This is a genomic window from Rhizobium sp. B230/85 (assembly GCF_019355735.1).
In the GTDB taxonomy this organism is placed as follows: Bacteria; Pseudomonadota; Alphaproteobacteria; order Rhizobiales; family Rhizobiaceae; genus Rhizobium; species Rhizobium rhododendri.
The window spans coordinates 1325733-1383403 of the sequence record NZ_CP072157.1 but is presented as its reverse complement, the minus strand read 5'-3'; the positions used below and the strand labels follow the sequence as shown (position 1 = coordinate 1383403).

Here is a 57671-nt window from a genome sequence, read left to right as displayed (position 1 = left end):
CATACCGCCGATCGAGCTCTTCGAGGCCAGATTGCACTTCATCGATCGCGATTGGCTCTGGCGTTCCTGGCAGTTGACGAAGGCCGGGCTTTGAGTCGATCGCATAGAAATCCGACGCCCACGCCGCGAGGATAGCGCGCTTGTCATCGACGGAAAGAGTCGGCGCTCTCACCACGTCGATCGGCCTCCGAAGCTTCATGCCCTGAATAAGAACCGATGGCCCCATCGCCATTGCATTGTTGGCGGCCTGCTGCAACATTGTGTGCATCATCGGTCTACCTCATCGTACCTGAGGATCCCGGTCGCGCCGCTGGCGTGACGCGGCGATCACGTTTGTTTCGGGCGCCAGCAGATCGTGTTTCTCGGCAAAGGCGGCAAACAGTCCCCGCACGGTCTCTGCTTCGATCTCACCCCGCAACGCGGCATTGCATGCCTTGAGCACAACCGAATGGGCTGGGTCTCTAAGTGAGGCAGGCCATTCGATGAGATGCCGGTAGGCGTCCATCACGCCGCATACTTCCGTCGGAAAGCCAAGACCGACAAGAATGGAAACGGGCTGTCTGAACATATCGGATTTCATAGCTCTCTCCTTTCCAACCCCGAATGTTGATGGGCGCCGCTACAACTGCGCCCGGTTTAGCCAAGACGACAGAGTCAAGCAGCCTTGCGAGCTTCGATCTGCGCGTGAGCGGCAGAGGTCAAAGCGGCCTCGTTTTGGATTGAGATTGTGCGCGGCTTTAGGGCCTCTGGGATGTCGTGAATGAGATCGATCGACAGGACACCGTTGCTCAGATCTGCTCCGTTCACCCGGACATGATCGGCAAGCTCGAACCGGTGCTCGAACGGACGGGCGGAGATACCGCGATGCAGGCAGCAATCGGTGGATGCTTCCTGCTTCCTGCCAGTGACAGTCAGCAGCTTGGACTGTAAGCTGATGTCGAGGTCGTCCCGGGCAAAGCCAGCCACCGCGATCGATATCCGGTAGGTGTCGTCATCATTCTTGACTATGTCGAAGCGCGGCCAGTCGTTGGTCAAGCGGGCGCGCTCAGCGTTTTCCCGAAGGTTGAGCACCCGATCGAAGCCGACGCTCGAGCGGAACAGCGGTGCATAGTCGTAAGATGTTGCCATAGCCATATCCTCCTCTAAGCAGCATGGTTACGGAAGCGCCAAAAGGCAGCGTCGGACCGATGTCGGACCTGTCATCAGCGGCTGACCTCATTCGAATTGGTTTTTGCAATTTTTAGGTTCAAGGGCCATTGTGAAAAAATTCGCTCGCCCTGTCCCGGACAAGAACTTCTCAAATGACACGCAGCCTGAAACACGCGGCAACGACCGCGCCGATCGTCCTTGTGAAACGGTCGGTTGGTCCGATTGTCTGCCTCGCGGCTTAATGTACAGAGCGGCTGATAACACGATGCGGATAAGCTGCCTTGAATTGCGATATCATCGCAAAGGCCTGCTGCAAGACCCGCTCGGCAACCTCGGGCCTGTCACGAGCAAGTTCATCGGCATTGATGCGGATTGCTTCTGCCATATTGGCCGACAGTATCGCAAAACGTCCCTCGCCATACACCACAGCCTCCTGTGAGGCGGTCTCAAGCCAACGGGCAAAATCGACGATGATCTCCTCCCGCTCGGGGATGCTTGCGCTTTTGATGATATTGATGTTTTCTTCCATGCGGCCTCACTCCATACAAACGTGGACAAGTCGGCAGAGCTCATCAAGCCTCGGCCGCCCGATGAGCTAGGAAGTGAGGAAATCAGCTTCAAGCCTCAGTGGAGTTGGAATTCCCCGTCGACGCGCCGCCACTCATTGGGGCCGATCAGGCGCTGGTGGCTATAACGCACCGAATGCAGCGGCCCATCGAGGGAAGCCTGCCAGAAATCCAAGAACCTGCGCATTTCGGGAAAGTCAGGGGCGAGATCGTAATCCTGCCAGACGTAGGTCTGCAGGACGGATTCGAAATCCGGGATGCGATAGAGAATATGGGCGGTTGTCAGCCCATAGCCTTTCAGCTGGCGCTCCAGATCAGATGAAAAATTCATGCTTTCATCTCCGTTTTGTGACATCAGGAGGATGCCTCAACTGTCTGCGGTCATCAACCTTTCCAAACGAAAAAATGATATTATCATGCCTTTCCAGAGTGTTAGCAGCCGTCAAAACCGAGTGCTAATTTTTCTCCGATACCCTCTTGAAATCAAAAAAATAGGAAAATAGATTTTTTTGCACGAAACGCTCAAAGAGGTTTCGTTCCCGCCCGACTGTGGCAATCCGGCCGGGCAACAACGTCAACATTGTTTGTCCATGGAGGAAAACATGTCGTTTAGACCGCTTCATGATCGCATTCTCGTCCGTCGCGTCGAATTTGAAGAGAAGACCAAGGGCGGCATCATCATCCCCGATACCGCCAAGGAAAAGCCGCAGGAAGGCGAAGTCATCGCCGTCGGGCCCGGCGCGCGGAATGAAGCCGGTCAGATCCAGGCGCTCGACGTCAAGGCCGGGGACCACATCCTGTTCGGCAAGTGGTCCGGCACCGAAATCAAGATCAACGGCGAAGACCTGCTGATCATGAAGGAAAGCGACGTCATGGGCGTTATCGAGGCCCAAGTCGAGCAGAAGAAGGCCGCCTGAGCCTGACCTGTCTAACCATCAGTCAAATAGCTGCCTATTGAGGAGTTAAAAAAATGGCTGCGAAAGAAGTCAAATTCAACACCGATGCCCGTGAACGCATGCTGCGTGGGGTCGATGTTCTGGCGAATGCCGTGAAAGTCACGCTCGGCCCGAAAGGTCGCAACGTTGTTATCGACAAGTCGTTCGGCGCACCGCGCATTACCAAAGACGGCGTATCTGTCGCCAAGGAAATTGAGCTTGAAGACAAGTTCGAAAACATGGGCGCACAGATGCTACGCGAAGTGGCGTCAAAGACCAACGATCTCGCCGGCGACGGCACCACCACCGCGACTGTTCTGGCCCAGGCGATCGTCAAGGAAGGTGCCAAGGCGGTGGCATCCGGCATGAACCCGATGGACCTAAAGCGGGGCATCGACATCGCGGTCGATGCGGTCGTCAATGAACTGAAAGCCAACGCTCGCAAGATCACCAGCAATTCCGAAATCGCCCAGGTCGGCACCATCTCCGCCAACGGCGACGAGGAGATCGGCCGGTATCTTGCTGAAGCAATGGAAAAAGTCGGTAATGAGGGCGTTATCACGGTCGAGGAAGCCAAAACGGCTGAAACCGAGCTGGAAGTCGTCGAAGGCATGCAGTTCGATCGTGGATATCTCAGCCCCTATTTCGTCACCAATCAGGACAAGATGCGGGTTGAGCTTGAGGATCCCTATATCCTCATCCACGAGAAGAAGCTTTCCAACCTGCAGGTGATGCTGCCGGTTCTGGAATCAGTGGTGAAATCCGGTAAGCCGCTGCTGATCATTGCAGAAGACGTCGAAGGCGAAGCGCTTGCAACGCTCGTCGTCAACAAGCTGCGTGGCGGCCTCAAGATTGCCGCGGTCAAGGCTCCGGGATTTGGTGATCGCCGCAAGGCGATGCTTGAAGATATCGCCGTCCTGACGGGCGGAACAGTCATCTCGGAAGATGTCGGTATCAAGCTTGAAAACGTCACGCTGAATATGCTCGGCCGCGCCAAGAAGGTGGCAATCGAGAAGGAAAATACCACCATCATCGATGGCGTTGGCTCAAAGGTCGAGATCGACGGTCGCGTTGCCCAGATCCGCGCTCAGATCGAGGAAACCACCTCGGACTACGACCGCGAAAAGCTTCAGGAACGTCTAGCCAAGCTCGCTGGTGGTGTGGCCGTGATCCGTGTCGGCGGATCGACCGAAGTCGAGGTTAAAGAGAAGAAGGACCGCGTCGACGATGCGCTGCATGCGACCCGCGCCGCTGTCGAAGAAGGTATCCTACCCGGTGGGGGTGTGGCACTACTGCGCGCGGTCAAGGCCCTGGATGGCCTGCCTACAGCCAATGACGATCAGCGCGTGGGGATTGACATCGTTCGTCGGGCGATCGAGGCACCAGTGCGCCAGATCGCGGAAAACGCCGGCGCCGAGGGTTCGATCATCGTCGGCAAGCTGCGCGAAAAGACCGATCTATCCTTTGGCTGGAACGCCCAGACCGGCGAATACGGCGATCTCTATGCTCAGGGCGTCATTGACCCGGCCAAAGTGGTGCGCACCGCGCTTCAGGATGCAGCCTCCGTCGCCGGCCTGCTGGTCACGACAGAAGCAATGATTGCTGACAAGCCCAAGAAGGACGCCGCACCGGCGCTGCCTGCCGGCGCTGGTATGGACTTCTAGCATCACGGAGGCCCGCCCGTGTACGCGGGCGGGCCTCCAGGGACGATCCCGAGCGGATTGACCTTCGGCGTTGAACTTGGAAACACGCCAAGCAAACCGAGATGGTGGATCGATGCCGGGCCGTTACCGATCTAGGACGCCAGCCAAAGCCTTCTCTCCTTGAAAACCAAGGTGCGTCGCGGGCGAAGGGGCACAGCTCAACGCGAAGCAATGATCGCGAGCCATGCAAGAGGTAATGACGATAATTGATCGCCATTCGATATTCAGCATGGACTTCGGTTACAACGACGCACGCTTGTTGACTTCAACAAGCTCGACCAGGGGTCACGCTTGTGGACAAGAGATAAGCGCCTGGCGGCAGCAGCACAAAAAGTTGGTGCGACGCTTCAACCGCATGCGCAAGCCTCTCGTTAAAACCGAAACGCAGGACCGGTCGGCAATATTTAGCTCTTGATGAGAGCCAAAACTCGACCCTGCTCTTTCGCTTCACGGAATAGCGCCAATTTTCGGAACATCACCAGACCATGCCGCGGGCGGCGATGTCTTCGGTTCGGGTGACGATGCCGTGGCGATGGAAGATCATGGTGTCGAACATATTTGTCACAACGCAGGTGTGGTTCGGGATGATGCGGATCTTTTCACCGATGGCGGGAAAGGTGTCGCTGCAGGCGGAGATGTCGATGACGCCGTGTTCCTCGGAGAGCGCCTTGATGACGGCATCCGGAAAGTCGACAATGAGGCCGTAGTCGGAAAAGCCGAGCAGATCGCTGGTGAGAACCTTCACTCCAGCGTCGATCACGGCGCGGCCGGGTGCCGGGCGTGAAACGACGGTGGCAAGAATGGTCATGGCGCACTCGGCCTCGGTGCAGTGCCCGGCGCGGATCAACGAGCGGTCGTTATAGACGTAGGTGCCCGCCCTGTATTCGGTTGCCGCCTTTACATCGTGACCATCGAACAGGCTCGGCGTGCCGCCATGGCTGATGACATGGCACGGGATATCGGCATCTGCCAGCAGCGTCGCAGCACGGGCGAAATAGGCCTGGACCGCCTGCGCCGAATCCGGCTTTGGATAGGTCAGCAGCCCGCCGAAGGCGAGCCCCGGGCTCTCATGGATATATCGCGCCAGATCAAAGGCTTGATCAGGATCGGCGACACCGCAGCGACCGGCACCGGTGTCGCATTCAACCAGGACATTCAGCGTCTTCGAACCGTTGAAACGGCCCGATAGTCCGTCGACCGTTATCCGGCTGTCGGCCACGACCTTGAGGCTCGATATACGCTCGTTGAGGGCGGTCAGGCGATCGAGTTTCTCGGCGCCGAGGATGTTGAAAGTAATCAGGATATCGTCGAAACCGGCATCGGCGAAAACTTCCGCCTCAGTGACCTTCTGGCAGTTTATCCCCTTGGCACCGGCTGCAACCTGCTGTGCTGCGACGCTAATCAGCTTATGTGTCTTGATGTGTGGGCGAAAATCCAGTCCGTGGCTGTCCGCATAGGCCTGCACCCGCTCGATGTTCGCCGTCATCCTGTCCTCGTCGATGACCGGTCGCGGCGTTGAAAGGTCGGCAATCGCATCGCCCGGCTTGGGCATCATTTCGAAGGGGCGGGCATGCAGCATCATCTGTACTCCTGGCGCTATCGGCAACTGGGTGGCGACTCGTCGCCTCGCACGCGAGCGTCCCCAAGGCTGGACGGGCTGTCAACCGAAGATCACACAAGAGCGATGTTCCGAGCATCTCTGACCGTCCGCCAAACAATGGATGGCGCCGAACTGATCGCTCACGGGGCCTGGGGCCTGCTCGACCATTTCCCCTCCAATCCATCGGCGTGCCATGCGGCGAGCCTGGGATCATGATGGTTCGGTGCGTTAATATTCGATTTTTTGCCTAGGAAACCGGCAGAGGCAACAGTCATTATTATTTATGAAAACCATTTGACTAAATAGAATTGTGCTGCCATCCTGAGCTTGCATGGAGTTTTGGGATGGCATTGCGGGGCACCAATCAGGAGTCGGGAAGGCCCTACAATAGGCGGATCGTGCTTGAATCGATCCGGCTTCTGGGTCCGACCACCCGTGGCGATATCGCCACTCGAGTAGGACTGACGGTGCAGACCGTTTCCACCATCGTCCGCGAGCTTGAGGAACAGGGTCTCATCCTGTCCGTAAAAGAGGAGCCCCGGGGACGCGGCATTCCGCCCTCGACGCTGACCATCAATCCCGACGGCGGGCTTTCCATCGGGATCCACATCACACCGCTTTTCATCGAAGCGGCGCTGGTCAACCTGCTCGGTGACGTTGTCGACAGCCGCCATCGCGTCGCCTTGAATCCAATTCCGGACGACGCTTTCGCGCTGATCGAAGAGATGATCTCCGAGCTGAAGGCAGGCCTTCGCGGCGGCCGTTTGCTGGGTGCCGGCCTGGCGCTGCCGGGACCCTTCGACGTCGAATCCATGAGCTTCGTCGGCTCCACGACGATGATCGGCTGGAAGAACGTCGACATCCGCCAGCGCCTCGCCGATGCCACGGGCCTGCCTGCGTTCTTCGAGAACGACATGGCAGCAGCAGCGCTCGGCGAGCAGCTTTACGGCCTCGGGCAGCAGCTTTCGGATTATTACTACCTGTTCTTCAGCGTCGGCCTCGGCGGCGCCATGATGCATGACGGCCTCGTTATGCGCGGGGCCTGGGGGAATGCCGGGGAAATCGGCCACATGCCGGCCGTCCCCGACGGCGAGCCTTGCCCGTGCGGCAACCGCGGCTGCCTGGAGCGCTATCTGTCCCTCGATGCCTTCAACAGGCGCGGGCTGTCGGAGGCCGACTGGGTGCGCGAGATCGCGCCGATCTTCCGCAACACGATCCGCACCATCGAGAACCTTTTCGATCCCGAAACCGTCGTCATCGGCGGGCTAGCACCACAGCCGCTGATAGACGAGCTGGCGTCGCTGGTCGACGGGCTCAATAGCTCGGTTTCCGACCGCTCAGACCGCGCCCATCCACGCGTGATGGTGGCGAGCGATTGCCAGCATTCAGCGCTCCGCGGTGCGGCGGCGCTTGCGGTCTTCGGGGCGCTCTCGCCACGCTTCGGCCAGATGTTTGAAACTTCAGAAAAAGGGATTGCCGTATGACTGAGAAACTGCTCGTCCTCGATGGTGTTCGCAAGAACTTCGGCGCGATCGAAGCCCTGAAGGGTATCAGTTTCTCGATCGGCAAGGGCGAGGTCGTCGCCCTTCTCGGTGATAACGGCGCCGGCAAGTCGACACTGGTGAAAATCATCTCCGGTGGCCTGCAGCCAACTGCCGGACACATGCTTTTCGAGGGCAAGGAGTTCCAGGCCAAAACCCCCGCGGAGGCCAAGGCAGCCGGTATCGAGACCGTCTACCAGGACCTGTCCCTTTGCACCAATGTCGATGTGGTCGGCAATTTCTTCATGGGTCGCGAGATCACCCGCAAGTTCGCCGGCATACCGTTTCTTGACGAGAAAGCGATGGAGAAAATCACCAGCGAGGCGCTGTCCAGCGCCGGAACGCGCATTCCTTCCATGCGCACCAAGGTCGAGCACCTGTCCGGCGGCCAGCGCCAGGCGATCGAGCTCAACCGCTTCGTCCACTGGGGCGGAAAGCTGGTGCTGCTGGACGAGCCGTTCGCAGCGCTTGGCGTAGAACAGACGCGGCGCGGGCTCGACATGATCCGCCACGTTGCCAACCAGGGCATCGGGGTCGTCATCATCACCCACATCATGCAGCAGGCCTTCCAGGTCGCAGATCGCATTGTCGTCATCCGCCACGGCGTCGTCGCCGGCGATGTCGAATGCAGCAAGACAAGCCCGGATGCAGTGATCGAGATGATCACAGGGCAAACTCTCGCCGGAGCCGGACCGGTGGGCAGACAATGAAAGGGGTCCGGCTCAAACTGGAGAGAACGATCATGAAGCGAATAATGCTAACCTTGCTGAGCGTGATGGTGCTCGGCTTGTCCATGCTCACGACAGCCGCCGCCGAAAGCAAGGGCACCGTTTATTACCTCGTGCCCACCCTGCTCGACGAATTCCAGACCGGCTCGGTCAACGCCCTGCAACTGTTCCTGAAGCAGGCCGGCTATGACATGAAGACACTGAATGCCGACAACAAGACTGACGCCCAGCAGTCGCAGATGAACGACGTCATGGCGCTGAAGCCTGCGGCGATCATTCTCGCTGCCGTCGATTTCAACGCGCTGAAGCCCTCGATTGAATCAGCCCGTGCTGCCGGCATTCCTGTCGTCGAATTCGACCGCCAGATCACCTCGACGCCGTCTGATTTCACCTCCGTGGCCGGCACGGTCGAGATCGGCCATATCGCCGGAGATCAGGCCGAGGCGATGCTGAAGGCCAGGAAAGGTGACGTGAAGGGCAAGATTCTGCAGGTCCTCGGCGACCCTGGCGACCCCTACACGCTCGATATCCAGAAGGGCTTCGAGGAAAAGATGAAAGCCTTTCCCGGCGTCAAAATCATTTCGGTTCCCGCCATGCAGTGGGAAGCGAGCAATGCCGGTACCATCGTCTCCGACCAGATGCTCGCCAATCCCGATATCGACCTGATCTTCCTGCATGCCGCCCATCTCTCGGTGGCAGCGGTGGCTTCGCTCGAGGCAGCCGGCAAGAAGCCGGGCGATGTCATGATTATGAGCTCGAACGGCGCTCCCGTCGGTCTCGACCTGATCCGCAAGGGCTGGCTCAATACCGAAGTCGAGCAGCCGCTCTACGCCCAGGCCGCCGCCGTTGCCATGTTCATGGACAAGGTGGTCGCCAAGCAGGAGATCAAGGCCGGCACTTATGACGTGCTGGGTCTGAAGAGCGAGGTAACGATCGAGCCATGGGGGCCGAACATCAAGGTCCCGGGCTCCGCAATCACCAAGGCCAATGTCGACAACCCCGCATTCTGGGGCAACCTCAAGCCACCTGCTGGAACGATTGAATCCGTAAAGTAGTCGGACTTTCCGTCCGGGGTCACAGTACCCCGGACCCCTCCCCTCCAATTCGGATTTGCCTGATGACGCCTCGTACACGCAAAACCCTCGAATACGTTCTCGATAATCTCGTCTGGTTCATGCTTATCCTCGTGCTCGCCGTATTTTCGGCGGTGATCCCGAACTTCTTCCAGATCGGCATCTTTACCAACATCATCGAAGCGTCGAGCGTGCTCGGCGTCATGTCGATCGGCCTGGCGCTGGTGATCATCACCGGTCACATGGACCTCTCGGTTGAATCAGTGGCCGCACTCTCGGCGATGGCCGTCGGTATCCTCTTCTGCTCTGCCGGCATAGGTCTCGGCATCAAGCTGTCGCCCGAATGGCTCATGGTCCCCGTTTCCCTGCTGATCGCCTGTTCCATCGGCGGGCTGATCGGGCTCCTCAACGGAGTGCTGGTCGTCAAGCTGAAGATGAGTGCCTTCATCATCACGCTGGCGTCGTTCATCTGGGTGCGCGGCATCGTGCTTGCGATCTCGGGCGGACGATCGGCCCAGGACCTTGCGCCGGCCATCCGCTGGTTCGCCATCGAGCGTTTCCTCGGCATTCCGCTTTCGGCCTGGATCGCCATCTGCTGCTTCCTGATCTTCTCGGTTATGATGTCGAAAACGAAATTCGGTCGGCATCTGGTCATGATCGGCGGCAACGAAACCGCGACATACCGGGCCGGCATTCGCGTTACCCGCAACCTGATCCTCGCCTTCGTCATGGCAGGTGCCATTGCCGGGCTCGCAGGCTGGTTGCTGGCCATCCGGACATCGGGTGCCACTGCCAACCTCGGCGTCGGGCTCTTGTTCAATGCCTTTGCAGCGGTGGTGATCGGCGGCGTCAGCCTCAAGGGCGGCGTCGGCGGCCTGCCGGGCGTCTATGCCGGCGTGCTGCTGCTTTCCTCCATCAATACCGCCATCAACCTCATGGGACTGCCGGCAAACTACACCCAGGTCATCCACGGCTTCCTGGTACTCGCCGCAGTTCTTCTCGATACATTCAAACAAAGACTTCGCCAGAGGCTCGCATGACAGACAGACTGAAAGACAAGGTGGCATTGGTCATCGGCGCATCGCGTGGCATCGGCAAGGCCGTCGCCCTGCGGTTCAAGGAAGAGGGTGCGAAGCTCGTGCTCGCCGATTTCGAAGAAAACGAGGGCGAGGCAACCGCCAGCGAACTCGGAGCAGATTTCATTCGCACCGATGTCTCATCGATGGAGGAGACTGTCGCTGCCGTCTCGCTCGCCATCGAGCGTCATGGCCGCCTCGACATCATCGTCCAGAACGCGGGCATCTATCCCTGGCAGTTGATCGAACACACCACGCCTGACGACTGGGACCGGGTGCTGGCCGTCAACCTGCGCGGTTGCTTCAACGCCGCGCGCGCAGCCCTTACGGTAATGAAGGCGCAAGGGTCGGGCACCATCCTCTTCACCTCGTCGATAACGGGGCCGCATGTCACCAGCCCGGGCCATGGCCACTATTCGGCCAGCAAGGCCGGCATCAACGGCTTTATCCGCTCGGCCGCGCTGGAATTCTCGTCCTACGGCATCACCGTCAACGGCGTCGAGCCGGGCAATATCCTGACCGAGGCCGTCCAGATGCACCGCAGCGCTGCCTTCATCAAGAACATGGAGGATTCGATCCCGCTCGGCCGTCTCGGAACACCCCGGGATGTCGCCAACGCCTTCCTGTTCCTCGCATCGGACGACGCGAAATACGTGACGGGCACGACGATCGTCGTCGATGGCGGACAGCTGTTACCGGAAGGCGCCGACTTCAAGATCCTGCCGACCTGAACGGATTCGCGGACCGCGGGCTGACAGCTAACTGTAATAGGAAAGCAGGTCCTGGCCCGGTTTGCTTAGCCAGTCTGCTGTCCCTGCGATGTAGCCGGCTATGTGCTGATCAGGGGTTACCAGATAGGTAATCGGCATTCCGTAAAGCGGAAACTGCTGGCCTGAGGCAGCATCCGTTCCCGCTACTGTACCGTTCGGATCCAGGTAGATCGGCAAGCCCGCGACGGAGAGATCGTAGAGGAAGAGCTTGACGTCTCCGCGATCGCCCTTGTCGATTGAAACTGCGGCGACGTCGATCCGCTTTCCCATGGAAGCCTTCAGTTTCGCCAGGGCAGGAATATCCGTCTTGCAGAAGACACACCACGTCGCCCAGAAGCTTACCAATGTTACTTTGCCACTGGCTGGCTTCAGGATTTTTGGCTTTCCGTCGAGGCCAGACAGCGTCGTCGGCGCCATGACAAGCGATGGCTCCAGAATGGTGAACTGGTGATGGTCAGAATAAAACACCGGCGGATTGTCAAAAGAGCGGGCCGGCGCAACGTGCGGATATGCAAGGGTCGCTGCCGCGCCAAGGCCGCCTCCAACTACGCTCCGCCGCGTTACCGGATTGCGCAGCCCGCGCGTCGTCAAATCATGCATGAATATAGCTCCATCCGGCTTCCTGGAGATCGACCAGTCTCCCTACACCATAAGGGACGACCTTCACGCCCTCCAGTAGAGTTATTTCCTGTCCCTCCTTTTTCTCGGCAATCGCCTTCGAGGAACCACAGACACTGAGCGTCAGCCCGGGGATGAGTTCCCGCAGCGCGCGGATGGGATCGGCAAGGGGAGATTTGTCGGCGCGAAACATCACGATGCCCGCGGCGTTTGCGACGATCTCGATCAGCGGTGGCTCGCCCATGTCGCCATAGTATCGGCTCAAATTCATCGCGCCACCGATCGCGTGACCCATGATTGCCTCATCGCCGCTATCGACGTGGAATATCACGCGGTGAGGCCTCTTCCGTTTTCCGGCAGGCGTGATGGCGGGGCTTGGCTCGGACGCCAAGGCAGGCCTTGCGGTGGCAAAGCCGACGAGCCCAAACGACATCATCGTCATCACGCTACGCCGCAGGAGCGGAAAACGATCCTCCTCGAACTTCATACGATTTGCTTCCTCACACGATAGGCGACCGCTTCGGTTTCAACGCAGGTTCGAATGGTGTCGTTTTGCACTTCATGGGTGATATCGAGGAAGGACTGCACAGCAGGCAATCCTCGCTCCGTCAGACCTGGTTTGTCCGAGCTACAATCGGAAAGCGCTGTGTGCGAGCCCAGAGAATGAACAGGCAGAGTGCCAGCAGAACGACATTCAGCGGCAACACCGCGAATTCGCCACGGAAAATGTGGAACGCTGAGGCACAGATCTGCAGCGCTGTGCAGCCAAATGCTGCAGCCACGGTGAGACGGGGCCGGATTCGGGTCAGCGCTGGGATGAAGATGCCGATGCCCCCGGCGATATCGATGAGCCCCATCAGACGCACGATGCTGGAGGGAACGGCACCTGTCCACGGCATCATGCCGGCCAACTGGGAGATCGGTGTGGTCAGCTTGGTCAAGCCGAAGAAACAGAAGCTCGCGAAAATCAGCCCCTGAGCCACCCAAAGCGCGCCCTTGAGCAGCTTATGACTATTTCTGGTCTCGATGCCGATTGCGGAGGGGATCATGTTGTGCCTCTTCACATCTCTGGTGAATTCGTCTGCTCCGCGAGAACTTGCCCTCGCCGTGCGTGAAATGAAATAGGGATAGTTTCGAAGGAGACGTTCGGATAATCTGAACGGTATGAACGCTGCATCCTTCGACCAATTCGCTGTTTTCGTAGCCATCGTTGACGAGGGCAGCTTCGCGGCGGCAGCCAAAAGCATGAACCGGGCGCACTCGGCGATAACCTATGCCATCCAGAAACTGGAGGACCAGACGGGCGCGCTGCTCTTCGACCGCTCCGCTTACCGTCCGGTGCTCACCGAAGCGGGCATTGCGCTTTTGCCGCGCGCGCGAAGGATCCTCGATGTCGTCGCGGAATATCATCTCGTTGCCACGGGATTGGCAAAAGGAGTGGAGACGGAGGTCCGGCTCGTGATCGATCCGTTCATTCCGATGGACCTCGTGACGACGATCCTAAAGGCTTTTCACGAGACCTTCCCGACCCTGCAGGTGCGTCTGATGGTCGAGCCGGTCGAGACGTCTGTCCGGGCGCTGATGGATGGTTGGGCAGATGTCGCGATAACCGTCGATTATTTCCCCTTGACCAACCAGCTGGAACGCAGTGCGTGCGGATTGATCGAACTCGTTGCAGTCGCGGCACCTGCACATCCTCTTGGCAGGATCGCCGGCCCCATCGAGCCTGAAGTTCTGCGAGATCACCTGCAGCTCATTCTTGCAGCACGTCCCTCCGTTTCGACAAAGCAGGATCACGGGATCATCGCCGTCAATCGCTGGTATACGACCGAACTCGAGACCAAGCACGCTATGCTGCTTGCCGGCCTCGGGTGGGGTAGCATGCCACGGTCGCGAGTGGCAGCAGATATCGCAGCGGGCAAGCTCGTCGAGCTCCATCCGACAAAATGGGATGGACTGGACAGGATGCCGCAATTTCCCTTCGTTGTTGCACGGAGAAGAGGCACGGCCCTGGGCACAGCGGGTCGCTGGCTCGTGGAGAGGCTGTCGGAGAAATGACACCGGGTGCAGCGCGGCGAGACCACATTCAGTCCGTCGGAAGCCCTCACTTTTTTTGCAAAACAACTCTTGAAACCGAATTTTTGGAAAACCAGATAATTGTTGCTGGATGCCAGAAAGGGCCAGCGATCACCGAGGCGCCGGTTGCTTCGGCGTCTTCGTACCCATGTTGCTTCAAGGAGGATATGGCTATGGCAACATCTTATGACTATGCACCGCTTTTCCGTTCGAGCGTCGGTTTCGACCGCGTCTTCAACCTTCTCGAAAATGCTCAGCGCGCGCGTTCGATCAGCGACTGGCCGCCTTATGACATCGTCAAGACGGGCGACGATACCTACCGCATATCGGTCGCAGTCGCCGGTTTCTCGCAGGACGAGCTGAGCCTGACGTTCCAGTCGAACCTGCTGACGGTTACCGGAAACAAGGCGGAAACGCAGGGTGAAGGTTATCTGCACCGCGGAATTGCCGGTCGCCCGTTCGAGCACCGCTTCGAATTGGCAGATCACGTCCGCGTCTCCGGCGCTGGTCTGTCGAATGGCCTGCTGTCCATCGATCTGGTCCGCGAAATTCCGGAAGCGATGAAGCCGCGCAAGATCGAGATCCAGACAGGCCCGACTTTGGCCGCGAGCACGACCGCTCCACAACTTGAAGCCAAGAAAGCTGCCTGAGGATGTCAGTGAACATATGAGCATTGGGGGGCGCTGGCTTCCAGCGCCCTTTCCGGCGCAATCAGCCGGTCGCCGGTTCTGACCTGCAAATGAGAGAGCGGATCGCGATGAGCGTGACGCAGGCGACCGAGACCAGGAATATGGCGCCGGACATCGCGTAGATGACTGGCGACGCACCGGAATTCATCTTGCCGAATAGCACCACCGGAAGTGTGTTCTGGCGGCCCGCCAGATAGAAGGCCCGGGTGAATTCGTTTAGTGAAAGCAGGAAAGAAAATATGGAAGCGCTTATCAGGCCCGGCCGGATAAGCGGCAAGGTGATATCGATGAACTGGCGCCAGCGGGTGGCGCCGAGATCGGCGGCCGCGACGAGATAGGACCGGCGCACGGCAGCAAAGCTCGTCAAGATAACGATGAAGGCGAACGGCATCGCCCACAGCACATGGCCTGCGATGACCGTCATGCTCGACGCCTTGATACCGGCGCGCGTGAAAACGGCCGACAGAGCCAGCCCCTGGATGACGCCCGGCACGAACATCGGCAGGATGACGGTCAGGAACCATGCCCGCCGCCGGGCTCGCAATTCGAAATAGGCAAGGCCTGCGAGCAGCGACATCCCTGTCGCCAGAACCGCCGTGACCGTCGCAATGATCAGGGACTGCTCCAACGCCGATATCAGCGCTGTTTCCTTAGGCAGCGCGAGGTACCACTGAAGACTGAGGTTGGAGAGGCTCGGAAGACCCGGCTGCAGCGCCGGATTGAACGACACGGCAAGCAGATAGAGTGGCGGCGCGTAGATGACGAGTAGTCCCGCAATGGTGACGACCCAGAGCAGGATGCGGTTGGAAAGTCCTTCACGGATCATCATGGCGACTGATCCTCGAAGAGCGAGGCAAGGTCGAAAAGCCGGTTGCCGACCAGCACCAGACCGAAGATGACAGCAAGCACCACCGTCGAAATTGCAAATGCCAACGGATAGTTGGCGACACGCATGACGTCGTTGATCATCACGGAAACGATCGAAGCGCCCGCGCCGCCGAGCATCTGGACCTCTGTCGAAGACCCGACCACCATGACGAAGACGAACAGGAAGCCGGCAAAGATGCCCGATAAGGTCAGGGGAATGAGGACGGTCGCAAGGCTTCTCCAGAAGCCGGCGCCGAGATCCTGAGCCGCCGCCAGCAATGTCGGATTGACGCGGCGCATCGACAGCAACAACGGGAAGGTCGCGAACGGCAGATAAGACGCAACAAGCCCGACGACGACTGCGAAATTGCTGAACAGCAACCAGTCGAGGGGTGCTTGAGTGATGTCGAGATCCTGCAGCATCGTATTGATGACACCTGTGCGGCCGAGCACGAGCCGCCAGGAAAAGGAGCGTATGAGGTATGACGTGAAAAAGGGAGTGGTGATCAGCGCTAGAAGCAGGATGCTCAGCCGCCGTCCGGCGAGAAAATGGATCGCATAGGCGGTCGGATAGGCGATCAGCAGACAGAGGAACGCCGTGGCAAAAGCCTTTACCAGCGTCGAGACGATGACGGTCCATCGGCCTGCGTCCAGAATAGCCTCGTATCCGGCGGGGTTAAGATCCGGCCTAATCCAGTAAGTCTGCGGATCCCAGCTCCAGAAACTCCAGACGACGACGACGGTCAGCGGCACCAGCCCAAGCGTCAGGATCGCCAGGAGCGGCGGCGTCATCAGCATCGACGATGTGGGCAGGCGCAGTCTGACCATAGGCATCTCCAGGGTTCGGTGGCAGCGGCGGTGAAAACGACCGCTGCCGATTATTGGGCTCAGGCGTTGCGCAGCTTTTGCCACCACTCTTCGTAGAGCTGGAAATTGTCCGGCCGAGCATTCTGCCAGAAGATCTTGCCGGCGAACTTGGCTTTCACGTGTTCGGCCAGCTTCGCTACCTCTTCCGGCTTGTATTCTTCCGGATGCGCCTTGGCATAGGCGACATTGTTGTCGGTCGGCACCAGATAGCCGCGCGCCTGGCCGAGCTCGCAGCCGTATAGGCCGCCGAGCAGGCCATTGACGAAGGCATGCGCAGCGTTGGCTACACCGCGATCGGCAGCCCCCTTGAGGAGAACAGTGTTGTTGCCCCAGCCTTCGTATCCTTCGACGGGTGCGGCGTATTCCACCTGGAGCCCGCGCTTGCGACCTTCATAGACAATCGGCTCCCATCCGGTCATCGCGTCGACCTCCTGGTCGGCAACGAGTTGCACACCCTGTTCCCAGCCATTCCAGAACGTGCGGAACTGACCGTCGGTCTTGTGCTTGATCAGAAACTCCATGACCATCCCGAGTTCGGACTCGGTCAGGTTGCCGGGATCGACGATCGGCTTGTTTTCGCTTTCCTTCAGGTACATGGCAGTGAAGATGGCGCTGTTGATCCATGCATCTTCCATCGCAACGCGACCTTTCAGCTTCGGATCGAAGATCGCACCGTAGCTGTCGATTTTGCCCAATTTGTCGGGCCGGTAGATGATCGAGTCGGCATTGACCACGGTCGGAATGCCGTATTGCTTTCCGCCCTGCTTCAGGTAGGGGATGTTCTTTGCCCACTGCCACAGGCTCTCGTAGTTCGGGATCTTTGCAAGGTCCCAGGGAACGATGACGCCCTGGCGTGCAAGTTCCTTTTCGGCGCCGCCCTGGAAGCCGCCGACATCGAAGAGATCGTTGGCATTGCCGGCCGCGAGGCGGGCGATCACCGGGCCGAGGTCGTTGCCGTTGTCGGTAAACTCAGGCGTCACGCCGCTCTGCTTGGCAAACGCCTGCCATTTGTCGCCGATGTCCAGCGTTGCCGTAGCCCAGAAGGCAACCGTGCGAGCCTCTTGTGCGGCAAGACGCGAGGCGAAACCCAGGCCGCCGGCAGACAGTGCAGCACCTGCCCCCATTAGCTTCAGGAAATTGCGGCGCTGCACATTGCTGTGCCGATTGGATGAAAGTGGTCTGTCATGGATCGTCATTGTCATTCCCCTTTTTTTGTTGGCATGCATTGCTCGAGCAGCTTGCAGAACCGTCAGGCGGCAGTCTCTAACTTGCAATCAGCACTGCGGCATCGGGCTTCAGGCCGACCGAAACCTCCTGCCCGATAGCAAGATCCCCGACTTCGGCATCAATCGCCACCATCAGCGTCTGCCCATCGGCAAAGGCGAGTTTCAGATCGCGGTGCAGGCCTCGGAACGTCGTGCCGACCACGGTGAGCCGCAGCGACGGAGACGCGCCTGACGGCGCCACAAACAAGCGGTCCGGCCGAATGGCAACGACACTGGCAGTCGGGTCCAAAGGTCCGGCCCTGCGCACGGGCAACATCTGACCGGCGACAGTCGCCTGCGCGTGATCACCAACCGAGATCACCGCCTCCGGCCGCAGCACCGTATCGATGCCGACAAAGCGGGCGACGAAGGCATTGGCCGGCGCCTCGAAAAACTGCGCCGGCACGTCGACCTGCTCTATGCGGCCACGATGCATGACCGCCATGCGGTCTGAGAGGCTGAGGGCTTCGTCCTGATTATGGGTGACGAGAATGAAGGTGGCGCCGGTGCGCTTATGCAAGCGTCCGAATTCGTCGCGCATCTGCTGGCGCAAGCGCTCGTCCAGGCCGGTCAGGGGTTCGTCCAGAAGCAGGATCCCTGGCTCCATGACCAGCGCGCGGGCGAGCGCCACCCGTTGCCGCTGGCCGCCGGAGAGCAGATTGACGTCGCGTGGTCCAAAGCCTGAAAGTTCGACAAGATCCAGCGCATCGGCGACTTTTGCCCGAAGCGCTGTGTTGGACATCCCCTTCAGACGAAGCCCGTAGCCGACATTCTGGGCAACGCTCATGTGCGGAAATAATGCCAGGTTCTGGAAGACCGTATTGACCGGCCGGCGATTGGCCGGAACATCGCCGACATCCTTGCCGTCGAACGCAATACGACCCGAGGTCTGGCGGTCAAAGCCGCCGATCAGCTTCAAGAGCGAGCTTTTCCCGCATCCGGAGGATCCAAGCAGCGTGAAGAATTCACCCGCCTTGATCTCGAGCGTCACGTCGTCTAGCGCCCTGACAGGTCCATACTCCCTGCTGACATGATCGATCTGGATGGATATCGCCATCTTTACCCTGCCTTGGCGCTGGTTTCGCGAACAATCAGAATACCGTTATCCGTGACGTTCAATGTCTGATTTTCCTGGATCAAGGTCGTTGCCGTCGCCTCCTCCACGATAGCCGGCCCTTCGATCTGCTGGCCGCCGCAGAGCTTGTCACGCGCATAGACGGGGCAACGGATCCATCCCTTCGAACCGCCAAAATAGACATTTCTCTGTCCGCCGGGCGCGACGCGCTCGACGGCCGACTTTATCTTCGGCAAGGCGATGACCGTTCCGTTCAGGACCGCTTCGAGGTGCAGTGTCGTAATCTCGATAGCCGCATCCGCGAGCCTGAATGAATAAGATCGTTCATGCGCCGCATGGAAGCGTTCCGCAAGGCTGTCGACGTTGTCTTCGCGCTGGAATTGCACATAGACGCCATGCTCCTGTCCGCGATACCGCGCTTCGAGCTGATAGGTGAACCTGATATTGGCCTCCTGGCCCTTGGCGAAGTAGGCAATGGCCTCCCTCTCCAGGCTCTCGAACCGTGGCGCCAGCTCTGCCAGAGCGCCTGCCGACAACTGCGCGAACCAAGTGCCGCGAAAATCCGCCCGAGGTTCTGCCGCCAGCATGCCCCATGCGGAAAAGATCCCGGGATGCGGCGGGATGATCGTCGCCTTGACGCTGAGATCGCGGCCGAGACGGGTCGCGAGCGCAGGTCCGGCACCGCCGCTGACAACAAAGACGGCGTCGCGCGGATCGTGACCGCGCTGGACGGTCACCAGCTTGAGGGCATTGATCATGCTCGCATGGGCAATATCGATGATCGCCAGTGCTGCATCCTCGATGCTCAGCCCCAGCGGCCCAGCCACAGTCGCGATCGCTTCGTCCGCCTTCCGTTTGTCCAGATGCATGCTGCCGCCGGCAAATGTTGCGGGATCGAAGATGCCTATGGCGAGGATGGCATCGGACAATGTCGGTTGCGTGCCGCCGCGCCCGTAGCAGGCTGGACCCGGTGTCGAGCCGGCACTTTGCGGACCCACGATTAGCGCGCCGCGATCGTCGATGCGCGCAATTGAGCCACCGCCGGAGCCGATTTCGACGATATCGACGACCGGGACCTGGATGGCATGGCCGGGCGCGATCCGTGTATGTTCCAGTTTGTATTCGACATTCAGGGTCGGGCGGCCATCGTGGATCAGCGAGCATTTTGCCGTCGTGCCCCCGACGTCCAGCGACAGAACCTCACTTTCGCCGATGGCGGTACCAATACGTGCCGCACCGGCGACACCGCCCGCCGGTCCCGACTCCACCAAAGTCAGCGGGCTGTTGACGGCCTGGTCGAACGTCGAGATCCCGCCGTTCGATTGCATCGCGTAATAGGGGCAGGTCAGGTTACGACCCGTCAGAGAGCTTTCCAGCTGGGCAAAGTAGTTGCGAATGATTGGCTGCACATAGGCATTCAGCACGACTGTGTTCGAGCGCTCGTACTCCCGCCACTGCCGCGAGACCTCATGGCTCGCACAGATGGTCGTAAATGGCAGCGCATCGGCCAGAATATCGGCACACAGGATCTCGTGCTCGGGGTTCGCGTAGCTGTGGAGAAAGAGAATGGCGACAGCATCGACATCCTCTTCAAGGCATTTCGCGATGATCGGCCGCAGGTCGTCGCATTCCAGCGGCATGAGCACCTTGCCGGAAGCATCAAGGCGTTCCCGAACCTCGAAACGGAGATGCCGGGGGACGAATGGCTCGGGGCTGTGAAACTGGAGGTTATAGAGATCGGGCCGGTTGCCGCGGCCGATTTCCAGAACGTCGCGGAAGCCGGCAGTGGTCACCAGCGCAGTACGCACGCCCTTTCTCTCGGTGATGGCATTGATGACCGTCGTGCCGCCATGGGCAAAAAATGTCACGTCCCGCGTGCGCAACCCGTCTTTCGCTTCGGCAGCAGCGATGGCGTCGAGTACGCCGATCGACTGGTCGTCGACAGTCGTCAGGCTCTTGGCGGTGAACAATTCGCCACTCTGCTCGTCATAGCCGACGAGGTCCGTGAACGTGCCCCCCACATCCGTTGCAAGTCTGATCATCCCGCAATCCTTCTCTCGTATCCGTAAAGCCTGGACGCGTCGGCCTCCGTCAAAAATCCGTCCTGCAGATCCTGTTCGATCTTGAAGGTTTCGCGGTCGCGCGCGTCTCCCCATCCGCCGCCGCCGCCGGTGACAACCCGCAGGATGTCGCCGGTCGCAAGATCGATATGGGCGACGCGGCCATGCGATTGCGGCGCACCTCGATCTGCCGGCGCAATCTGCAGCACATTCGCAGTGCCGCTTCCGCCGCCATCCATGCCCCATGGAAGGGTGCTGGTGCGTCCGAAGCTGCCGTAGGCCGATGCACCGCCGCTCAAGATCTCGTACTCACGCACGATGCCGAAGCCGCCGCGTCGGCGCCCCTCGCCGGTTCCACCCTCGACGTTCAAGGCATAGCGTTTGACGCGCAACGGGAAACGGGCTTCGATCAGCTCGACAGAATAGTTGTAGGTGTCGCCGTCGGTGAGTGCGATGACAGCATTGGCGCCATCTCGATGCTCACTGGCACCCCAGCCGCCGTGATGCGGCTCGATATGGATAAACGGTTGCCCGTTGGCATCCCTGCCGGAAATATAGACGACGCAAAGGCTGGAATAGGAACCGGCGGAAAATCGCGACGGCACCAGGGCGGCGAGCGCCTTCCAGACCAGCTCCGATGCATGCACCGATCCCTCGTAGTACCAACCCGTCGGCGAGGGTTTTTCAGCCGTAAACAGCGTACCGGACGGCGCGATCACCGTCAGCGGCCGGAACCAGCCTTCGTTGGAGGGCTCCTGCGGCCCGACCATTGCCTTGACGATGGTCTTGACTGCAGACTGCAGCGCGCCGCGTGCACAGTTGATAGGTCCGGCCACGGCCGGCGGACACCCGGTGAAATCGGCTGTAATGCTGTCCCCGGAAATCGTCACGGCAACTTTGACGAAAATGGGCGCCGAACTGACGCCATCGCCATCGATGACATCGGTTGCCTCGTAACAGCCGTCGGGAATGAGGGAGATGGCGGCTCGGCTGCGCTTTTCGCTGGCATCGAGCAAACTGGTGAACGCAGCACGAACCGTTTCGGAGCCATATTTCGCCGATAGCTCCATCATCCGCCGCGCCGCCACACGCACCGTCGCGACCTGCGCATTGAGGTCACCAAGCGCGATCTCGGGCAGGCGGACGTTTTCACTGATGATGTGGAGGATTTCGTCGGAAAACACGTCCGAGCGCACGACCTTAACGCCGGGCAGCCGCAGGCCTTCCTGAAAGACCGAGGTGGCATCCGGCGCAAGGCTGCCGGGCACCGATCCACCGACGTCGAGATAGTGGGCGACGTTGATCGCATAGGCGACGATCGTACCATCGGCGAACAGCGGCTTGACGATGGCAAAGTCGCAAGCGTGCGTGCCGCCGGCGTAGGGGTCGTTCGAAAGCAGGATATCGCCATCGACAAGATTGCCGTCAAATCTACCGATCAGCGCCTTTACCTGGACGCCAAACGTGCCGGTAAATAGGGTGATGCCATTCATCTGGGCAACGAGTTCCCCCTCAGCCGTCAGCAGGCCGCAGGCAAAATCCAGCACCTCGTAGATCACGGGGCTCATGCTCGTGCGCGCCATGACGATCCCCATCTCGTCGACGGTCGCCATAAGCTTACCTTCGATGATCTCCTGAGTAACGGGATCGACAGTCATGTTCCCTGGGGTCATTTTCTACCCTCATCATTCATATTGAGGGTAGATTAACCGACCTCGCGCATTGCGGGTAGCCTGCCATATGGGTGGGCTGCCTTCGCGACACCCCACCCATATGGATAGGTCAGCGGTGCCTGATCGCCATCACGGCAGCGGTGCGTGTCGTGACATTGAGCTTGGCGAAGATGTTGCGCAGGTGGAATTTGACCGTGTTGTCGCTGAGGCTCAGCTGTCGGCCGATTTCCTTGTTGCTCAGGCCTTCGCTGAGCAGCTGCATGACGCCGCGCTCACGTTCCGTCAGTCCGCCCGGCTCGACCTTGGCAATGACAGCCACCTCCTCTACCGGCGGATCGAATTCGGGCTCGAGTTTCAGAGCGTCGGCAAGTCGTTGCGACACGACGTCGGGCACGTCCATTGACGCCGCAAGGCCAACCAGCTGCTCGGCGAATTCCGCACCTTCCACCAGAAGTATGGCGCGGTAGTCGAAGACCGGCAGCGACAGCAGCATGTCCGATAGTTTCGCCGCTGCCTCGTGCGGCTTGTCTTCGGCAAGCAGGAGGCGGATATCGAGAAAGCCGAGCTCGATACGGCGGGGGATGTGCGGCTTTGCTGGCTGCTGGGCCATCAGCCGCTGAAACCCTGCGCGCGCTGCCGCGATTTCGCCGCGCGCCGCATCGATACGGGTCCATAATAACGCCGGCACCGCTCCCCGCAGATGGTAGGCGAACATGTTGAAACTATCGGTGGCAGCGCTTTGCCGGCTCATTCCCTGGACCTCGGCAAATCGGGCTGCTTCGTCGACGTGGCCTGAGGCGATCAGCAGAGTGACACGCTCGCCGTCGATCAGCCGCGTCAAGCGGTCAAAGCCACGGCGCGCAGCCACCGCGCGAGCGCTGTCCATGGCGGCGTGGGCCGCAATGATGTGACCGTTCAGCCGGTGCACGCGCTGCTGCGCCATGAAACCAGCGGCGAGCAGGTCGAACCAGGTGTCGTGGCGCTCGAGATGCGGCAGAGCCCAGGATAGCGCCGATGACGCGGCCTGCCGCTCGCCGCGCATGGAGAGTATTTCGCTTTCCAGCACCTGCCCGACGGCATCGAGATCGCTTCCCTTGCCAATATGCGTCTGCGCCTCGACGATGAGGTTACGATAGGCTTCGGCGGCGCCTATGATGTCTCCGCTGAAAAACGACGCCTGACCGATATGCGTGTAGAGGTGCATCGCCCCGAAATCGGCGCCGCCATCGCGGAAAGCCCGAAGCGCGAGTTGCCCGTAATGCAAGGCTCGATCGAGCTCGGTCCGGATCAGGAAATTGTAGGACAGCATGTTCAAGGCCAGCGCGCGATGAATAAGCTCCATATCGCTAGCCTGCGACAGATCCGCTTCCAGAGCCGATAGATCGCCAGCACTTGCCCACCGGTCGGTGTAGAGCGAAAGAAGCACCCGGACTACGCGCAGATCGCGGGACAATTTCCCTTCACCACAGGAGCGCTCGGCCAGCGTCAGGTAGTGATTGGCCGTATCGAGCTGCCCGGCCTTGGCGCTGATGACGCAAAGCCCGAGCGTCGTCAGTGGGAATGCCGAGAGATTGATGCACGGAGCCTTTTCGATCAGCGCCTGAAACAAAAGTGCGCCGCCTCGTGTCGTCGCATACACCCGCCGCCATCCGCCGGCAGCCTCGATGATCTCGGCCGCCAGCGCGATATCGCCCGCCAGCATTGCATGCCGGACGGCCGCGTCGCAGTCGTTAGATGCCTGGAACCACCGTGCCGCCTTTCTCAGCACTCGACCTGGATCGATACCGATCCGGGCAGCCTCCTCCTTGAGGAAACCGTTGAACACCGGATGATACCGGATCCATGCTCCATGCCTATCGAGCACGGCGATCGGCAGCGCAAAAGTGCCTAGCCGATTGAACAGCCCGACGGCATCCGGCAGATCGCAAACGGCGGCGACAAGCGTCCGGCCGATAACCGGAAGCGTGGCGGTCTCGATCAGAAACCGTTGGATGTCTTCCGGCAAGCTGGAGAACACTTGCTCCGACAGGTATCGCCCCATCTCAGCATTGCTGCCATCGAAAGAATTGAGGATCGCGGCACTGTCGGCGGTATCGTTGACGAGGACCCGGACCATCTGCAGGGCGACGACCCATCCTTCGGTCCGCTTGTTCAACTCGCCGATCTGCCTGCTCGTCAGCAGCGTCGAGCGACCCGCAAAGAATTCCTGCGCTTCGCAGTCTGAAAAGCTGAGATCCGCAACGCCGATCTGCCTGAGTTCGCCGTTGAGGCGCAGTGCGGACAGCGGAAACCGGGGCGCGCTGCGGGAGATGAGAATGAAGCTGATATGGGTGAGATCGGCTGCGGCAAGCAGTCTTGCCAGAAGTGCTTCCGTCGTATCGGTCTGGGCGAAATGATAGTCGTCGACGAACACAGTGACCGGCATCTCGATTTGGCGCAGCCGCGTGATGAACACCGAGAGGACTGAGGGCACGGCCATGCTGCTGGCATCGAGCCCCCGCCCTTCGTCCGGCAAGAGCGGCGCAAGCGCATCCATCAACGCCAGTAGAAACCGACGCTCGTCGCAATCTTCGGCATCAAGCGTCAGCCAGACCGGCCGCTCACCCTCGCTTTTCAAGCGTTGGTACCACTGGGCGGCAAGCGACGTCTTGCCGTAGCCAGCCGGAGCGACGATCGTCGTCAACCGCCGCGATCCAGAACGCTGCAGCTGCGCCAGAATATCCCGACGCACTATGTCTGCGCAATTGCTCGCTGGTGGCTGAAACAGGTGTCGGTCGATTGTCATTCCCCATGATTGCTGGCGCCAGCGCCAGTTGCAAGTCGAGGAAGCAAAATGACGTGTTCTATCTACGCAAATGAAACCAGTGTACGGTCAGCCCTGGACCCATTATGAACTTATTCTGACTAAGAATTGGCGCCCGCTCCGCGTGGACACTGCTCGCTCGGCACGACCTTTACAAAAAAACGATCACTTCAACCGATCGCAAACCGCCAGCGTCGAGATAAATAAGGCCCGACCACACGGCTTGCAGCCGTGTCCTTGTTCGCTAGATGCCAAGCAGCGGGGCCAATGGCGGGCAGGATTAGCAACCCTTTCGGGCATGTTTCAGAAAGCGATCATGCCACCTTTCGCAGAGCGGCGTTCGTCGTAGAGCGCTGCGACTTGGTCGCGGCACAATCGGCAAATCTGAACTGGTCGAGCAGGCTGAAGAGTGCGGAGGCTTCGCTGGCGAGGCTGTGGCTTGCAGCAGTCTGCTCCTCAACCATTGCCGCGTTCTGCTGCGTGCCCTGATCGACCGTATTGATCGCGCGATTTATCTCCGCCAGAGCCGTGGACTGCTCCCTGGAGGCATCAACGATTGCCGAGATATCGGCATTGATGTTTTCGACATGCTGCGCGATTTCCTGCAAGGCGCCGCCGGCCTTAGTGACCAGTGCAACGCCGTTGCCGACCTGGACACTGGAGGCGGTGATCAACGCCTTGATCTCCTTTGCCGCCGTTGCCGAACGTTGTGCCAACTCTCGCACTTCCTGCGCTACGACGGCAAATCCCTTGCCTGCCTCGCCGGCACGAGCCGCTTCCACTCCGGCGTTGAGGGCAAGAAGGTTGGTCTGGAACGCAATTTCATCGATGACGCCAATGATATTGGAGATCGCCCGCGAGGAGTTCTCGATCTGGTCCATCGCCCCGATTGCCTCGCGCACAACTGCGCCGGAATGGTGCGCATGCTCCTTGGTCCGGGCAACGAGTTGTCCGGCTTCCTCTGCGCGTCGGCTGGAATCCTTGACGGTCGTGGTAATTTCCTCGAGAGCTGCAGCCGTCTGCTCGACGGATGCCGCCTGCTGCTCCGTCCGCTTCGCCAAATCATCGGCGGATGAGCGAATCTCATTGGATCCCGCCGAAATCGCCTTTGCGTTTTCAGCGACGGTTCTCATGGCATCCTGCAGCTTTCCTGACGCTGCATTGAAATCGGCCCGTAGCTTTTCCAGCGATGAGATAAAGGGGGTGTCGATCTGCTGGGAAAGGTCGCCGGAAGCAAATTTTGTCAGGCAGCCGGCAAGTGTCTCGACGTTCTCAACGCGTTGGGTGACATCCGTGGCGAATTTCACCACCTTGATCACTTTGCCCTTGAGATCGAAGACCGGGTTGTAGGACGCCTGAATAAAGACCTGATGTCCCGACTTGCTGACACGGGTAAACTCGTCCGCAACAAAGTCTCCGCCTCGCAGACGCGTCCAGAACTCTGCATATTCATCAGAATTGGCTTCGGCGGCAGAAACGAAAAGCCGGTGATGTTTGCCGACCACCTCTTCGAGAGTGTAGCCGAGCGCCTTCAGGAAATTCGCGTTCGCCGAAAGGATTTTTCCGTCGGGCGTGAATTCGATCATTGCCTGCGCACGAGACATTGCGGTGATCTTCGCGGCGCTGTCGAGTTCGTGGATCTTGGTCTGGGTAATATCGTTGGCGAATTTTACGATCTTCAGGACTTTACCGCGACTGTTCTTGATGGGGTTGTAGTTTCCGCGAATGTAAACCTCGCTGCCGTTCTTGGCGAGGCGCGTGAATTCCCTGCAATCGAATATACCGCTCTGGAGCCTTTTCCAGAATGCGACGTATTCGGCAGAGTCCGCATACTCCTTGTCGAGAAAGATCCGATGATGCTTCCCGATAATTTCCGACGGCGCATACCCCATCAGATCACAGAAATTCTTGTTGGCTGCCAGAATCTTTCCATTGATGTCGAATTCGATGACGGCAAATGAAAGATCAAGGGCGCCGAGCACTTGCTTGGAATTTGAAGAAAGAAAATTTACCACCGCGCGGCTCCAAGGATGTCAGTGTTAAGATGCTGGCCCAATTGTCTGACATCTTGCTTAAAAAGCGATTAATTGTGAATGCCAGCCCTTCGTGCTGCTTAAGACATTTGGCCGGATCAGTACCGCCTCGACAGCATTCACAGCAATTTGCCGCAGGATGGCTATGGACCTGTAACAACGAACGTCCCAATGTGGGCGTCGCCGGTGCGGCAGACGTGCGTGAATTTTAAATGGTTGTGTGGTTTCTGTCGGTCAGCCTGGTCAAAACGGGCGTTAATTCTGAAGGTGGGTTTCTTGCAGGCGAGGTTTTCAACGTGCATGTTTCGCTAGGCAGTTGGTCTTTCCAAAGTCTTCGCGACCGGTTGACGATCAGGGCACAGATGGCACTGCTGACAGCGGTTACCTGCGTCGGAGCCGTTAGCATTGCTGCTTCCGGCGCTGCAATTCTAGCACGTCAGAACGCGGTCTCCAGCGCAAACCAGGAGTTGCTGACCCTGGCACGCCACATGGCAGAACGTCTCGACCAGCACATGTTCGAACGCTACCGGGAAATCCAGAATATCGCCAACCTTGCACCGCTTCAGTCGATCTGGGGAAGCGAACCCGATGCGGTGCGCGTCGTTCTCCAGCGGCTCCAGGAGAGCTTGTCGGAATATGCCTGGCTGGGCTTTGCATCGCCGGACGGGATCGTGCGGGCTGCCACCAAGGGCATGCTCGAAGGTCAATCCGTGTCTGCACGCCCCTGGTTTGTAAATGGCCTGAAAGCGCCCACTGTCGAGGACGTGCACGAAGCAAAACTGCTTGACAAACTGCTGCGCTCCTCTTCGACCGACGCCCCGTTTCGCTTTGTCGACGTTGCCATGCCTGTGCGGGACCGGCAGGGAACGCTTGCCGGCGTGCTTGGCGCCCATATGAGCTGGACGTGGGCGGACGATGTGCGACGGACCGTTCTCAGCAACGAGGATCAAGCCTCGCCTTCGGATCTCTGGGTCGTCGGGCGTGACGGTTCGGTTCTAATCGGCGATAATTCGGCGAAGATCGACGTTTCCCGTCTCGGGGCCGCCGGGACAAGCCGGGGCACGGTCTTCATCGATCACGCGGACAGCAAGGACATGCTAACCGCGCTGGTTGCGACCAAGGGATATGGAGACTACCCGGGTCTCGGCTGGACAGTCGCCGCCCGCAAGCCGGTCGATGTGATCTATGGGGCGGCGAACAAACTGGTGCTGCAGATTTTGCTGGTTGGCCTTGCAGTGGCCGGCATTGCCTCCTGCCTCGCCTGGGTGCTGTCAGGCGCTGTCACAAGGCCGCTGCAAAACCTGGCCGAGAGCCTCGATCTCGTCGGACGCAAGACAGATGGCACGACTGTGGAGCGTGAACACGGGTCTTTGGATATTCTGCAGCTTTCCGCTGCGGTCCGCTCCCTGCTGCGAAGACTAGGATCTGCCGAAGCCGGCCAGCAGGATGCCCACAGCACGATCGATACGCTGCAGCGCGAAGTGGAGGTTCAAAAGAGAACCAACGAGGAGAAGATGCGTCGGTTCGGGCAGGATCTCCACACCCTTCAGGTCCTCGCCGATACGGACGGCCTCACCGGCCTTCTCAACCGGCGGGCCTTTCTGGAATTTGCTGAAGACGCCTGGAATTACTACAAGAAGAGCAATGGCACCTTTAGCATTCTCATGTTCGACATCGATAATTTCAAACGAATAAACGATGCGTTTGGCCACTCGGCGGGTGACTATGTCATCCGCACCATGGGCAATATCATCAGCGCCGGTATCCGCTCCACCGACAAGGTCGCACGGTTCGGAGGTGAAGAATTCGTGGTGCTGCTTCGCGAGACCGACGAAGCGGCGACTGTTATGCTCGCAAATCGTCTTCGGGAAGAGATTGCAGCGACCATGGTCAACACCGGCGCTCACAGAATCACTTTCACAACCAGCGTCGGATGCGCCATTAGCACGCCGGTTGCCCGCGATCTTGAAGACGTCATCCACAGCGCCGACAAAGCACTCTACGCCGCGAAGACGAGTGGCCGGAACTGCGTTACGTTCGACAGCCGGGTGACCCCGAACCTACAGACGGCAGATTCCGGTGCTTCAGGGTCAACGCAACATTGAACGACGAGACGGCGCGCGAACGAAAACGGTCGTCTCGTTCGCGCCGCAACATAACTTAATACAAAAAGACACTCTGCAATATTGCTCTCCGGCATAGTGCAATGCGAACCGGCCTCCCGTCGTGGGGTCAGCCTCTGCATCCATTTTATGAAAGAGAGTTATTCCCTTGCACATCAAGTCATTCGTATTTGCCATTATCGCTATTTCGTCGGCAGCGCCCGCAATGGCTGCGGACCTGTCCGTTGTTCCGGAGGCCGCGCCTGCTGCCTATTCAGCCTATGACTGGTCAGGTTTCTACATCGGCGCCCAGGGCGGCTATAGCTGGAATCAAACGACCGTTCTCGGCACCAAGGAAGATCTGGACAACGGCTCCGCAGGCATTCACGCCGGCTATAACTTCCAGTCGGGCAGCATCGTCTACGGCATCGAGAACGACTTCAACTACAACTTCGCCAAAGACAAGGACACCGACCTTGAATGGGATGCATCCGGACGCGGTCGTATCGGTTATGCCCTCGACCGAACGCTGATCTTCGCAACTGCCGGCGTCGCGGCGACAAGCGGCAAGCTGGACCTGCCCGCCATACGCAAGAAAGACGACATCCTTATTGGATGGACTGCGGGTGGAGGTGTCGAACACGCTATTACGGACAACGTCCTGGTTCGTGGCGAATATCGATATTCGGACTTCGGCAAGAAGGATTTCGGCGCCGGCGTCGGCGATTTTGGCGCCACACAGAACAAGGTCATGATCGGCGCGAGCTACAAGTTCTAGCCGCGGACAGGATGGCCCGGGAAGCACAAAGGCGAGACTTTCTCGGCTCATCCGGGATGGTCTCACCTGCCTCCCGCCGCCAATCGCAGCTCGGCAATAGAGACGGAACAAAATCCAACTAACAGACGGATCAAGCAAGGAGACTTTGCCGTGAGCGGACCTGCGAGCAAAAATAACAGACGACCCATTCTTGTCTTTCTTCCGGCCAACGCGGCAAACACCATCGTCGCCAAGCTCGAACTTGCGGGCTATCCCGCCGTGGCAGTCACGACAGTCCCCGACCTGTTCGACGCGCTTCGTACGGATGCATTCGCGCTGGCAGTCACCGTCCGGCCGCAGATCGATATCGTCCGAAACATCATCACAATCCCGGTCGTCAACCTCGAGGTCTTCTTCCATATGTCGCTCACAGCCGACAGCGGTGAGATCAGCAGCAAGCAGTTCGACGTCAATGCCTTCGTCAACCGCATAAAGACGCTCACTGCGCCCCGATCAGGACGGGAGCCTGAGAAAGTCACGGAGTTCGGGCGCAAGCCGACTGGAGCGAACTCCGCCTCGGCGGGATGGCGCAAAGCGGCGGCGCATTTTTTTAAAAGCCGCTCCATGGCGAGGATGGACGTCTGAGCGTGCTTATTTCCGATCTGTCTTGCCATCGTCCGGATTTCATGACGCGTCATGGGAGCGCAGACACGATGTCTCACACTGGTCGCTTGAAAACTTTGGCAACTGGCCGAACCGCTTTTACCTGGCTCTCCCAGGGATTGGATCCTGCACAGGCCGCCGCGGTAAAATGCGAACTCCTCTTCTGGATAGGGTCTCTTTTGATGTTGTGGATAATTGGCGCTGCCTCGGTCAGCGGTTTCGTTCTGACAGCCTTCTTTTGCCTTCTGACTTTTGCGAAGGTTCTGAGGATAACGCTCATGAAGATCATCGAAGGCATGCCGAAGTATTCCCGTGGGCGCCACTACGCGACACTTACTCTCGGAATTGCCTTTTTTGTCCTGGTTGCGGCACGCGCCTGCTATATCTCGATGATCATCGTCGATACGGGGATGTCCGGTGGGATATGATCTGGAGCTTGCAAAAAAGACCGGAGCGGATAAATCCAGCAATCGGCTTGCAACTGCGATAAGACTGGCCTCTGAAATCGGGGAGCCCGCCGAGATGACATTTCAAGACCAAGCTCACATCCTCATCGTTGAAGATGACACCGAAATCGCCGGAATGCTGGTCGAGCTGGCCTGCGCCAATGGCTACAAGGCGACGTCGGCCGACAGCGGTGCGGACATGGACCGCCTTCTGGCGCGCTACAAATATGATCTGATCGTTCTGGATGCGATGCTCCCTGGAGAAGACGGCTTCAGCATTTGCAGAAGGCTGCGCTCCTCCGGCACCATCCCAATCATTATGCTGACGGCGCTCCAGGAGGATATCGATCGTATTCTCGGCCTCGAGCTGGGAGCCGACGACTACGTCACCAAACCGTTTAACTCGCGCGAACTCATTGCCCGCATCAAGAGCATACTGCGTCGGGCTTCCTATGTGCGTGAACAGGATGGCGGGCTCGCTGCCCTGACATTTTCCGGCTGGCGTATAGATCCAAACAGTCGCCAGCTGCACGACGCCGAGGGCGCGCAGGTGTCGATGACGACTGCCGAATTCGACCTGCTACTGGCCTTCTGCCAAAATCCCAACAAGATCCTGACGCGGGAACAATTGCTGTCGATGACCCATGCGGGCACTGCGGGACCGATCGAGCGCAGTATAGACGCGCACATCAGTCGGGTTCGCCAGAAGATCGAGCCGAACCTCAAGGAGCCGACGTTTATCAAGACGGTCCGGCTCGGCGGCTACATGTTTGCCGCAAAAGTGGAGCGGATATTGTGATATCGCTGCGTTCTGCGTCCCTTCGCATACAGATACTCCTGCTTGCCATTCTCCTCGTTGTTCTCGTATCCGCTGTCGCGACGATTACCGAGCCGTTCATCTATGGCCGACATGACAAGGGGATCGAGATCGGCTTGTTCGCCGGTCGCGTGGAGACGGTGCTGCAGCAATTCAAAAAGGCCAGTTCCCGGGCAGACGAGGATGCAGCACTTGCCAATGCGGCCGCCGTCGGGCTCCGCATGGGGCGGGTCGATCCCAGGCAGTTCGCGGACGCAGCCGCCGTCGTGCCGATCCAGGCAGACGTTCGCCCGGGCATTCGCAGGCTATTGGACAAATCCTTTGCCGCGGAGATCGGCGAAATCTTCTCGCACGCCAGTCCCCGCCATAGCCTTCTCGTCATGCTCGACAACAATAACGCGCTTGCGATTGAAGCCCCTGCGTTTCCGAAATATCTCTGGTTTGCTCCAGCTGTTGCCAGCGGGCTTTTGAAGATCATCATTCCCCTGGCGATCATGGCCTATCTCAGCAGCCGGCTGATAACCCGGCCGTTGGAGCGCATCGCGACGGCGGCCCAGCGAGAAACGGTCCTGAACGAAACCTATGCGGAACCGTTCACGGTCGAGGGTGCGAGCGAGATCCGAATTCTCGCTAACTCTCTCAATACCATGCGCAGCCGTATTCAGCAGATGACCGTCGATCGCACGAGGCTGTTGCGCGCCATCAGCCATGACCTCAGAACGCCCCTCACCCGGCTTCGCATGAGAGCCGAACGGCTGGCAGATTCCGACCTCAAGGATCTGATGCTGAGAGATGTCACCACTCTCGGCTCGATGATCGACGAAAGCCTCTCATTCCTCAACGACAAGGTCGAAAACACCCGCAAAGTCGATCTGTCGAGCCTCCTCCAGACCGTCGCCAGCGATTTCGCCGACACTGGCGTCAACGTTACGTTCGAAGGTCCGCGACGTGTCGTGTACATCTGCAAGCCGCAAGGCCTGACGAGAGCCGTGAGCAACCTGGTGTCGAACTCCGTCCGTTATGCGGATCAGGTCTGCATAACGCTGGAATGCCTGGACGACGGCAGTGTCCGGATCGCAGTGAAGGACAATGGGCCGGGCCTTCCCGACGAGATGAAAATACGCGTGCTCGAGCCGTTCTTCAAGGCGGATGCATCCCGGCAGGGTGGAACGATGGGGAGCGGATTCGGCCTTGGCCTGACGATCACGAAGGGCATCGTTGAGAAAGGTCACAACGGCACGTTCCAGTTGCTCGACAATATGCCGAAAGGACTGATGGCCGATATCCGGCTGCCGCCCGCAACCTGACAGGCTTGCAGCGCCCCGTTTGCTCATTCGTGGCTGCGAATATTTCAGAACATCAAAGAAGACACGATAATACACAAATGTCGGATGGTCATTCCTGAATCTTAGCTCGGAGACTATCTTTCTATGCCATCAATCAAAACCTTTTTCGCGATTGCATTTGCGTGTGCAGTGACTGCCGGATGTACGACGACCGGTCCTGTCGTCTACGACGGGCTCGCCTCAGCGTCGGTGCTGAAACCCAATCCCAATGACCAGAATGGTCGCGAACCCTTTGTTTTCCGGGGCGACATCAGCTTTCGACAATACACTAGAATGATCGTTGACCCCGTGACTGTCTATGCCGGCGCCGACGCTCAGTTTGGCAAGGTTTCCGCCGAGGACAAGCAGGCTCTCGCGCGCTACATGCAATCGGAATTCACCGACAAGCTGAAAACGCGGTTCTCGATCGTGACGGCTCCGCAGCCGAACACACTCAGGCTGCACCTAACGCTCACGGGCGCGAAAGCAAATACCCCCGTGCTCGGCACGCTTTCCCATTTCGACGTCGCGGGCGGCGTCTACAACGGCGTTCAGGCAGTCCGAGGGGGCGAAGGATCGATGACGGGATCGGTCAACTATGCGGTCGAGGTCTACGATGCAACAACGAGCCGCCTGCTGCTTGCCTATGTCAGCAAACAATTTCCGGGAGCAATGAATATCGGCGCTAGCATGGGATCGATGCAAGCTTCGATGGTGGGCGTTGAAAAAGGTGCGGACGCGCTGCTGGCCAAACTTCGCTAGTGCCGAGCACCCTCAACTAGCCCCGACCGAAGCCGTTGCCCCCGGCAGGGTCAAAAACCGGATCCTAGCCGTAGCCATCGGCGAAAAGCGTATCCGCTATCTCAGTTGGCGGCGCGTCGGCGAACACCGGAATAGATGAGCGCAGCCGCGACGACCAGCAGACCCTGGAAGAAATACTGGAACGTTTGGCTAAGCCCGAGGAAGGTGACAGCGTTCAGAACCTCGGTGAGCAGGACCGCACCCAGCAAGGTTCCGATAAACGTTCCCCGGCCGCCGGTGAGGCTGGTGCCGCCAAGGACCACAGCCGTGATGCTTGAGAGCGTATAGTTGATCCCCTGGCGTGGATCTCCGACGCCAATTTGCGTCATCAGCATGATTGCGCCGAGGCCGGTGAGCAGCGAACAGGCGATATAGCCAGCAATGAACGTCAGGTCGACACGGATGCCGGCCCTGCGCGCCGAATGCTCGTCAGAACCCACGGCACGCAGCCGCCAGCCTGCCTTTGTCTGGCGCAGCACATATTCGCCGCCGACCGCGATTGCAACCAATGCGAGGAAGGCGACCGGGAAAGGCCCCCACTGCCAATTGACCCAATCGGTGACGGTCGCGCTGATGTAGCCATCGGGATTGTCGCGCAGCAGGAAGCTCAGCCCCTGTATGGCAATATACATGGCCAACGTGGCTGCGATCGGCGTAAAATTGGCAAAGCGGATCAACAGCCCGTTGATTGTACCGGTGATGAAAGCACCGGCAAACATCAGCACGAAGCCCGCCAGCATCATGACGGAGGATTTATCGTCATTGATGAAGAAGGAGGCGACGACGACGAGGAAGCCGGCGAGCGGGCCGACGGAAAGATCGATGCCACCCATCAGCAGCGCGACGGTCTGCCCGAGGGCGATGAACCCAAGCGCCGTTGCGAGAAGAAAGATATTGTAGATGTTGTAGATCGAAAAGAAGTTGTCGTTCTGGCTGTAGACATAGAGCCCGAGCAGGATTGTGACGAGCGCAAGTGGCACAGCAGGTGCGTTGTCAGACTGCAGGAAATGACGGAATGCACTGGTCTTTTCAACAGCCTTGGAAACGCTGGCGCCTCCATGGGTACTGGCATTGACGGCAGCAGCAACGATGCGTCCTTCGGTGACGTCGTCGCCGGTCAACGTCGCAACGAGATGGCCACGCGACATGACGATGACCTTGTCACACAGCCCCTCGAGTTCGACGGCATCCGAGGAGTTGACGATGACCGGTGTGCCGCGGTCGGAGACTTCGCGCAGGATACGGTAGATTTCGAAGCGGGCACCGACATCCACGCCTTGCGTTGGCTCGTCGGCAATGATGAGGCCGGGATCGGATAGCATTGCCCGAGACATCACAACCTTCTGCTGATTGCCACCGGAAAGCGACAGGATGGGCGCCTCCAAGCCGGGTGTCTTCACCGCAAGCTCGCTGAAAATCGCGTTGACCTGCTCGAGTTCCTTTTTGCGGCTCATGACGCCGCCGACAGAGAATTTTTCGAGAGCCGAGAAGGTTGCGTTCTCGCGCACCGTGAGGCTGCTTGCCACCCCTTCCACATGCCTGTCGGATGGCATGAAGGCTGCTTCGCGCAGCAATTCGCTCTGCGTCAGCTGCCGACCACGCAGCGTGATAGTCCCTTCCGCTACATGCAACCCTGCAAGTACGCGCATGAGTTCCGGCTGGCCGTTACCAGCCACGCCGGCGACGCCGATGATCTGGCCGCGCTGCATGTTGAAACTGATGTCTGTCAGCTCCTTTGAGCTGATGCCGCTAACGGAAAGGCTGGTTTCGTCCTCTGCCCGCTGCGACTTTGGGGGAAAGGCCGATTTCAGTGTGCGCCCGACGATCATGTTGACGAGATCACCGTCGCTGATGTCCCGCACCATTTCCGCACCGCGCACCTTGCCATCGCGCAATACCGTGACACGATGGGCGATCTGCCGAAGTTCTGCCAGGCGATGGGTGATATAGATGACCGCTGTGCCGGCGCCCGCAATTTCGCGGATACGTCCGAACAACATGTCGGTCGAATCCTGGTCGAGGGAAGCCGTCGGCTCGTCGAGGATGAGAACCCGTGGCTTCAGCGCCAGGGCCTTGGCGATTTCAAGCAGATGCTTCTGCGCCACCGTCAGGCTATCGGCACGCATGACAAGCGGCACTTGAAGCCCGACCGTATCGAGAACCTCCTGGACGACCTCCTGCGGCGACCGGCCGGCAAAAACCGAAGACGGAAGCGCCACACGCAGATTTTCCATGATTGAAAGATCTTCGAGAATGGCCGGATGCTGGAAGCAGATACCGATCCCCAGCGACTTCGCAATCTCGGGTGTCAATTGCTGGAGCGGCCGACCCTCGAAGCTGATTTCGCCGTCGGTCGGGCGCAACGTGCCGGAGATGATATTCATCAGCGTCGATTTGCCGGCGCCGTTCTCTCCGAGAATGGCGTGAACTTCGCCCTTGCAGAACTCGACGTTCACATCGCTGAGTGCGGGGATGGCAGAGAAATACTTGGAGATACCGGAGAGACGGATAATCACGTCTCTTGTCTCCGCCTCGACCGCTTTAACGCCTGTTTGCAACATCTGTTATCCGTCCTCGAAAACTTGCCCCGGAGAGTGTTCTCTCCGGGGAAATCCATGCCTGTTCGTCGGTTACTTGGTGACCGCCTTGGCCTGGTCTTCTGCCGAAAGTGCGGACGACAGATAGATTGAGCCAGGCAGGTCCTTGCGGCACTTGACGGGGTTCGGCGTGCCGGAGACCGAGTCTTCGAATGCGGGGGCCTTGAAGATTTCGTCCTTCGGCTTCTCTCCGCCGGTTGCAAGCGCAATGGCCCATTCTACGGCAAGCCGCACGTTGTCGGTGCCGGTCGCGACCGTGAACAGCTTGAAATCAGGGTTCTTGGCCTTGCTCTCATCGAACAGGCAACCCAGCGAATTGCCGTCGGATGTCGCCAGCGCCGGGATCGACTTGCCCTGCTTGGTGAATGTCGGCAGCGCACCTACCAGCGACGGGCCGAAGTCCGACACGATAACGTCGATCTTGGCATTCTTGGCAATTTCCGCCGTCAGAACCTTCTGGGTCAGAGCCGGATCCCAGTTGGTGACCGCGAAAGGCTGCGGGTTGACGAAGACATATTCCGGACCGAGAACGCTCTTCAGGCCCTTGAGTTCATCGAGACCCTGGCTGTTGCCTGCCGGACCGCTGAGGAACAGCAGGTTACCGCCCTTGGGGAGGATACCCTTGATCCAGTTGCCCCAGGTCACGCCATCGTTCTCGAACGACGAGCCGATGAACTTCGAATAGTTGACGCCCTCCTTGCCGCCAACGGCGACCCGGTACGGCACGATGACCTTGCCGGACTTGTAAACGCTGGTGATGGCCGGAAGCACGGCAGGGCCGGCGTCGCCGAACACGACCAGTGCGTCGATACCCTTGGCCGCCATGCCCTTGATGTCGGAAATCGACTTTTGCGTATCACCTTGGCCATCTGCATATTCATATTTGGTAATGCTCGGGCAGAGATCGACGACCTGCTTGCCCGATGCCGTCGTCACCTGACGCCAGCTATTGCCTCCGTAGCCGTCGAGCAGTGCCAACGAGGCCTTTTTCGGGCCGCACCACGAGGGCGTCTCGGCCTTGGCAAGACCCGCGCTGCCAAGCGCCATGACGGCGGCGGCAACGGAGAGCGCAAAGCCCTTCTTGAATGTCGAATGTTTCATGTTTTTCTCCTCCACAGTTTTTCGTTCAGGTCGCTTTTCTTACGTTTCTTCGCCAACGCAGCGAGTAAACACCGATGCCAAAACCCAGGGCCAGCGCCTGGATGATGGTCTGAGCCGAATACGGAACCCCCACTGACAGGGCGAATTGGCTCAATTGATTGAGAAAGAAGGCCGCGATGACAGTCGAGATCGGGAAGCCCCGGCCACCCAGCAGCGAAGTGCCTCCCAGCACGACGACCGCGACAGACGGCAGCAGAAGCGTGTCTCCCTGAAACGCGGTTGGCTCGCGGGTGATGCCGGCGATCAGGATGCCGGCCGTGCAATAGAGCAGCTGCGCGAAGACATAGGCCATCATCTGGTGGACACGAACGCGAAGTCCGGCGGCACGACCGGCCGGCGGGCTGGCCCCGATGGCCTCGAAGCGGCGCCCGACCAGTGTTTTCTTGAGCACGAACGAAACAACCACGGTGGCGGCAAGCGCGAAATACACCGCATTCGGAACCCGGAAGGTCTCACCACCGGCAATCTCCGCAAGGAGGTTCGTCGTGATCGGGGGAACCCCGCCCGAGGTGGCAAAGACTGCGCCGTAAAGCAGCGCATTGACACCGATCGTCGCAATGATCGAGTTCAACCGGAAGAAGCTGACGAGGATTCCGTTCGCGAAACCTGCAATGAGGGCCATCCCGAGCGCGATCAGAACTGCCTGATAGAGCAGCGCATCGTTCTGCTGAGGATAGTGGGTGGCAACCACGACGGCAAGCGAGACGGAGCCGGGAAGTGAAAGGTCGAATCCGCCCTGCTGCACTACGAGCAGCTGCCCGAGACCGACGACCGCGATAATCGCTGCGAACGGCAGGCTTCCCGACAGCGCTCCCCAGGAGACACTCGAGGGCGCGAATACCTTGCACACGACCAGCAGCAGGACAGTCGAAAAGACGACCGTCATGAAGCTCCGCGCCATCGGGATCCGAAACAGGCTTTGCTTCTGCAAGCTGGTCGATGTCATCGAGCTTGAGTTCATCTCAGCTCACCTTTCTTGGAATCGCTCACGAAAAACACCTCTGCTGCCCGGGCGGCCTCTGGTCGTATGCTGAAAAACTCGGGCACCCGGGATACGCGGATGCGCCATGCCGGAACGACCACGCATGAGCCCACGCGCCTGACACTACCCGCGGTTACTCGTGGGCATTTACTGCCAATCCTGAATTTTGTACTTCACGCGCCTGAGCGGAAATGTGCCTATCGCTCGAAAGCACGGTCATTACCTGCAGTTTCAATTGTCCGGCGCAATTGCAGGCAGGCGAATTGTAGATTTGGTCGTCCATATCCATGCTCCTCCAAGCAACTGCAAAATAAAGTCACAGAACAAGAGACCTTCCCTTTCGAGAAAGCTACGGCTTCGATCTATTTGTTGAGGTAAGGGCACTCCTCCCAACTCCTCGCCTCCACCTTTATGCATTTTGAAGCGCGAGAAAACATCGAAGATGTCCGGATTGGATAAGGCGCATTTTCAAAGCTTGATCGCTGGAATTTCATGGAAAGAAATCAAAAACTTGGGTGCATCTCCGCCTGCGTATCGAGGCGGCACAAACCCGACCATCTGGACTGTTTCATCAATAGACTTGCCCTGGTCGGCAGCTGTCATCTCTTGCCGGCAGCCTCATAAGCCTCGATCAGCAGCTTCGAATTCTCCGGCCTAGCATCGAGCGTGCCGTTTTCGATCTCGTAGGCGATTTCCATGACGCGCTGGTTCACCGGAGCCGGCAGGCCGTGCGCTTTCAGGATGTCCACGACCCAGCCGTTGACCTCCTGGATCTCGGCACGACGCCCTTTTCGCCAGTCCTGCAACGACGTCGTCAACGTGTCGGCCTGCGAGAAGACCGTCAGCACTTCTTCGAAGATTTTGTCGACATAGCGCTCCGGGTCGTTGGTCGTGACCGGCGGCATGCCTATGATGGGCACGATCCTGGCGCCATCGGCGAGCGCCGCATGCATGGCCTCGTAGCCGGCGGCACGCATCGTCTCCAGCATGCCGGGAGTTCGTGCTGCGTCTCCGAGCGGCAGATTGATGATCGCCGAAGGAATAAGTTCGGCCGCGTTGACGATGAGCTTCATCCATTTCGCCGAACGGATATCGTCCGTGACCTCGACCGTGCCTGCATTGCGCAGCAGATCGGCAACGGCCTCGACCCTTGGCTGCGTCTGCGGATCGAGCGCGCCGAGAGCGAACCAAGAGGTGTCGTGGTCGTTCTGACGGTTGGTGACACCGGGCACCCACATGTTCGAGGCGATCTCGATCACCGCGCCGATGGTCCGCTCCCGGCCGACGATCGCAGCAATATCCTCATGGGTCATGCCATTCTGCAGGCCGACAACCAGACCGTCTGGCGCAAGGACCGGCTCAATGAGCTGGCAGGCCCACTTCGTATCGTAGGCCTTGACCACCAGGAAGACGACATCGAAGGGTTCCTTGATTTCCGCGACCTGGCAAAGATGCAATGCCGGAACTTTGGCATTGATCGTTCGCGTCGGCAGGTTGACGGTGATGCCATGCTCGCGGATTGCGGTCACGTGATCCGGCCACTGTTCGATGAAGGTAACGTCCAGGCCCGCAAGCGCGAAATCTGCGCCGATGGAAGCGCCTTGCGCGCCCGTACCCAGAAACGCGATCCTCGGACCGCCCTTTTTATCCCAGCTCATGCGGTATCTCCTTCGGGTATGATCGCGCCCGGTCGTCAGCGCATGTGAGAGAGTTCATTAGCCTCGTCTCAGGGGTCAGGGGATGTAGTCGACCTGATAACGGTCCGTGCGGACCCCCTCGAGCTCGTTTCTGACCTGCAGGTGGGCCGGATGCTCCGCGTATCCCTTCAGATCGGCCTCGCTTTCGAATTCGGAATACAGCACCACGTCGCAGGCGTAGGAAATCCGGCTGATATCGATGCCGATCTCCAGCGTCCGCAAGCCCGGGACCTTCCCGACCAGACCCTCGAACTTGCGCTTGACCTTCCAAGCCGCCTCTTGCTTTTCCGCGGCAGTGACACCGCGGACGTTCCACATGACGATATGTTTGATCATCGTTTCTGTTTCCCGGGTCAGCTTGACGACGCAGACGCGCCTGCTGGCCTTGCGCCCTCATAGGCGCGAGACAGCAACTGATGGAGACCATCCTTTTCCAATGTGCGCGGGTTCCAGTAGGCATTGGACATAGCCTGCTCGAGCGCCGCATCGATCCCGTCGCCGGGCATGCCCAGTGACTTGAGGGCCATATCCGCACCGAGACCAGAGGCGAGATCGAACAAGCCCGTCGCCGCATCGTCAGCGCCGAGCGCTCTGGCAATCCGCGCCATCGCTTCCGGTACCGCTGGCGCGTTGTAGGCGACGGCGTGCGGCAGGACAGCGGTGTGCATTGGCGCATGCGGTAGGTTGAACATGCCGCCGAGGGTGTGGCAAAGCTTGTGGTGGAGCGCCATGCCGACGGAACCCAGGCAGACGCCGCAAAGCCACGCTCCGTATAGCGCATCGGCTCTTGCCTCGGGATCTTCCGGGTTTTTGGCGATAACCGGCAGGGCGCGCGAGAATGCCGCGATCCCCTGCTCGGCCAACAGCGAAATGATCGGATTGGTTTCGCGCGCGTACAGTGCCTCGACCGCATGGGCCACGGCATTGAGGCCTGAAGTGACGGACATTGAGATCGGCAGTGTTAGGGTAAGGTCGATGTCGTAGACGATCACCTCAGGCAGAATGCGCGGGTCTGACTTGGTGAGCTTTCGACCATTCTCCGTTTCGCCAAGGATCGGCGTCGCCTCGGAGCCGGCATAGGTGGTCGGCACCACGATCTGCGGAATATCGGTGCGAAAGGCGATGGCCTTTCCGAGCCCCGTCGTCGATCCGCCGCCGATTGCCAGCACCGCGTTGGCCTTCAGCCGCTCGACTTCACGCATCGCATCGACGGTCACGTCGACTGGCGTGTGCATTTGCGCCTTCGTATAGATGCCGGCAAAACGCGGTCCGAGATGATCGGCCACGGCCCGCGCCTGTTCGGCCTGCTCCGGCGTCGACAGAACGAGTACCTTGTCGGCTGACAGACGGTCCGCCTCTTCTCCAAGCCTTGCGATCGTGCCGTGCCCGAAGATCACGCGCCCGGGATTGGCGTTATAGGTGAAGGCCTGCATCGCTATGCCTCCAGCTTCTGCTGCGGCGTGACCAGCACGAAGTCACAAGTCACGGCCTCGAACGGATTGTCGAAGCCGAGCTCGGCAGCGCGCTTCGGATCGTCCAGCTTGCCGAAATCGGCAATCAGGTCTTCCTTCACCCCGAAAACCGCATCAGAATGAAGGTAGGGGCAATCCGGCGTGAAGATATGCGTTGTGATGGGCTCGAAGCCGGCAGCCCCGACGATGAAGTGGATGTGGGCTGGCCTGAATGGATGGCGCCCCATCTGGCCGAGCAGCTTGCCAACAGGGCCGTCATCGGGGATCGGATAGAATTTTGGCCGCACCGACTTGAACCAGTATGACCCGTCGGCATCCGTCTTGAAGATGCCGCGCAGATTCATCTCGGGCTGCAGGCCCTTCTGCTGGACATCGTAGAAGCCCTCGTCGTTGGCTTGCCAGACATCGAGCATCGCGCCGGCGATCGGCTTTCCGTCGGTATCGGTAACGCGCCCCTGCACCAGCAGCGGTTCGCCCTTGCCATCCAGACAGATATTGGCGCCATTCTCGTATTGCGGTGCGTCCATGACATGAAACGGACCGAGCACCGTAGTCTCAGTCGCCCCGGATGGCTTGCGGTTGTTGATCGCATCGACCAGCATGGAAACGCCCAGAATGTCGGAAAGCAGGATAAACTCCTGCCTCCATTCGTTGCAGATCTGGCCGGTTTCGGTCAGGAAATCGATGGCCATGCCCCATTCCTGCTGATTGGGCTCCACCTCCTTGACGAATGCATGCAGGTGGCGGATTGCTGCGCTCATGACCTCGCGCAGACGCGGATCGGTTTTACCGGCCATCCGTGCCAGGACCACCTCGACCGAGCTCTCCTCGGAGAAGTATCCGCTCTCGGCGTCGTGTTTCGTCTGCTGGTCAATCATTTCCGTTGTCCTTTCCCATGAGCCCCGCGGCACGATCCGGTCGCATCCGTGAGGGTTTGGCCGTTCCCTGATCGCCGCCGCGCGAGGCGGCGGTCAGTTGTTCAGGAGAGTGATCTTGATGCTCTTGGTTGCGTCCTTGCCGAAGCTGAAAGCATCGACGGCGTCCGTCAGCGCATAGTCGTGGGTCTGGATCGGCGAAAGATCGATCCCCGTGCGTTCGAGAAAACGGATTGCTGCAGGCCACACGCCCGGCGAACCGATGCATCCCCTGACGGTAAGGTTCTTCATCTGGATCTGGCCGATGACGACCGGCACCTTGCGCCCGATATTGATCCCGACCATCGACATGCGGCCGTCTTCCCGTGCGTAGTCGAATGCCGCAGCCAGCGATGCATCGTGACCGGATGCCTCGACAACCAGGTCGGCGCCGTGACCGCCGGTCATTTCGCGGATACGGTCAGCAGTTCCTCCATCGGACGGATCAAGCGCGGCGTCTGCCCCGAGCCTCAGGGCCACGTCGCGGCGGGCAGCCAGCGGGTCGACCACGATGACGCGTGCGCCCATGCCGATGGCAGCCGCTGCGGACACGAGGCCGATAGTGCCGCCGCCAGAAACGACTACGGTCTCGCTGGCATTGGTGCCGCCGGAGCGCAGCACCGCGTAAAAGCCGCATGTAAAGGGCTCAATCAGCGCCGCCTTCTTGTCATCGACGGCATCCGGCAGCTTGTGCAGCCATTCCGGATTGACGTTGAAGAATTCGCGATCGGCGCCGCTCATCGAAAATCCAAAGTGATGAAGGCGCTCCGGCGTGCGAACCACGCATTCGCCGACGACGCGGTCGCCGACCTTGAAGCCGGTGACGTTGCGCCCGACCTCGACGATCTCGCCACTCCACTCGTGACCCGGCGTCACCGGATAGGAGATCGGGATGATGTATCGTCCTGCGAGCAACTCGTAGTCCGAGTGACAAATGCCGACAGCGCGCGTGCGGACGAGCACTTCGTTGGCAGAAACCTCCGGCATCGCCACATCGACGATTGCCGGTCTGTCAGGGGCCTCGAATACCAAAGCTTTCATGACACTCTCCCTGTCAAAGTTGCTCGACGACGCCGGAGCGTGCGGAGCGGATAATCGCTTCGAGAAGCGCGATGTTGTTGATCATCTCCTCGCCGCTGATCGGATATGGATCGGTGCCGCGCACGGCTCTGGCAAAAGCTCGCAGGTTGTCGCGAACCGGCTCGGCCGGCGCGACTTCGCGCACGGTGATGGGCTTGCCCTTCCAACCCTCGGTAACGATCCAGCCGTCCGGCGACTCGACGTGCGCCTTGTCGCGTACCTCGATCCAACCCAACGTCCCGAACACCGCGAACCGCGAGATGAAGGGTGTGGCCAGCGTCGCGGACACATAGGCTGAACCGCCGTTTTCGAAGCGGATATGGGCGCTCATCGTATCCCCCTGCGGGATCTCCGAAGCGAGGTTCTCGCAGATGACACGGACATCTTTTGCGGGCCCCATCAGCTTCACCGATAGGTCGGTCAGATGGATGCCGGTTGCCGTCATGCCACCGGCAGGCGCCTGCTCCGCGTTCAGCCGCCAATTCGACGGATCGAGCGTGAGGAACTTGTCGTGGCTGAAATTGGACTCGATCTGCAGCAGACGACCGAGCTTGCCGCTATTTGCCGCCTCGAGGATCTCGGCAATCGGCGGCTCGAAACGACGCTCGTGGCCCATACCGAGAACCAGCCCGGCATCCCGGCACAACGCCACAGAGGTTTCGGCATCCTTCCTGGTCATCGCCAGCGGCTTTTCGCAGAACACATGCTTGCCGGCAGCCACTGCCTCGGCAATCTGCTTCTGGTGTAGGGAGTGGGGCGTTGCAAGGACAACAGCCTCGATGTCGGGATCAGCCAGCGCATCGGCGAGATCCGGGGAGAATTGCAGGCCCATTTCGCCGGCGAAGCTTTCTGCCTCCGGGCTCGGATCGACAGCACGAACGAAGTGCATTTCCGCACCCCCGGCATTGACCAGTGTCGCCATCTTCTTGCCCCACCAGCCGAGGCCGACGATGGCCGCAAGCACCGGCTTGTTTTCGATCATTGTCATCTGTTGTCCACCCGCTTGCTGAAGGGATGGATATTCACCGACTTCCAGACGCCGGCTGCCGTGAACGGATCGGCCTTGTTGAAAGCCACGATCTCTTTGATGGTGTCTGCCTCAAACAGGAACAGCGAACCGATCATCGTTTCGTTGTCATCGGCGAGGAGAGGCCCCGAAATGATTGTTTTGGTCTTTGCGGCCCCGAGATAGGCCTTGTGCGCTTCATAGTTGGCAAGCCGCTTTTCCACGGCGCCCGGATGGTCCAGACAGTGAACGATATAGTGCATGACAAAACCTCTTCGTTGTTCAGGCGATCGAATAGCCGCCGTCTATCATCGGAAATTGACCCATAACGCGGCCGATGGCTTCGGCAGTTACCAATGCGACCGCCTAAATGCGGCCGCCGAAATCCCATGGTCAGTGCTCCGGTCAAGCCTTCATGTTGACGAGTATCTTCATGTGGGACGCATTGGGATCGAGCAGCGCCTCGAAGCCCTTTTCGACGACGTCGTCCGGAGAAATCTGCGCGGTGACGATCTGCTCGACCGGAAAGATGCCGGAACCGATCATCTGCGCGATCCTTGGCCAGATCGTCACCGGGTAGCACCAGGTCGCCTCGACGGTGATGTCCTTCAGGGCCCAAAGCATCGCATCGATAGCCGCCGGCTTGACGTGCAGACCAACCTGCACGACCGTACCCTGACGCTTGACGGCCCTGGCACAGAGGTTAAGCGAAGCCTCAGCCCCGACACATTCGAGCGCCACGTCGACGCCGACGCCTTCCTCGGTGTGCTCGCGGAACAGCGCCTCGGCATCCACTTCGCGCGGATCGAAGACGATCGCTTCCGGCACCAGCTTCTTGGCAAGGGCGCGGCGGTTCGGGTTCAGTTCGGAAACGAAAATGGTCGTCGCACCGGCTGCCCGCGTCGCAAGCAGCACCAGCGCACCAATCGGGCCGACGCCGGAGACCAGCACAGTGCTGCCTGCCTCCACGCCGCCACGATCGACGCCGTAGAGAGCAACCGCTGCAGGCTCGATCATGGCTGCCTGCACATCGCTGACGCTGTCCGGCACCGGAAAGACATTGTAGCTGTTGACGACCGCCTGTTCCCCCATGCCGCCCCATTCCCAGGACAGGCCGAAGCAGGCCATTTTCTCGCTGAGATGATACAGTCCCCGGCGACCGTAATAGTCGTCGCGGGGCGAGATCAGCGGCTGGATCGAGACGCGCGATCCCGGCGCGACGTGCGTCACGTTCTTGCCGACAGCCAGGACCCGGGCAGACAGTTCGTGCCCGAGGATCTGCGGCAGGACCGCGCCGGAATAGACGTGCGGCGTGCTCGGCGTGACGATCGGTCCGGCAATATATTCATGCAGATCGGTTCCACAGATGCCGCAAACCAGCGGCTGGATGAGAACCATGTCATCGCCCAGCGGCCCGGACGGAGCGGGTACGTCTTCGACGCGAATGTCTTTCTTCGAATAGTATCGAACGGCTTTCATACGGAAATCCTTTCCAGTGGGGGCGGCGTTGAGGTAATCTCTCGAGGAGCTCTCGCTGCCAGCATTCAGGTGGGAGCAGCGGGTGGCGGCCGCACCTCCCGATGTCATCAGATCAGAACCATTCCTCCGTCCACCATCACCGTCTGCCCGGTGATGTAGTCGGACCCGGCCGAAGCCAGGAATGTGGTAACGCCGGCGATATCCTTCGGCACGGACACACGCCCAAGCAAGATCGACTGCGAGAATTCGTTGATGGCCTGATCCGGCTGGGATGTCAGGCCATGCTCCATGAACTCCCGGTCCAGCTGCTGCCAGAGTTCCGTCGCAACAACGCCCGGACCAAAACAGTTGACCGTGATTTTGTGCTCTGCAAGTGCCCTTGCTGCGGCCTGCGTGATGGCCACCACCGCGAACTTCGATGCGCAATAATGCGCAAACAAGGGATAGCCCTGCTTACCTGCGATAGAGGCTGTGTTGATGATTTTACCGCCTTTACCTTGGGCTATCATCGTCTTGGCAGCCTCTTGCGTGCCGATCAGAACACCGAGACCATTGACCTTCATGATGCGGTTGAAATCGTCTTCGGTGACATCGAGGAAGGGGCATGTCTGGCTGATGCCGGCATTGTTGAACATCACGTCCAGCCGGCCGAAATGCGATACGGTCCGGGCAATCAATTCCTTGACACTCGAGCGGTCCGAAACGTCCACGGCAACACCGAGCGCATCGCCGCCTTCGGACCTGATAGTGGCAGCAACGGCATCAGCGGCGGCTGCCACAAGGTCTGCAATGACGACTTTCGCGCCCTTGGATGCCAGGTCGCCGGCAATACCGGCGCCGATGCCCCTGCCGGAACCCGTGACGATAACGACCCTGCCCTCTAGCGATTCAGTCATCCAATCCTCCTCCTCCAGTCCCGAATATCGACGACAGGCAACGGTGCCGCATTACCGAAGTAAAGCGCGCCAATTTGCAAAATTGTCGGTTCGTGTTCCTCCCGGGAACGGCTGACCATCCTGCCACGAAGCTAGTGGATAAACACGATGTCCGACAAACCTATATTTGTCCGGATTGGATATTTTCTGCCAAGCATTCCATCCCGACTTCGTCCTATTAATTTCTCCGGGAGGACGGAGACAGTTTATGCGGTCGAATGCCGAGCATCGGTCGACACGCACGTTCCCCCCGTAGGCAAGGGATCGGCAAACCGGCGCTGCTGGTCGTCGGGAATAAGGGAGAGGTCGATGAGCGAGAGATTTACAGTAGGCTGGGCAGGCATAGGTAAAATGGGTGCCCCGATGAGCCGCCGCGTTCTCGATGCCGGCTATGCCTTGCACGTCTACGAGCCCTTGCCCGAAAACCGCGCCACCATCGTTGCCGAGGGCGCCAATGTGGCGCATTCGCTTGAAGATCTGGCAGCCGCTTCCGACGTCATCGTCCTGACAATCCCGAACGATGCCGTTCTGCGGGAGCTCGTTTTCTCGCCGGGCGGCCTGGCCACCACGATGAAGACCGGACAGATCCTGGTCGAAATGAGCACGGTGTCGCCGGCAATTTCTACGGAAGTCAACGAGGCAATGTCGGCGCTTGGCGTTTCCTACCTGCGCGCACCCGTTTCCGGCAGCACCGCGACCGCATCGTCCGGAACTTTGTCAGTCATGGCCTCGGGGCCTGAGGAGGCCTACAAACGCGTGGAGCCGATGTTCGAGTGCTTTGCGTCCCGCCGCTTTTATGTCGGCGAGGCCGAGGAGGCACGCTACCTCAAACTCGTGCTCAATGCTCTCGTCGGCGCAACGTCAGCGCTGCTCGGGGAGGCCCTCACCCTCGGGTTGAAGGGAAATCTCACGGTCGAGACAATGCTTTCGGTGATTTGCGAGAGCGCCGTCGCCTCACCGCTGATTGCCTACAAGCGGGACTTGCTGGTCAACCGCAATTTCGACCCGGCGTTTTCCGTATCCCAGATGATGAAGGATTTCGACCTCATCCTGGATGCGGCAAGAGCCGATCACACTCCGATGTATCTGGCATCGATGATCCGCCAGCAATACGAGGCGGCCTACGCCGGCGGCCAGGCCGACAAGGACTTCTTCGTGCTGTTCGAGCAATCGGAACGCCTCGCCGGACTTGCTCCCCCTTCCGAAAAATAGCCATCCGGCATTTTGGTTCCGAACTGCACCGATCCTAGCCAAAAGGATCAGGTAGAGCTACGACCATATGTCATGACGCGACGGGCGGGAGGGCCGACGTGAACGAATACGAAATGCTGCGCGTGATCGAATTTCTGGAAAGGACCCGCAGGCCTTTCCAGGACGTCGTCGTCGGTTTTGACGAAGATCCTGTCTGGAGGATCGTCATGTATCTCATCAAGTCCCACATCCACAGCCAGACCGTGTCGATCTCGACGCTGGGCCAGGAATCCGGCCTGCCCTATGCCACCTCCATGCGTCTGATAAACCGGCTCGTCGACAGCGGATATATTCTCAAGGTCGCCAAGGGAACGACGGGCAAGAGCTTTGCGCTGCAGCCGAGCGACAGCTTGCTGAAGGCGTTCCAGGTCTATGCCGGCAAGACCAAGTCCCTGCTTGCGCAGACGCTCGGCCTCAGAAGCGGCGAGCAGGAGGACGACTACTATTTTGGCGGCACCCCTCTCGGCTCACACATCATTCCACCGATGCGGCTCATGCAGAAACGTGCCGAATCCCAAATCGAACTGCGTTTCCTGCTCAACAATGACAATTATTTCTCTGCGATGCGCAACATGTGGGCCGATTTCCGCAACAACCTTGCCTCCCGGAAGAGCTTCGATCTCCTGTCGCTTCCGGATCTGTACAACAGGGCCCTGGGAAACCGGAAGAAGAGAGTCTCCGAATACGATGTGATCGCCATCAACATGCCATGGCTCGGCGAGTTCGTCGAAAAGGATATCATTCGCCCAATCGACGCACTGGTCCAGAAGACCGGCATCAATCCCCTCGATTTTCACCCGTCCATCTGGTCGACGGCGAGATGGGACGGGCAGGATTATGGCGTTCCCGGCTACTGCACGGTCGAGATTCTGGCGGCGCGCAAGGACCTGTTTGCCGATGCAGGCCTAGATTTCCCGCGCAATTTCGAGGACGTCATCGCGGCCGGGCGCCATTTTCACGCGCCGAACCACGGCATGTACGGTGCAGTGTGGGACGGTGCGCGCGGCATGCCGATCGCTTCAAGCTTCATGTTTTTCCTCGGCGCCTGCGGCCAGCCGACAATCTCGCTTAGAAAGACCCGTGCCGGCTTTACCCTGGAAGGTGTCGATCTCGAACAGTTGCACTGCACGATTTCCTCCGATTCCGGTTTGGCGGCCCTGGATTTCATGCGCCGGCTGATCGAGATTTCACCGCCGGATATCCTCAACATGGCTTGGGATCGGACGCTCGACGTGTTCATGACCGGCAAGGCCAGTCTCGGTTATTTCTGGACGATGCGCACCGCGCGTTTCGAATACGATGTCCATTCCGTGGTCAAGAGACGGGTCGAATATCTGCCCCAGCCCGCTGGTCCCGGCGGCACGCGCGCCTCGCCCATCGGCGGGTTTCTGTTCTGCATTCCAACCAACCTGCCGGAAGAGCGGGTTGAGCTTGCCGCCGACGCCATCGCCTGGATGGCATCGCGCGAGGCGATGAAGGCTCACGTCAAGAACGGCTTTCCCATCGCGCCGCGTTTTTCCGTTAGCGCCGACCCGGAGGCGGCGGCGAGCTCGCCAATCGTCAGGTTCGTCGACCAGCTGGCAAAAAAGAACCTTCTACACACCTGGCAGCGACCGAATATCCCTCAGTATACGGCGATAGAGCGGATCCTTGGCGAAGAGGTCCACAACGCCCTGTCGGGGGTCAAATCCGACAGGGTGGCACTCGATGACGCTGCAAGACAGATAGACCTGCAGCTCCGTGCAAGCCCTGGAAGTCGCCGCTGAAAAGCGTTTGCCGCGCCGATCCATGGCGGCACTCGAGTTGGCAGGGATCAGAAGTCCTCCCATTCCTTGACGGCAGCCGAGCCGTTGTAAGCGCTGCGCAGCGTGTCGCCGAGCGCGCGGGCCGGCGATGCGACAGGTCGCGAAGCCTTCGATGCCGCTTGCGGCAGCCTGCTCATGTTTCCCGTCTGCTTGCCGAGTTTGAAGCGGGACAGCAATTCATTGAGCGACGCTGCCTCGTTGGCAAGCGCATGGCTGGCAGCGGTGGATTGCTCGACCATCGCGGCATTCTGCTGTGTTCCCTGGTCCATTGTGTTGACCGCAGTGTTTATCTCCTGAAGACCGACAGACTGTTCGCGCGCTGCTTCGACGATGGCGGAAACGTGGAGGTTGATCTCCTGGACCTCCGCTACGATCGTCTCAAGCGAGCTACCGGTCTCGGCCACTAGCTTGACGCCTGTCTGCACCTGCGCGCTCGACGAGACGATGAGAGCCTTGATTTCCTTGGCTGCTTTGGCGGAACGCTGGGCCAGTTCTCTGACTTCCTGGGCGACGACCGCAAAGCCCTTGCCGGCTTCGCCTGCTCTGGCAGCCTCGACGCCAGCGTTGAGGGCCAGCAGGTTGGTCTGGAAGGCAATCTCGTCGATTACACCGATGATATTGCTGATTTCACCCGAAGATTTCTCGATCTGCTGCATCGCAGTGACGGCGTTGCGAACGACTTCGCCCGACTTCTCTGCACCGGCACGGGCACGTGCGACGAGAGAGCCCGCTTCTTCGGCCCGGCGCGTCGAATCCTTGACGGCCGTGGTAATTTCTTCGAGGGCTGCTGCCGTCTCCTCGACCGAAGCGGCCTGCTGTTCCGTGCGGCGCGACAGATCGTCTGCCGCCGAGCGGATTTCGTTGGCACCCGAATCTATACCGCGTGCGTTATGCTCGACCGCGACAAGCGCATCCTGAAGCTTGGTGACTGAGTCGTTGAAGTTCAGGCGAAGAGCGTCGAGGTCAGCGACGAAAGACTGTGTCAGGCGATAGGCGACGTCGCCGTCTGCCAGCTTTACAAGGCCATTGGCAAGCTGATCGACAGCAAACCTGGTGTCTGCTGCTTCCTTTGCCTTTTGTGCCTCGCGCGCCGCACGTTCCTTCTCGGAACCGCTGCGATTATCGTCGGCTTCGGCCTCAAGACGGATACGCTCTAGGGCATTGTCGCGGAACACCACGACGGCTGCGGCCATCTGTCCGATTTCATCGCCGCGCCCGGCGCCGTCGATTTCAGCCGCCGTCTCGCCCTTGGCCAGCGCGTTCATGCGGGCACATAATTTCTCGATCGGCGTGGTGATGCCGCGCGACGAAATGAAGAGTGCGCCGGCAATAGCAAGTGCAAAGACGCCGCCGAGGATTGCGATGGTGTAATAGATTGTGCTGGCCGTCAGATCCGATAGTTGCGACGATCTGGAAGATACCCGCTTGGTGGTCGCATCGATCCAGTTGCGAACATCCTTGACGGTGGCAGCAATCTCGCCATCGACGATCGCCATCTGGGCAAGAGCTTCCTTGTCTCGATTGGCGGCACCGAAGTTCACCGCCGCCGTGGCAGACTTCAGTATCTCCGCATATTGCTGGTGAAACCTGTCGATTTCAGCTGCCTGATCCGGGATAAGCTTCTTGGTTTCCTCGAGGCGAGCAATGAGACGGATGGCGCTCTCGTCGAAATCAGCCTTCGCAGCAGCAAACTGCGGGGTGGAGGCGTTGTAGTTGACAATCTGATAGGCGTCGTAGCCGATTGCGACAAGGCGTTGGCTTGATCTTGCCATGCCGATCAGGGCACCGTTATCCTTGTCGATAAAATCGCTGTAGCTTGCATCCGCAGACTGGAAGCTGTTGGCGAGCAGCAGCGCTCCGCCGATGCCGATGGCACAGATGGGAAGAACGATTGCCAGGATTTTTGTTTTTATCTTCAGGTTCTCGAGGAGGGACATGGACAAACTCACATGGCAGTCCCTCATGCATTTGAGCAAACTGAAACACTAGAAGCAGGCCATCATGGCTCACCGGACCGAAACAAAAAACCGCTAAAGTATCCTGATTTACATCGAGTTAACTTGAATGGAAGGTTGAGTGCGTCAGGGATTTCGCGTGGTAAGGGGACCAAGCGCGCCGACGCGATTTCCTGGTTCAGGCCGTGGCGCCGGGGAAAATCTCGAAGCCTGTGTCGATGACAACCGGACGGGTGCATCGCTCCGGCGATTCCAGGATAGCCTCGATCGCCTTCTTTCCGATCATGAAACGGTTGGAGCGCAGCGTTGAGAGCGGCTGCGGCAGTTCGCGGCCGATTTCGAGACCGTTGAAGCCGAAGATCGCCATGTCGTCGGGCAGGGAAATGCCGGCGCTCAGGCAATGAAAAACTCCCCCCACGGCCATGTCGTCATTGGAATAAACCGCCACGTCGATTTCGGCAGACGCCGCACAAAGATGCCTGGTCTGCTCGCGACCGGTGCCGACCGAGCTCGGACCATCCGCAATCGCATGCGCCTCGATCGACAGGCCAGCCTCAGCCAAGGCTTCCCTTAGCCCATCGTAGCGAAGCCGCGCGCGGCGGTCCGCCGCCCAGTCATGGCCCACATAGCCGAAATGACGGTAGCCTCGCGCGATCAGATGCTGCCCTATCGCGTAACCCGCCCGGCGGTGCGACATGCCAACTGCGATGTCGATCGGCGCACTGTCGATATCCATCAATTCGACAACGCGCACGCCGCTCTGATCCAGCATCCGTCGCGTCGCCATGGTGTGATCGAATCCTGCAATAAGGATCGCAGCAGGCTTCCAGGCCAGAAGGCCACGCACCATCACCTCTTCCCGGTCGATGTCATATTCCGTGGTGCTGATGACGGCCTGGAAATCCGAGGATTTCAGAGCCTCGTGCACGCCCTGGATGACTTCCGGAAAGACGATATTCGACAGCGAGGGAATGACCACGCCAATCAGATGGGAGTTAAGCGACGCAAGCGAACCTGCGATCCGGTTCGGCACATATCCAAGCGCCCGTACGGTTTCCATGACCTTTTCGCGTGTCGCGTCGGCGACCAGCGACTGGTTGCGCATGATGCGGGATACGGTCGATTCGCTCACATCGGCCCGCAGCGCAACTTCACGCAGGGTGATCTTGGACTTCCTGTCGGGAAGGCGGCGCCGTGTTGTCATTATGCGGATTCCCGTTTCGGCCATGGTCAGGATTGGCCAATCGAGCGACCATCATGCTCCTTGTTCGCACGGTATTTGGCCGAGGCTAAAAATGCAAATCAGCCCCGGCCGGATTAATTCAACGCTTCACATAATTCTTCCACGGGTGCGCTTCCCGGAAACCGAGGACATCGCGAGCCTTGCGGTTGGAAATCGGCGCTTCGTCTCTTCCCATCTCACGCTTTACAGGAGTTTGCGGGCAGTATTTGGCAAGGAACTCCGAAGTCGGCAGGTCAGCGGTAATGGTGTCGTTGACCGCATTGAAGACCTGATAGCCGAGGCCGTCCTTCTCGATGCAGAGATGGACGATCTCGCCGAGATCGCGGGCATCGATGTAGCTCCAGGCGTTACGTTTGCGCGACATCGGGTTGTCGAGGTAGGCCGGGAAATTGGAATACTCATGCGGCTCGATGACGTTGCCGATGCGCAGGGCGTAAATGTCGGCGTTGTAGCGCATCGAAAATGCCCGTGCCGTCCTTTCGTTGACGACCTTCGACAGGCCGTAGCTGTCCATCGGGTCGCTGTCGTAGTCTTCTTCCAGCGGGAAACTGTGAAAATCCTTGTCGCCTTCGGCAAAGCAGACGCCGTAAGTGGTCTCGCTCGATGCGATGATGACCTTGCGGACACCCAGCTTCATGGCCGCCTCGATGACGTTGTAGGTTCCAACGACATTGGCCGAAAACGTCTTGTTGTCCGGCTCGATCATGACGCGGGGAATGGCGGCAAAATGAACGACGGCATCGGGGGCAGACGGTGGGGCGCCATCGTCGTAGCCGTCAAACCCGAAGTGCGTGGTCAACGCGTTGAAGACCTGGCCGCTGTCGGTGATGTCGGTAATCAGCGTATTAACGCCCGGCAGGTCGAGAGGCTTCAGGTCGACATTGAGAATGGAATATCCCTTTTCCAGCAGATGGGGAACGGCGTGACGACCGGCCTTCCCCGTACCGCCTGTAAACACAATGCGTTTGGTCATTTTGTAGATCTCCTTTTCGTTGAAAAATGTGCGCCGAAACCAATTCGTCAAGCTGTCGCGGCGAGCATGATGCGCTCCTGCGTCGCCTCGCTGCGCTCGATCTTGCCGGTGATGCGGCCCTCCTTCAGCACGACGATCCGGTCGCTGATGGCCAGGATCTCTGGCAAGTCGGAGGAGACGACGATGATTGCAATCCCCTGCTTTGCAAGGCTGTTGAGAAGCGTGTGAACCTCGGATTTCGCACCGATGTCAATGCCGCGCGTTGGCTCGTCGACAATCAGGATACGAGGATGTCGCGCCACCCATTTGGCGATGACCACCTTCTGCTGGTTTCCCCCGGAAAGATTCAGCACCTTCTGCTCCGTCGACGGCGTCTTGATACCGAGAGAGCGGATGAACGCAGCGCAGGCGCTGGTCTCCCGCTTCTGGTTGACGACATCCAGCGTACAATAGTCGGACAGGTGCGTGAGACTGAAATTTTCACGTACCGACATGCCGAGCACGAGCCCAAGTTCCTTTCGGTCTTCAGAAACGAAGCCTATACCGAGATCGATGGCATCAGCGGGATCTCGTATCGTCACTGTCGCGCCTTCTATCATCACATCGCCGACGCGCGGACGCCAGCCAAAGATCATCTCCATGATTTCCGTACGACCGGACCCGACGAGCCCGAAGAAGCCCAAAATCTCGCCTTTGTGCAGGTCGAAAGAAATATCCTCCACCTTGGCACCATGCGCGGTCCTGCTCTTCAAGCCCAGTCCGCGGACGGAAAGCAGGATGTCGGATGTGGCGTAGGACTGATGCTCGCCGAACAGTTGCGACAGGTCGCGATCGACCATCTTGCGCACCAGCAACTCACGGGTCATTTCGGCAATCGGCCGCGTATCGACCGTCTGGCCGTCGCGCAAGACCGTGACCCGGTCGGCAATCTCGAAAATCTCGTCCATGCGATGCGAGATATAGACGATACCGATCTGCTGCGCGACGAGCTTGCGGACGATCCGCATCAGGGTGGACGCTTCGTGATGGCTGAGCGATGCGGTCGGCTCGTCCATGATGATCAATTTCGAGCGATACGAGATCGCCCGCGCGATCTCGACCATCTGTTTCTGGCCGATGCTGAGATTGCCGACCCGCGTCGTCGGTTCGATGGTCATCTCCAGTTCGGCGAGGACGGCCCGTGTTTCGGCATTCATCCTGCGCGTATCGATAAGACCGCCGGGGCCGAGAGGCTCGCGGGCCAGAAAAATGTTTTCGGCCACGGTGAGATTATTCACTACCGCAAGCTCCTGGTAGATGATGCTGATGCCCAGCGACCGTGCGTGGACCGGGTCGCTGATCATTACCTCCTGCCCGTCGACACGGATCGAGCCGCCAGGATCGGCGCGGTAGACACCCGTCATGATCTTCATCAGGGTACTTTTTCCCGCACCATTTTCTCCGGCGAGCACATGGACCTCGCCGCTGCTCAGCGAGAGATCGACGTTTTTGAGTGCATGGACACCGGGAAAAGTCTTCGAGATGCCGCGCATTTCCAGAAAAGGCGTCATGATAATCTCCACATGAGGATGCTGCCGACGGCGCCCTTTCCGGCGCCGTCGGCCTTGACGCCTACTTTGTGTAGCTTCCGAGATTGGTGGCGTTGACAACCGTCACGCCGGTGTCGATATCCTTGCTTTCAGTCTCCGTGCCCTTGATCTGGGCAACCAGGTGCTCGACGGCAAGCTTGCCCATGGTGACAGGACGCTGGACCATGATGCCGGCAATGTATCCGTTTTTGACACCCTTGATCGTGTCGGGCAGGTCGTCGAAGGCGTAGACCTTAACGCCCGCCTTGCGATCGGAGAATTCCTGCTCTGCCAGGACCTTGGCAGCGGCGGGGCCGCCGACTTGGCTGACGCCGATAATGCCGGCCAGCTTGGGGTTTCCGCGCAGCAACGCCTCCGTCACCGAGACGGCCTTTGCGAGGTCGTCTTCGGTGCCCTCGGTAGCGACAACCTTGATATCGGGAAACGCCTTCAGCGCTTCCTTGACGCCGTCGATCCGCTCATTGAGATTGGAGGCGCCGAGCTGGCCGGTGACGATGGCAACCTCGCCCTTGCCGCCGAGCGCTTCGCCCATGGATTTGCCCATGGTGACGCCGGCCTGCTTGTTGATCGTGCCGATATACATGCTGCGGCCGCTCTTGGCGCTGTCGCTATCGAAGGTCAGGACCTTGATGCCGGCCGCCATGGCCTGCTTGATGATCCCCTCCACCGACTTCGGTTCGTTGACCGAGACGGCGATACCGCTGACGTGGCGAGCAATGAGATCCTCTATGATCTTGACCTGTGTCGACCCTTGGGTGTTCTGCGGAACAACCCACTGATAATCGACTCCTGCAGCCTTGGCCGCTTCCTGCGCGCCCTTGTTACAGTCGTCGAAAAACGGCACCGCCACTTTTGGCACCACAGCGATGGTAATGTCCTGAGCCACCGCGCCGCCGACCGCCGTCATCGATACCAATGCGGCAAACACTGCTTTTTTGAACTCGTTCATCTTTCCTTCTCCTCCTCACCCGTACGTCCTCCGCCGGGTATCTCCATTGAAACTTGCAGCCTCCGCGTTATCCGCGACCTCCCGAGAGCCGATTTCTCAAAACGTCCAGGCTCACGGCAATGAGGATCACCCCGCCCGTGATGGCCTGCTGGGCATAGGTATTGATGTTGAGCAGCACAACGCCATTGGCGATGACGCCGACAAGCGCTGCGCCGATGACGGCCCCGGAGACGCTGCCAACCCCACCGGCAAGGCTGGCTCCGCCGATTGCGGCAGCAGCGATCACATCGAGCTCCGATCCAAAGCCGGACGCAGGTTCGGCGGACAGGTATCTGGAAAATGCAATGACGCCGGCTGCCGCCGCGATGGTTGAAGACAGCACGTAGACGGCCAGTTTCACCCGATCTACCTTCACACCGCTCAGGCGCGCCGCATTTTCGTTTCCACCTGTCGCGTAGATATGCCGACCGAAGCGCGTGCGGCGCATGATCAGCGCGAATATTGC

General features: G+C 59.4%; 54 protein-coding genes and 1 pseudogene (2 of these 55 cut by a window edge). 19 read left to right on the top strand and 36 right to left on the bottom strand.

Translation table 11 applies throughout. The features are described from left to right. From J5289_RS24345 to J5289_RS24325, 5 genes are all read right to left on the bottom strand, one after another. Positions 1-271: the 5' portion of a hypothetical protein gene (locus tag J5289_RS24345; RefSeq protein ID WP_142831663.1), read on the bottom strand. 8 nt of this gene lie to the left of the window's left edge; only the first 271 of its 279 coding nucleotides appear in the window; the start codon lies at positions 269-271; its stop codon lies beyond the left edge, outside the window. A gap of 9 nt (positions 272-280) precedes the next feature. Beyond that, positions 281-580 carry a DUF982 domain-containing protein gene (locus J5289_RS24340; RefSeq protein WP_209207082.1) on the bottom strand — a complete coding sequence of 100 codons (300 nt, stop codon included), beginning with the start codon at positions 578-580 and terminating at the stop codon, positions 281-283. A 74-nt stretch (positions 581-654) separates the two neighbouring features. Beyond that, positions 655-1128 carry an Hsp20 family protein gene (locus J5289_RS24335; RefSeq protein WP_142831661.1) on the bottom strand — a complete coding sequence of 158 codons (474 nt, stop codon included), beginning with the start codon at positions 1126-1128 and terminating at the stop codon, positions 655-657. 259 nt (positions 1129-1387) lie between these two features. Then, complete coding sequence (locus tag J5289_RS24330; protein ID WP_142831660.1) at positions 1388-1678, bottom strand: hypothetical protein; 291 nt, start codon at positions 1676-1678, stop codon at positions 1388-1390. Between the two features lie 95 nt (positions 1679-1773). Then, positions 1774-2046: an usg protein gene (locus J5289_RS24325; protein ID WP_142831659.1), complete on the bottom strand. Its 273-nt coding sequence runs from the start codon at positions 2044-2046 to the stop codon at positions 1774-1776. A 271-nt stretch (positions 2047-2317) separates the two neighbouring features. Between J5289_RS24325 and J5289_RS24320 the strand changes: the two genes are divergently transcribed. The 3 genes and pseudogenes from J5289_RS24320 to J5289_RS29490 form a co-directional block, all read left to right on the top strand. Continuing rightward, entirely contained in the window at positions 2318-2632 is a 315-nt protein-coding gene (locus J5289_RS24320; RefSeq protein WP_142831658.1) for a co-chaperone GroES, read from the top strand. Positions 2633-2685: 53 nt separating this feature from the next. Beyond that, the gene (groL, locus tag J5289_RS24315; protein WP_209207083.1) at positions 2686-4314 is read left to right on the top strand and encodes a chaperonin GroEL; all 1629 of its coding nucleotides are present in this window, start codon (positions 2686-2688) and stop codon (positions 4312-4314) included. A gap of 195 nt (positions 4315-4509) precedes the next feature. Continuing rightward, positions 4510-4728, top strand: a pseudogene (locus J5289_RS29490) (type II toxin-antitoxin system VapC family toxin); the annotation flags it as partial. A gap of 100 nt (positions 4729-4828) precedes the next feature. Here J5289_RS29490 and J5289_RS24310 read toward each other — a convergent pair. Beyond that, positions 4829-5932: an alanine racemase gene (locus J5289_RS24310; protein WP_374108606.1), complete on the bottom strand. Its 1104-nt coding sequence runs from the start codon at positions 5930-5932 to the stop codon at positions 4829-4831. Positions 5933-6297: 365 nt separating this feature from the next. Here J5289_RS24310 and J5289_RS24305 point away from each other — a divergent pair, with 365 nt between their 5' ends. The 5 genes from J5289_RS24305 (at position 6298) to J5289_RS24285 (ending at position 11102) form a co-directional block, all read left to right on the top strand. Beyond that, positions 6298-7437 carry an ROK family transcriptional regulator gene (locus J5289_RS24305; RefSeq protein WP_142831656.1) on the top strand — a complete coding sequence of 380 codons (1140 nt, stop codon included), beginning with the start codon at positions 6298-6300 and terminating at the stop codon, positions 7435-7437. Continuing rightward, the gene (locus J5289_RS24300) at positions 7434-8204 is read left to right on the top strand and encodes an ATP-binding cassette domain-containing protein (RefSeq protein ID WP_111221690.1); all 771 of its coding nucleotides are present in this window, start codon (positions 7434-7436) and stop codon (positions 8202-8204) included. Before J5289_RS24305 ends, J5289_RS24300 begins: the two co-directional genes overlap by 4 nt. Positions 8205-8236: 32 nt before the next feature. Beyond that, complete coding sequence (locus tag J5289_RS24295) at positions 8237-9277, top strand: sugar ABC transporter substrate-binding protein (RefSeq protein WP_142831655.1); 1041 nt, start codon at positions 8237-8239, stop codon at positions 9275-9277. A gap of 62 nt (positions 9278-9339) precedes the next feature. Next, on the top strand, positions 9340-10335 hold the full coding sequence (locus J5289_RS24290; RefSeq protein ID WP_142831654.1) for an ABC transporter permease: 996 nt from the start codon (positions 9340-9342) through the stop codon (positions 10333-10335). Beyond that, the gene (locus tag J5289_RS24285) at positions 10332-11102 is read left to right on the top strand and encodes an SDR family NAD(P)-dependent oxidoreductase (protein WP_209207084.1); all 771 of its coding nucleotides are present in this window, start codon (positions 10332-10334) and stop codon (positions 11100-11102) included. Before J5289_RS24290 ends, J5289_RS24285 begins: the two co-directional genes overlap by 4 nt. Positions 11103-11129: 27 nt before the next feature. Here J5289_RS24285 and J5289_RS24280 read toward each other — a convergent pair whose 3' ends face one another. The 3 genes from J5289_RS24280 to J5289_RS24270 form a co-directional block, all read right to left on the bottom strand. After that, entirely contained in the window at positions 11130-11741 is a 612-nt protein-coding gene (locus J5289_RS24280; protein WP_209207085.1) for a TlpA disulfide reductase family protein, read from the bottom strand. Beyond that, complete coding sequence (locus J5289_RS24275; protein WP_247750700.1) at positions 11734-12246, bottom strand: hypothetical protein; 513 nt, start codon at positions 12244-12246, stop codon at positions 11734-11736. The genes J5289_RS24280 and J5289_RS24275 overlap by 8 nt, the downstream gene beginning before the upstream one ends. 121 nt (positions 12247-12367) lie before the next feature. After that, on the bottom strand, positions 12368-12808 hold the full coding sequence (locus J5289_RS24270; protein ID WP_209207086.1) for a DoxX family protein: 441 nt from the start codon (positions 12806-12808) through the stop codon (positions 12368-12370). Between the two features lie 115 nt (positions 12809-12923). Here J5289_RS24270 and J5289_RS24265 point away from each other — a divergent pair, with 115 nt between their 5' ends. Further along, positions 12924-13817 (top strand): LysR family transcriptional regulator, encoded by an 894-nt coding sequence (locus tag J5289_RS24265; RefSeq protein WP_209207087.1) that lies wholly within the window; start codon positions 12924-12926, stop codon positions 13815-13817. 191 nt (positions 13818-14008) lie between these two features. Beyond that, positions 14009-14485, top strand: a complete 477-nt coding sequence (locus tag J5289_RS24260) for an Hsp20 family protein (RefSeq protein ID WP_142831692.1) — start codon at positions 14009-14011, stop codon at positions 14483-14485. A gap of 61 nt (positions 14486-14546) precedes the next feature. On the opposite strand, the gene J5289_RS24255 is transcribed toward J5289_RS24260, so the two are convergent. From J5289_RS24255 to J5289_RS24220, 8 genes are all read right to left on the bottom strand, one after another. Next, positions 14547-15353, bottom strand: a complete 807-nt coding sequence (locus J5289_RS24255) for an ABC transporter permease (protein WP_209207088.1) — start codon at positions 15351-15353, stop codon at positions 14547-14549. Next, positions 15350-16219 carry an ABC transporter permease gene (locus J5289_RS24250; RefSeq protein WP_209185818.1) on the bottom strand — a complete coding sequence of 290 codons (870 nt, stop codon included), beginning with the start codon at positions 16217-16219 and terminating at the stop codon, positions 15350-15352. The genes J5289_RS24255 and J5289_RS24250 overlap by 4 nt, the downstream gene beginning before the upstream one ends. Before the next feature lie 59 nt (positions 16220-16278). Next, positions 16279-17454: a PotD/PotF family extracellular solute-binding protein gene (locus J5289_RS24245; RefSeq protein ID WP_374108597.1), complete on the bottom strand. Its 1176-nt coding sequence runs from the start codon at positions 17452-17454 to the stop codon at positions 16279-16281. Positions 17455-17521: 67 nt separating this feature from the next. Further along, positions 17522-18580 carry an ABC transporter ATP-binding protein gene (locus tag J5289_RS24240; RefSeq protein WP_209187792.1) on the bottom strand — a complete coding sequence of 353 codons (1059 nt, stop codon included), beginning with the start codon at positions 18578-18580 and terminating at the stop codon, positions 17522-17524. 2 nt (positions 18581-18582) lie between these two features. Beyond that, on the bottom strand, positions 18583-20640 hold the full coding sequence (locus J5289_RS24235) for a hydantoinase/oxoprolinase family protein (RefSeq protein WP_209185815.1): 2058 nt from the start codon (positions 20638-20640) through the stop codon (positions 18583-18585). Further along, complete coding sequence (locus J5289_RS24230; protein WP_209207090.1) at positions 20637-22331, bottom strand: hydantoinase B/oxoprolinase family protein; 1695 nt, start codon at positions 22329-22331, stop codon at positions 20637-20639. The genes J5289_RS24235 and J5289_RS24230 overlap by 4 nt, the downstream gene beginning before the upstream one ends. Before the next feature lie 109 nt (positions 22332-22440). Next, entirely contained in the window at positions 22441-25014 is a 2574-nt protein-coding gene (locus tag J5289_RS24225) for a LuxR C-terminal-related transcriptional regulator (RefSeq protein WP_247750701.1), read from the bottom strand. A gap of 434 nt (positions 25015-25448) precedes the next feature. Beyond that, a complete protein-coding gene (locus J5289_RS24220) occupies positions 25449-27149 on the bottom strand; it encodes a PAS domain-containing methyl-accepting chemotaxis protein (RefSeq protein ID WP_209207092.1) in 1701 nt (566 codons plus the stop codon). Between the two features lie 380 nt (positions 27150-27529). On the opposite strand from J5289_RS24220, the gene J5289_RS24215 reads away from it, so the two are divergent. The 7 genes from J5289_RS24215 (at position 27530) to J5289_RS24185 (ending at position 34039) form a co-directional block, all read left to right on the top strand. After that, positions 27530-29272, top strand: coding sequence for a sensor domain-containing diguanylate cyclase (locus J5289_RS24215; protein ID WP_209207093.1), 1743 nt, complete (start codon positions 27530-27532; stop codon positions 29270-29272). 166 nt (positions 29273-29438) lie between these two features. Beyond that, positions 29439-30047 (top strand): outer membrane protein, encoded by a 609-nt coding sequence (locus J5289_RS24210; RefSeq protein WP_209187786.1) that lies wholly within the window; start codon positions 29439-29441, stop codon positions 30045-30047. Positions 30048-30197: 150 nt separating this feature from the next. Beyond that, complete coding sequence (locus J5289_RS24205) at positions 30198-30671, top strand: hypothetical protein (protein WP_219276579.1); 474 nt, start codon at positions 30198-30200, stop codon at positions 30669-30671. 296 nt (positions 30672-30967) lie between these two features. Further along, entirely contained in the window at positions 30968-31117 is a 150-nt protein-coding gene (locus J5289_RS24200) for a hypothetical protein (RefSeq protein WP_153816505.1), read from the top strand. A gap of 94 nt (positions 31118-31211) precedes the next feature. Beyond that, positions 31212-31934 (top strand): response regulator, encoded by a 723-nt coding sequence (locus J5289_RS24195; RefSeq protein WP_142832606.1) that lies wholly within the window; start codon positions 31212-31214, stop codon positions 31932-31934. Then, complete coding sequence (locus tag J5289_RS24190) at positions 31931-33259, top strand: ATP-binding protein (protein WP_209187784.1); 1329 nt, start codon at positions 31931-31933, stop codon at positions 33257-33259. The genes J5289_RS24195 and J5289_RS24190 overlap by 4 nt, the downstream gene beginning before the upstream one ends. Positions 33260-33382: 123 nt before the next feature. Then, positions 33383-34039: a DUF3313 domain-containing protein gene (locus J5289_RS24185; RefSeq protein WP_209186494.1), complete on the top strand. Its 657-nt coding sequence runs from the start codon at positions 33383-33385 to the stop codon at positions 34037-34039. A 101-nt stretch (positions 34040-34140) separates the two neighbouring features. On the opposite strand, the gene J5289_RS24180 is transcribed toward J5289_RS24185, so the two are convergent. The 13 genes from J5289_RS24180 to J5289_RS24120 all read right to left on the bottom strand — a co-directional run bounded on the left by J5289_RS24180 (position 34141) and on the right by J5289_RS24120 (position 47362). Further along, positions 34141-36639, bottom strand: a complete 2499-nt coding sequence (locus tag J5289_RS24180) for an ATP-binding cassette domain-containing protein (protein WP_142831000.1) — start codon at positions 36637-36639, stop codon at positions 34141-34143. A gap of 69 nt (positions 36640-36708) precedes the next feature. After that, positions 36709-37776 carry a substrate-binding domain-containing protein gene (locus J5289_RS24175; RefSeq protein WP_209207100.1) on the bottom strand — a complete coding sequence of 356 codons (1068 nt, stop codon included), beginning with the start codon at positions 37774-37776 and terminating at the stop codon, positions 36709-36711. Positions 37777-37801: 25 nt separating this feature from the next. Then, positions 37802-38797, bottom strand: a complete 996-nt coding sequence (locus J5289_RS24170; protein ID WP_209207101.1) for an ABC transporter permease — start codon at positions 38795-38797, stop codon at positions 37802-37804. Between the two features lie 154 nt (positions 38798-38951). Continuing rightward, complete coding sequence (locus J5289_RS24165; protein ID WP_153816488.1) at positions 38952-39101, bottom strand: hypothetical protein; 150 nt, start codon at positions 39099-39101, stop codon at positions 38952-38954. 316 nt (positions 39102-39417) lie between these two features. Further along, positions 39418-40476, bottom strand: coding sequence for a ketopantoate reductase family protein (locus tag J5289_RS24160; RefSeq protein WP_209187781.1), 1059 nt, complete (start codon positions 40474-40476; stop codon positions 39418-39420). Positions 40477-40551: 75 nt separating this feature from the next. Further along, a complete protein-coding gene (locus tag J5289_RS24155; RefSeq protein ID WP_142830997.1) occupies positions 40552-40851 on the bottom strand; it encodes a Dabb family protein in 300 nt (99 codons plus the stop codon). 17 nt (positions 40852-40868) lie between these two features. Beyond that, positions 40869-41948 carry a maleylacetate reductase gene (locus tag J5289_RS24150; RefSeq protein WP_209207102.1) on the bottom strand — a complete coding sequence of 360 codons (1080 nt, stop codon included), beginning with the start codon at positions 41946-41948 and terminating at the stop codon, positions 40869-40871. 2 nt (positions 41949-41950) lie between these two features. Beyond that, positions 41951-42865 carry an intradiol ring-cleavage dioxygenase gene (locus J5289_RS24145; protein ID WP_209187779.1) on the bottom strand — a complete coding sequence of 305 codons (915 nt, stop codon included), beginning with the start codon at positions 42863-42865 and terminating at the stop codon, positions 41951-41953. Between the two features lie 93 nt (positions 42866-42958). Next, positions 42959-43942 carry a zinc-binding dehydrogenase gene (locus J5289_RS24140; RefSeq protein ID WP_209207103.1) on the bottom strand — a complete coding sequence of 328 codons (984 nt, stop codon included), beginning with the start codon at positions 43940-43942 and terminating at the stop codon, positions 42959-42961. A gap of 13 nt (positions 43943-43955) precedes the next feature. Then, positions 43956-44969 carry a Gfo/Idh/MocA family protein gene (locus tag J5289_RS24135; RefSeq protein WP_142830993.1) on the bottom strand — a complete coding sequence of 338 codons (1014 nt, stop codon included), beginning with the start codon at positions 44967-44969 and terminating at the stop codon, positions 43956-43958. Next, positions 44966-45250, bottom strand: coding sequence for a YciI family protein (locus J5289_RS24130; RefSeq protein WP_209207104.1), 285 nt, complete (start codon positions 45248-45250; stop codon positions 44966-44968). Before J5289_RS24130 ends, J5289_RS24135 begins: the two co-directional genes overlap by 4 nt. Before the next feature lie 142 nt (positions 45251-45392). Then, positions 45393-46466, bottom strand: a complete 1074-nt coding sequence (locus J5289_RS24125) for a 2,3-butanediol dehydrogenase (RefSeq protein ID WP_209187777.1) — start codon at positions 46464-46466, stop codon at positions 45393-45395. 107 nt (positions 46467-46573) lie between these two features. Next, positions 46574-47362 (bottom strand): glucose 1-dehydrogenase, encoded by a 789-nt coding sequence (locus J5289_RS24120; protein ID WP_209207105.1) that lies wholly within the window; start codon positions 47360-47362, stop codon positions 46574-46576. 348 nt (positions 47363-47710) lie between these two features. On the opposite strand from J5289_RS24120, the gene J5289_RS24115 reads away from it, so the two are divergent. Then, positions 47711-48613, top strand: a complete 903-nt coding sequence (locus J5289_RS24115) for an NAD(P)-dependent oxidoreductase (protein ID WP_161990975.1) — start codon at positions 47711-47713, stop codon at positions 48611-48613. Positions 48614-48711: 98 nt separating this feature from the next. Next, positions 48712-50418, top strand: coding sequence for an extracellular solute-binding protein (locus J5289_RS24110; RefSeq protein ID WP_209187776.1), 1707 nt, complete (start codon positions 48712-48714; stop codon positions 50416-50418). A gap of 47 nt (positions 50419-50465) precedes the next feature. Here the strand turns inward: J5289_RS24110 and J5289_RS24105 are convergent, their stop codons facing one another. From J5289_RS24105 to J5289_RS24080, 6 genes are all read right to left on the bottom strand, one after another. Then, the gene (locus J5289_RS24105) at positions 50466-52394 is read right to left on the bottom strand and encodes a methyl-accepting chemotaxis protein (RefSeq protein ID WP_209207106.1); all 1929 of its coding nucleotides are present in this window, start codon (positions 52392-52394) and stop codon (positions 50466-50468) included. Positions 52395-52590: 196 nt separating this feature from the next. After that, on the bottom strand, positions 52591-53616 hold the full coding sequence (locus tag J5289_RS24100) for a LacI family DNA-binding transcriptional regulator (RefSeq protein WP_209187775.1): 1026 nt from the start codon (positions 53614-53616) through the stop codon (positions 52591-52593). Positions 53617-53734: 118 nt separating this feature from the next. After that, positions 53735-54628: an NAD(P)-dependent oxidoreductase gene (locus J5289_RS24095; RefSeq protein ID WP_209207107.1), complete on the bottom strand. Its 894-nt coding sequence runs from the start codon at positions 54626-54628 to the stop codon at positions 53735-53737. 47 nt (positions 54629-54675) lie between these two features. After that, positions 54676-56178 carry a sugar ABC transporter ATP-binding protein gene (locus J5289_RS24090; RefSeq protein WP_219259144.1) on the bottom strand — a complete coding sequence of 501 codons (1503 nt, stop codon included), beginning with the start codon at positions 56176-56178 and terminating at the stop codon, positions 54676-54678. 61 nt (positions 56179-56239) lie between these two features. Beyond that, complete coding sequence (locus J5289_RS24085) at positions 56240-57166, bottom strand: sugar-binding protein (RefSeq protein WP_209187773.1); 927 nt, start codon at positions 57164-57166, stop codon at positions 56240-56242. 67 nt (positions 57167-57233) lie between these two features. Next, on the bottom strand, positions 57234-57671 hold the end of the coding sequence (locus J5289_RS24080) for an ABC transporter permease (protein ID WP_142830984.1). Its footprint extends 573 nt past the window's final position; only the last 438 of its 1011 coding nucleotides appear in the window; its start codon lies beyond the right edge, outside the window; its stop codon occupies positions 57234-57236.

Bases quoted from the DNA above. Each gene is read 5' to 3' on its own strand.
- J5289_RS24120 (WP_209207105.1), bottom strand. From the start codon at position 47,362: ATGACTGAATCGCTAGAGGGCAGGGTCGTTATCGTCACGGGTTCCGGC.
- J5289_RS24160 (WP_209187781.1), bottom strand. From the start codon at position 40,476: ATGAGCTGGGATAAAAAGGGCGGTCCGAGGATCGCGTTTCTGGGTACG.
- J5289_RS24280 (WP_209207085.1), bottom strand. From the start codon at position 11,741: ATGCATGATTTGACGACGCGCGGGCTGCGCAATCCGGTAACGCGGCGG.
- J5289_RS24185 (WP_209186494.1), top strand. From the start codon at position 33,383: ATGCCATCAATCAAAACCTTTTTCGCGATTGCATTTGCGTGTGCAGTG.
- J5289_RS24330 (WP_142831660.1), bottom strand. From the start codon at position 1,678: ATGGAAGAAAACATCAATATCATCAAAAGCGCAAGCATCCCCGAGCGG.
- J5289_RS24240 (WP_209187792.1), bottom strand. From the start codon at position 18,580: ATGGCGATATCCATCCAGATCGATCATGTCAGCAGGGAGTATGGACCT.
- J5289_RS24325 (WP_142831659.1), bottom strand. From the start codon at position 2,046: ATGAATTTTTCATCTGATCTGGAGCGCCAGCTGAAAGGCTATGGGCTG.
- J5289_RS24230 (WP_209207090.1), bottom strand. From the start codon at position 22,331: ATGACCCCAGGGAACATGACTGTCGATCCCGTTACTCAGGAGATCATC.
- J5289_RS24150 (WP_209207102.1), bottom strand. From the start codon at position 41,948: ATGCAGGCCTTCACCTATAACGCCAATCCCGGGCGCGTGATCTTCGGG.
- J5289_RS24285 (WP_209207084.1), top strand. From the start codon at position 10,332: ATGACAGACAGACTGAAAGACAAGGTGGCATTGGTCATCGGCGCATCG.
- J5289_RS24300 (WP_111221690.1), top strand. From the start codon at position 7,434: ATGACTGAGAAACTGCTCGTCCTCGATGGTGTTCGCAAGAACTTCGGC.
- J5289_RS24140 (WP_209207103.1), bottom strand. From the start codon at position 43,942: ATGAAAGCTTTGGTATTCGAGGCCCCTGACAGACCGGCAATCGTCGAT.
- J5289_RS24115 (WP_161990975.1), top strand. From the start codon at position 47,711: ATGAGCGAGAGATTTACAGTAGGCTGGGCAGGCATAGGTAAAATGGGT.
- J5289_RS24335 (WP_142831661.1), bottom strand. From the start codon at position 1,128: ATGGCAACATCTTACGACTATGCACCGCTGTTCCGCTCGAGCGTCGGC.
- J5289_RS24250 (WP_209185818.1), bottom strand. From the start codon at position 16,219: ATGGTCAGACTGCGCCTGCCCACATCGTCGATGCTGATGACGCCGCCG.
- J5289_RS24195 (WP_142832606.1), top strand. From the start codon at position 31,212: ATGACATTTCAAGACCAAGCTCACATCCTCATCGTTGAAGATGACACC.
- J5289_RS24130 (WP_209207104.1), bottom strand. From the start codon at position 45,250: ATGCACTATATCGTTCACTGTCTGGACCATCCGGGCGCCGTGGAAAAG.
- J5289_RS24245 (WP_374108597.1), bottom strand. From the start codon at position 17,454: ATGACGATCCATGACAGACCACTTTCATCCAATCGGCACAGCAATGTG.
- J5289_RS24180 (WP_142831000.1), bottom strand. From the start codon at position 36,639: ATGTTGCAAACAGGCGTTAAAGCGGTCGAGGCGGAGACAAGAGACGTG.
- J5289_RS24170 (WP_209207101.1), bottom strand. From the start codon at position 38,797: ATGAACTCAAGCTCGATGACATCGACCAGCTTGCAGAAGCAAAGCCTG.
- J5289_RS24235 (WP_209185815.1), bottom strand. From the start codon at position 20,640: ATGATCAGACTTGCAACGGATGTGGGGGGCACGTTCACGGACCTCGTC.
- J5289_RS24295 (WP_142831655.1), top strand. From the start codon at position 8,237: ATGAAGCGAATAATGCTAACCTTGCTGAGCGTGATGGTGCTCGGCTTG.
- J5289_RS24320 (WP_142831658.1), top strand. From the start codon at position 2,318: ATGTCGTTTAGACCGCTTCATGATCGCATTCTCGTCCGTCGCGTCGAA.
- J5289_RS24145 (WP_209187779.1), bottom strand. From the start codon at position 42,865: ATGATTGACCAGCAGACGAAACACGACGCCGAGAGCGGATACTTCTCC.
- J5289_RS24215 (WP_209207093.1), top strand. From the start codon at position 27,530: ATGGCACTGCTGACAGCGGTTACCTGCGTCGGAGCCGTTAGCATTGCT.
- groL (WP_209207083.1), top strand. From the start codon at position 2,686: ATGGCTGCGAAAGAAGTCAAATTCAACACCGATGCCCGTGAACGCATG.
- J5289_RS24270 (WP_209207086.1), bottom strand. From the start codon at position 12,808: ATGATCCCCTCCGCAATCGGCATCGAGACCAGAAATAGTCATAAGCTG.
- J5289_RS24310 (WP_374108606.1), bottom strand. From the start codon at position 5,932: ATGCTGCATGCCCGCCCCTTCGAAATGATGCCCAAGCCGGGCGATGCG.
- J5289_RS24135 (WP_142830993.1), bottom strand. From the start codon at position 44,969: ATGACAATGATCGAAAACAAGCCGGTGCTTGCGGCCATCGTCGGCCTC.
- J5289_RS24125 (WP_209187777.1), bottom strand. From the start codon at position 46,466: ATGAAAGCCGTTCGATACTATTCGAAGAAAGACATTCGCGTCGAAGAC.
- J5289_RS24290 (WP_142831654.1), top strand. From the start codon at position 9,340: ATGACGCCTCGTACACGCAAAACCCTCGAATACGTTCTCGATAATCTC.
- J5289_RS24155 (WP_142830997.1), bottom strand. From the start codon at position 40,851: ATGATCAAACATATCGTCATGTGGAACGTCCGCGGTGTCACTGCCGCG.
- J5289_RS24255 (WP_209207088.1), bottom strand. From the start codon at position 15,353: ATGATGATCCGTGAAGGACTTTCCAACCGCATCCTGCTCTGGGTCGTC.
- J5289_RS24090 (WP_219259144.1), bottom strand. From the start codon at position 56,178: ATGACGCCTTTTCTGGAAATGCGCGGCATCTCGAAGACTTTTCCCGGT.
- J5289_RS24275 (WP_247750700.1), bottom strand. From the start codon at position 12,246: ATGAAGTTCGAGGAGGATCGTTTTCCGCTCCTGCGGCGTAGCGTGATG.
- J5289_RS24175 (WP_209207100.1), bottom strand. From the start codon at position 37,776: ATGAAACATTCGACATTCAAGAAGGGCTTTGCGCTCTCCGTTGCCGCC.
- J5289_RS24305 (WP_142831656.1), top strand. From the start codon at position 6,298: ATGGCATTGCGGGGCACCAATCAGGAGTCGGGAAGGCCCTACAATAGG.
- J5289_RS24085 (WP_209187773.1), bottom strand. From the start codon at position 57,166: ATGAACGAGTTCAAAAAAGCAGTGTTTGCCGCATTGGTATCGATGACG.
- J5289_RS24260 (WP_142831692.1), top strand. From the start codon at position 14,009: ATGGCAACATCTTATGACTATGCACCGCTTTTCCGTTCGAGCGTCGGT.
- J5289_RS24095 (WP_209207107.1), bottom strand. From the start codon at position 54,628: ATGACCAAACGCATTGTGTTTACAGGCGGTACGGGGAAGGCCGGTCGT.
- J5289_RS24105 (WP_209207106.1), bottom strand. From the start codon at position 52,394: ATGTCCCTCCTCGAGAACCTGAAGATAAAAACAAAAATCCTGGCAATC.
- J5289_RS24165 (WP_153816488.1), bottom strand. From the start codon at position 39,101: ATGGACGACCAAATCTACAATTCGCCTGCCTGCAATTGCGCCGGACAA.
- J5289_RS24200 (WP_153816505.1), top strand. From the start codon at position 30,968: ATGAAGATCATCGAAGGCATGCCGAAGTATTCCCGTGGGCGCCACTAC.
- J5289_RS24100 (WP_209187775.1), bottom strand. From the start codon at position 53,616: ATGACAACACGGCGCCGCCTTCCCGACAGGAAGTCCAAGATCACCCTG.
- J5289_RS24340 (WP_209207082.1), bottom strand. From the start codon at position 580: ATGAAATCCGATATGTTCAGACAGCCCGTTTCCATTCTTGTCGGTCTT.
- J5289_RS24265 (WP_209207087.1), top strand. From the start codon at position 12,924: ATGAACGCTGCATCCTTCGACCAATTCGCTGTTTTCGTAGCCATCGTT.